51 protein-coding genes and 2 pseudogenes are annotated in these 55,856 nt (G+C 68.6%); 23 read left to right on the top strand and 30 right to left on the bottom strand.

Translation table 11 applies throughout. The features are described 5' to 3' along the window. Both BM060_RS26975 and BM060_RS26980 read left to right on the top strand, forming a co-directional pair. A pseudogene (locus BM060_RS26975) lies at positions 1-170 on the top strand (NCS2 family permease); the annotation flags it as partial. 67 nt (positions 171-237) lie between these two features. Beyond that, on the top strand, positions 238-864 hold the full coding sequence (locus tag BM060_RS26980) for a LysE family translocator (protein WP_009618679.1): 627 nt from the start codon (positions 238-240) through the stop codon (positions 862-864). Positions 865-1,292: 428 nt separating this feature from the next. On the opposite strand, the gene uraH is transcribed toward BM060_RS26980, so the two are convergent. Continuing rightward, positions 1,293-1,646, bottom strand: a complete 354-nt coding sequence (uraH, locus tag BM060_RS26985; RefSeq protein ID WP_009618677.1) for a hydroxyisourate hydrolase — start codon at positions 1,644-1,646, stop codon at positions 1,293-1,295. Positions 1,647-2,056: 410 nt separating this feature from the next. Between uraH and puuE the strand changes: the two genes are divergently transcribed. The 6 genes from puuE to BM060_RS27020 all read left to right on the top strand — a co-directional run bounded on the left by puuE (position 2,057) and on the right by BM060_RS27020 (position 8,565). Then, entirely contained in the window at positions 2,057-2,986 is a 930-nt protein-coding gene (gene puuE / locus BM060_RS26990; protein WP_074984822.1) for an allantoinase PuuE, read from the top strand. After that, on the top strand, positions 2,983-3,498 hold the full coding sequence (gene uraD, locus BM060_RS26995; protein ID WP_009618673.1) for a 2-oxo-4-hydroxy-4-carboxy-5-ureidoimidazoline decarboxylase: 516 nt from the start codon (positions 2,983-2,985) through the stop codon (positions 3,496-3,498). The genes puuE and uraD overlap by 4 nt, the downstream gene beginning before the upstream one ends. Positions 3,499-3,538: 40 nt before the next feature. Beyond that, positions 3,539-4,534: an allantoicase gene (alc, locus tag BM060_RS27000; RefSeq protein WP_074984825.1), complete on the top strand. Its 996-nt coding sequence runs from the start codon at positions 3,539-3,541 to the stop codon at positions 4,532-4,534. Positions 4,535-4,665: 131 nt separating this feature from the next. Next, positions 4,666-5,172, top strand: a complete 507-nt coding sequence (locus BM060_RS27005) for an ureidoglycolate lyase (protein ID WP_074984827.1) — start codon at positions 4,666-4,668, stop codon at positions 5,170-5,172. 52 nt (positions 5,173-5,224) lie between these two features. Continuing rightward, positions 5,225-6,544, top strand: a complete 1,320-nt coding sequence (locus BM060_RS27010) for a urate hydroxylase PuuD (protein ID WP_074984922.1) — start codon at positions 5,225-5,227, stop codon at positions 6,542-6,544. A gap of 674 nt (positions 6,545-7,218) precedes the next feature. Next, positions 7,219-8,565 (top strand): nucleobase:cation symporter-2 family protein, encoded by a 1,347-nt coding sequence (locus BM060_RS27020; protein WP_074984833.1) that lies wholly within the window; start codon positions 7,219-7,221, stop codon positions 8,563-8,565. Between the two features lie 537 nt (positions 8,566-9,102). Here BM060_RS27020 and BM060_RS27025 read toward each other — a convergent pair. From BM060_RS27025 to speE, 3 genes are all read right to left on the bottom strand, one after another. After that, the gene (locus BM060_RS27025) at positions 9,103-9,888 is read right to left on the bottom strand and encodes a sulfite exporter TauE/SafE family protein (protein ID WP_009618662.1); all 786 of its coding nucleotides are present in this window, start codon (positions 9,886-9,888) and stop codon (positions 9,103-9,105) included. Positions 9,889-10,049: 161 nt separating this feature from the next. Further along, a complete protein-coding gene (locus tag BM060_RS27030) occupies positions 10,050-12,128 on the bottom strand; it encodes an LTA synthase family protein (RefSeq protein ID WP_074984836.1) in 2,079 nt (692 codons plus the stop codon). Positions 12,129-12,352: 224 nt separating this feature from the next. Further along, on the bottom strand, positions 12,353-13,213 hold the full coding sequence (gene speE, locus BM060_RS27035) for a polyamine aminopropyltransferase (protein ID WP_074984839.1): 861 nt from the start codon (positions 13,211-13,213) through the stop codon (positions 12,353-12,355). Positions 13,214-13,408: 195 nt separating this feature from the next. Between speE and BM060_RS27040 the strand changes: the two genes are divergently transcribed. Together BM060_RS27040 and BM060_RS27045 are read left to right on the top strand one after the other, a co-directional pair. After that, positions 13,409-14,317, top strand: a complete 909-nt coding sequence (locus BM060_RS27040; protein ID WP_074984923.1) for a DNA-3-methyladenine glycosylase family protein — start codon at positions 13,409-13,411, stop codon at positions 14,315-14,317. 4 nt (positions 14,318-14,321) lie between these two features. Beyond that, positions 14,322-14,819: a methylated-DNA--[protein]-cysteine S-methyltransferase gene (locus BM060_RS27045; protein WP_074984841.1), complete on the top strand. Its 498-nt coding sequence runs from the start codon at positions 14,322-14,324 to the stop codon at positions 14,817-14,819. 227 nt (positions 14,820-15,046) lie between these two features. On the opposite strand, the gene BM060_RS27050 is transcribed toward BM060_RS27045, so the two are convergent. From BM060_RS27050 to aroC, 6 genes are all read right to left on the bottom strand, one after another. Beyond that, positions 15,047-15,238, bottom strand: coding sequence for a PLDc N-terminal domain-containing protein (locus tag BM060_RS27050; protein WP_043272153.1), 192 nt, complete (start codon positions 15,236-15,238; stop codon positions 15,047-15,049). Positions 15,239-15,293: 55 nt separating this feature from the next. Further along, positions 15,294-15,977 (bottom strand): acireductone synthase, encoded by a 684-nt coding sequence (gene mtnC, locus BM060_RS27055; RefSeq protein WP_074984844.1) that lies wholly within the window; start codon positions 15,975-15,977, stop codon positions 15,294-15,296. Positions 15,978-16,090: 113 nt separating this feature from the next. Further along, positions 16,091-16,636, bottom strand: coding sequence for a 1,2-dihydroxy-3-keto-5-methylthiopentene dioxygenase (locus BM060_RS27060; RefSeq protein WP_074984847.1), 546 nt, complete (start codon positions 16,634-16,636; stop codon positions 16,091-16,093). 30 nt (positions 16,637-16,666) lie between these two features. Continuing rightward, positions 16,667-17,293, bottom strand: coding sequence for a methylthioribulose 1-phosphate dehydratase (locus tag BM060_RS27065; protein WP_074984850.1), 627 nt, complete (start codon positions 17,291-17,293; stop codon positions 16,667-16,669). Further along, entirely contained in the window at positions 17,290-18,441 is a 1,152-nt protein-coding gene (locus BM060_RS27070; protein WP_074984852.1) for an MFS transporter, read from the bottom strand. The genes BM060_RS27065 and BM060_RS27070 overlap by 4 nt, the downstream gene beginning before the upstream one ends. A gap of 72 nt (positions 18,442-18,513) precedes the next feature. After that, entirely contained in the window at positions 18,514-19,605 is a 1,092-nt protein-coding gene (gene aroC, locus BM060_RS27075) for a chorismate synthase (RefSeq protein ID WP_074984854.1), read from the bottom strand. Positions 19,606-19,717: 112 nt separating this feature from the next. On the opposite strand from aroC, the gene BM060_RS27080 reads away from it, so the two are divergent. Both BM060_RS27080 and BM060_RS27085 read left to right on the top strand, forming a co-directional pair. Continuing rightward, positions 19,718-20,716 carry an alpha/beta hydrolase gene (locus BM060_RS27080; protein WP_074984924.1) on the top strand — a complete coding sequence of 333 codons (999 nt, stop codon included), beginning with the start codon at positions 19,718-19,720 and terminating at the stop codon, positions 20,714-20,716. Between the two features lie 127 nt (positions 20,717-20,843). Then, entirely contained in the window at positions 20,844-21,629 is a 786-nt protein-coding gene (locus tag BM060_RS27085; protein ID WP_058490244.1) for a hypothetical protein, read from the top strand. 471 nt (positions 21,630-22,100) lie between these two features. Here the strand turns inward: BM060_RS27085 and prmB are convergent, their stop codons facing one another. Then, positions 22,101-23,012, bottom strand: a complete 912-nt coding sequence (prmB, locus tag BM060_RS27090; RefSeq protein ID WP_074984856.1) for a 50S ribosomal protein L3 N(5)-glutamine methyltransferase — start codon at positions 23,010-23,012, stop codon at positions 22,101-22,103. Positions 23,013-23,184: 172 nt separating this feature from the next. Between prmB and BM060_RS27095 the strand changes: the two genes are divergently transcribed. From BM060_RS27095 to folE, 4 genes are all read left to right on the top strand, one after another. Continuing rightward, on the top strand, positions 23,185-23,781 hold the full coding sequence (locus BM060_RS27095; RefSeq protein ID WP_009618632.1) for a cysteine hydrolase family protein: 597 nt from the start codon (positions 23,185-23,187) through the stop codon (positions 23,779-23,781). 169 nt (positions 23,782-23,950) lie between these two features. Next, positions 23,951-24,271 carry a hypothetical protein gene (locus BM060_RS27100; protein WP_009618630.1) on the top strand — a complete coding sequence of 107 codons (321 nt, stop codon included), beginning with the start codon at positions 23,951-23,953 and terminating at the stop codon, positions 24,269-24,271. 58 nt (positions 24,272-24,329) lie between these two features. Beyond that, entirely contained in the window at positions 24,330-24,887 is a 558-nt protein-coding gene (locus BM060_RS27105; protein WP_074984859.1) for a Smr/MutS family protein, read from the top strand. 95 nt (positions 24,888-24,982) lie between these two features. Then, entirely contained in the window at positions 24,983-25,528 is a 546-nt protein-coding gene (gene folE, locus BM060_RS27110; RefSeq protein ID WP_009618627.1) for a GTP cyclohydrolase I FolE, read from the top strand. Between the two features lie 330 nt (positions 25,529-25,858). Here the strand turns inward: folE and BM060_RS27115 are convergent, their stop codons facing one another. The 4 genes from BM060_RS27115 to BM060_RS27130 form a co-directional block, all read right to left on the bottom strand. After that, on the bottom strand, positions 25,859-26,719 hold the full coding sequence (locus BM060_RS27115) for a cache domain-containing protein (RefSeq protein ID WP_074984861.1): 861 nt from the start codon (positions 26,717-26,719) through the stop codon (positions 25,859-25,861). 73 nt (positions 26,720-26,792) lie between these two features. Next, positions 26,793-27,254: a bacteriohemerythrin gene (locus BM060_RS27120; RefSeq protein ID WP_009618618.1), complete on the bottom strand. Its 462-nt coding sequence runs from the start codon at positions 27,252-27,254 to the stop codon at positions 26,793-26,795. Between the two features lie 201 nt (positions 27,255-27,455). Then, positions 27,456-28,058, bottom strand: a complete 603-nt coding sequence (locus tag BM060_RS27125; RefSeq protein WP_058072299.1) for a glutathione S-transferase family protein — start codon at positions 28,056-28,058, stop codon at positions 27,456-27,458. A gap of 9 nt (positions 28,059-28,067) precedes the next feature. Further along, positions 28,068-29,234, bottom strand: a complete 1,167-nt coding sequence (locus BM060_RS27130; RefSeq protein ID WP_074984863.1) for an aminotransferase-like domain-containing protein — start codon at positions 29,232-29,234, stop codon at positions 28,068-28,070. 80 nt (positions 29,235-29,314) lie between these two features. Between BM060_RS27130 and BM060_RS27135 the strand changes: the two genes are divergently transcribed. Beyond that, on the top strand, positions 29,315-29,758 hold the full coding sequence (locus tag BM060_RS27135) for a MarR family winged helix-turn-helix transcriptional regulator (protein WP_074984866.1): 444 nt from the start codon (positions 29,315-29,317) through the stop codon (positions 29,756-29,758). Here the strand turns inward: BM060_RS27135 and BM060_RS27140 are convergent. Further along, entirely contained in the window at positions 29,746-30,393 is a 648-nt protein-coding gene (locus tag BM060_RS27140; RefSeq protein ID WP_009618610.1) for a hypothetical protein, read from the bottom strand. The two genes, BM060_RS27135 and BM060_RS27140, sit on opposite strands and share 13 nt — an antisense overlap. Positions 30,394-30,538: 145 nt before the next feature. Between BM060_RS27140 and BM060_RS27145 the strand changes: the two genes are divergently transcribed. Then, complete coding sequence (locus BM060_RS27145) at positions 30,539-31,150, top strand: LysE family translocator (RefSeq protein ID WP_009618608.1); 612 nt, start codon at positions 30,539-30,541, stop codon at positions 31,148-31,150. Beyond that, positions 31,147-32,340 (top strand): benzoate/H(+) symporter BenE family transporter, encoded by a 1,194-nt coding sequence (locus tag BM060_RS27150; RefSeq protein WP_043314276.1) that lies wholly within the window; start codon positions 31,147-31,149, stop codon positions 32,338-32,340. The genes BM060_RS27145 and BM060_RS27150 overlap by 4 nt, the downstream gene beginning before the upstream one ends. Positions 32,341-32,602: 262 nt before the next feature. Here BM060_RS27150 and BM060_RS27155 read toward each other — a convergent pair whose 3' ends face one another. Continuing rightward, positions 32,603-33,493 carry a bile acid:sodium symporter family protein gene (locus BM060_RS27155; protein ID WP_074984868.1) on the bottom strand — a complete coding sequence of 297 codons (891 nt, stop codon included), beginning with the start codon at positions 33,491-33,493 and terminating at the stop codon, positions 32,603-32,605. 233 nt (positions 33,494-33,726) lie between these two features. Between BM060_RS27155 and BM060_RS27160 the strand changes: the two genes are divergently transcribed. Next, positions 33,727-36,459 (top strand): cation-transporting P-type ATPase, encoded by a 2,733-nt coding sequence (locus BM060_RS27160; protein WP_074984870.1) that lies wholly within the window; start codon positions 33,727-33,729, stop codon positions 36,457-36,459. A 3-nt stretch (positions 36,460-36,462) separates the two neighbouring features. Here BM060_RS27160 and BM060_RS27165 read toward each other — a convergent pair whose 3' ends face one another. Continuing rightward, positions 36,463-37,224 (bottom strand): SDR family oxidoreductase, encoded by a 762-nt coding sequence (locus BM060_RS27165; protein WP_074984872.1) that lies wholly within the window; start codon positions 37,222-37,224, stop codon positions 36,463-36,465. Between the two features lie 222 nt (positions 37,225-37,446). Between BM060_RS27165 and BM060_RS27170 the strand changes: the two genes are divergently transcribed. After that, complete coding sequence (locus BM060_RS27170; RefSeq protein ID WP_074984874.1) at positions 37,447-38,451, top strand: NADP-dependent oxidoreductase; 1,005 nt, start codon at positions 37,447-37,449, stop codon at positions 38,449-38,451. 291 nt (positions 38,452-38,742) lie between these two features. Then, on the top strand, positions 38,743-40,446 hold the full coding sequence (locus BM060_RS27175; RefSeq protein ID WP_074984876.1) for a SulP family inorganic anion transporter: 1,704 nt from the start codon (positions 38,743-38,745) through the stop codon (positions 40,444-40,446). A 175-nt stretch (positions 40,447-40,621) separates the two neighbouring features. Here BM060_RS27175 and BM060_RS33790 read toward each other — a convergent pair whose 3' ends face one another. From BM060_RS33790 to selD, 6 genes and pseudogenes are all read right to left on the bottom strand, one after another. Beyond that, a complete protein-coding gene (locus BM060_RS33790; protein ID WP_371263881.1) occupies positions 40,622-41,503 on the bottom strand; it encodes a methyl-accepting chemotaxis protein in 882 nt (293 codons plus the stop codon). After that, a pseudogene (locus tag BM060_RS33795) lies at positions 41,480-42,745 on the bottom strand (HAMP domain-containing protein); the annotation flags it as partial. The pseudogene BM060_RS33795 and the gene BM060_RS33790, both read right to left, overlap by 24 nt. Positions 42,746-42,792: 47 nt before the next feature. After that, on the bottom strand, positions 42,793-43,401 hold the full coding sequence (locus BM060_RS27185) for a flavin reductase family protein (RefSeq protein ID WP_074984880.1): 609 nt from the start codon (positions 43,399-43,401) through the stop codon (positions 42,793-42,795). A gap of 77 nt (positions 43,402-43,478) precedes the next feature. Then, on the bottom strand, positions 43,479-43,757 hold the full coding sequence (locus tag BM060_RS27190) for a hypothetical protein (protein WP_009618591.1): 279 nt from the start codon (positions 43,755-43,757) through the stop codon (positions 43,479-43,481). Between the two features lie 237 nt (positions 43,758-43,994). Beyond that, complete coding sequence (gene mnmH, locus BM060_RS27195) at positions 43,995-45,089, bottom strand: tRNA 2-selenouridine(34) synthase MnmH (protein WP_074984883.1); 1,095 nt, start codon at positions 45,087-45,089, stop codon at positions 43,995-43,997. Continuing rightward, a complete protein-coding gene (selD, locus tag BM060_RS27200) occupies positions 45,089-46,123 on the bottom strand; it encodes a selenide, water dikinase SelD (protein WP_058072309.1) in 1,035 nt (344 codons plus the stop codon). The genes mnmH and selD overlap by 1 nt, the downstream gene beginning before the upstream one ends. Positions 46,124-46,274: 151 nt before the next feature. Here selD and BM060_RS27205 point away from each other — a divergent pair, with 151 nt between their 5' ends. After that, positions 46,275-47,309 carry a patatin-like phospholipase family protein gene (locus BM060_RS27205; RefSeq protein WP_074984885.1) on the top strand — a complete coding sequence of 345 codons (1,035 nt, stop codon included), beginning with the start codon at positions 46,275-46,277 and terminating at the stop codon, positions 47,307-47,309. 313 nt (positions 47,310-47,622) lie between these two features. Here BM060_RS27205 and BM060_RS27210 read toward each other — a convergent pair whose 3' ends face one another. The 6 genes from BM060_RS27210 to kdpF all read right to left on the bottom strand — a co-directional run bounded on the left by BM060_RS27210 (position 47,623) and on the right by kdpF (position 55,625). After that, positions 47,623-48,318 (bottom strand): response regulator, encoded by a 696-nt coding sequence (locus BM060_RS27210; RefSeq protein ID WP_074984887.1) that lies wholly within the window; start codon positions 48,316-48,318, stop codon positions 47,623-47,625. Positions 48,319-48,361: 43 nt separating this feature from the next. Beyond that, positions 48,362-51,019 (bottom strand): DUF4118 domain-containing protein, encoded by a 2,658-nt coding sequence (locus BM060_RS27215; protein ID WP_074984889.1) that lies wholly within the window; start codon positions 51,017-51,019, stop codon positions 48,362-48,364. Positions 51,020-51,047: 28 nt separating this feature from the next. Further along, positions 51,048-51,596, bottom strand: a complete 549-nt coding sequence (gene kdpC, locus BM060_RS27220; protein WP_074984891.1) for a potassium-transporting ATPase subunit KdpC — start codon at positions 51,594-51,596, stop codon at positions 51,048-51,050. A 155-nt stretch (positions 51,597-51,751) separates the two neighbouring features. Continuing rightward, positions 51,752-53,821, bottom strand: coding sequence for a potassium-transporting ATPase subunit KdpB (kdpB, locus tag BM060_RS27225; protein WP_074984893.1), 2,070 nt, complete (start codon positions 53,819-53,821; stop codon positions 51,752-51,754). Positions 53,822-53,832: 11 nt separating this feature from the next. Then, positions 53,833-55,527 (bottom strand): potassium-transporting ATPase subunit KdpA, encoded by a 1,695-nt coding sequence (gene kdpA / locus BM060_RS27230; RefSeq protein ID WP_058072313.1) that lies wholly within the window; start codon positions 55,525-55,527, stop codon positions 53,833-53,835. Between the two features lie 8 nt (positions 55,528-55,535). Beyond that, positions 55,536-55,625: a K(+)-transporting ATPase subunit F gene (gene kdpF, locus BM060_RS27235; RefSeq protein ID WP_009618573.1), complete on the bottom strand. Its 90-nt coding sequence runs from the start codon at positions 55,623-55,625 to the stop codon at positions 55,536-55,538. Positions 55,626-55,856 lie beyond the last annotated feature (231 nt).

Below are 55,856 nucleotides of genomic sequence, written 5' to 3' on the forward strand. Positions count from 1 at the left end.
CCATCGTCACCGTGATCATGATGCCACTGACCTTCTCGGTGGCGGACGGCATCGCCATGGGCTTCGTGACCTACGTGGCGATGAAGGTCTTCACCGGCCGCCACAAGGACGTGACCGTCAGCCTGTATGCACTCTGTGCGATATTTGTAGCCAAATTCATCTTCCTGTAATCTGGAGCGGCCCCGCCACGGCCCCGACGCATGCCTGCGTCGGGGCCTTTGCATTCGAGAGCCCGCGATGAACCTGGAAACCTGGCTGCTCTACAGCAGCGCCGCCCTGATCGTGATCCTGATTCCCGGCCCGCTGTCGCTGCTGATGGTCAGCAACAGCCTCAACTATGGCCTGCGCCGTTCGCTGCCGGCCTTCCTCGGCGGGGTCAGCGCCTCCATCTGCCTGCTCAGCGCCTCGGCCCTGGGCCTGGGCGCGCTGCTGCTGGCCTCGGAGAAGCTGTTCAGCGTGCTCAAGGTGCTGGGCGCGCTCTACCTGTTCTACCTGGCCTGGCAGAGCTGGCAGGAATCCCGCATCGCCGGCCAGCCGCGCGCCGCCGAGGAGATGCCGGTCAACCCGGGCTTCCGCAGCCTGTACTGGAAGGCCTTCGGCCTGGGCGCCAGCAACCCGAAGGACATCCTGTTCTTCGCCGCCTTCCTGCCGCAGTTCCTCAAGGCCGACCACCCGCTGTGGCAGCAGCTGCTGGTGATGATCCTCACCTGGGCGCTGCTCGACTTCGCCTGCAAGCTGTTCTACGGCCTCAGCGCCCGCGGCGCCGCGCGCTTCCTGCGCTCGGGCAAGGGCCAGGCCTGGTTCAACCGCGGCAGCGCTGCGCTCTTCGCGACCGCGGGCGGGGCTTCGTTGTTGAGCCGCTGAGGTCCATAGAACCGTTCGCGAGCAAGCTCGCTCCTACAGGTGCCAGTGCTTTTCGTAGGAGCGAGCTTGCTCGCGAACGGTATTTACCGGCAGCAATGGTGTTCAGGGTTGATTCCGCTCCCTCTCCCCAACCCTCGACTGCGCGCCCCGCCCTGAAGGGAGAGGGAGCTGTCCGGTGCAGACGAGAGGTTCGGTGGCAACCTGTAGGAGCGGGCCCTGCCCGCGATTTCGCGCGCAGGGCACGCTCCTACATGGGAACGCGGTGGGGGTGGAGCGAAGCGATACCCATCGCCATTGCCCGATGGGTTTCGCAAGTTCAACCCATCCTACGAAAGCATCTCGGCGCAAGAACGCACAGGCAAAAAAAGACCCGCCAGAGGCGGGCCGATGGGACTCCACGAAGAGTCGGGTGGGAAGTCGGTGGCGGCCTAGCTGCCGCGGTAGGTCGAGTAGCTGTACGGCGAGATCAGCAGCGGCACGTGGTAGTGGTCGCTTTCCGAGGCGATGCCGAAGCGCAGCACCACCTGATCGAGGAAGGCCGGTTGCGGCAGTTGCACGCCACGGGCGCGGTAGTAGTCGCCGGCGTTGAACTGCAACTGGTAGACCCCGGCGCGGAAGTCCTCGCCCTGCAACAGCGGCTCGTCGCAGCGGCCGTCGTCGTTGGTCACGCGGGTGGCGACCAGTTCCAGCTGCTGGCCTTCCACGCGGTAGAGCTCGACCTTGATGCCATGGCCGGGGCAGCCGTGGGCGGAATCCAGTACGTGCGTCGTCAAACGTCCCATGGGCTCTGGGCATCCCCGGCGCGGCCGGCGGACGCCGTCCTCCTTCTCGGTGTGGTGTGGGTTGCACCCCGCAGGCAGCGGCCGGCCGGGTGGGTTGGATGGGACGAAAATACGCCATCACCAAAACATTGTATACAAAAAATTCGCTCCAGCGCCCCGAAACGGCGCCAGCGCACCAGCACGCGGCATTTCGATCCATCGCCGGAACCAGGAAGGCCACAGCCCGCCAGGCTGACCGTTCGGGCAGGTAATTTGCTTGTTCTACCGACGGATGCGGATGACGACGGATGGCGAAATCGGCGCGCGGGATTGTATTTACATTCGACCACACAACTTGTATACAATATCTCGCAACACGGTGGCGCACGCCCTACCGCCCCACGCCGCCCCCAACAAGAAGGAACACTGCAGTGAGCGCTGACTACCCACGCGACCTGATCGGTTACGCCGACAACCCTCCCCACCCGCACTGGCCGGGCGACGCCCGCATCGCGCTGTCCTTCGTGCTCAACTACGAGGAAGGCGGCGAGCGCTGCATCCTCCATGGCGACAAAGAATCCGAGGCCTTCCTCTCCGAGATGGTCGCCGCCCAGTCGCTGCAGGGCGCGCGCAACATGAGCATGGAATCCCTCTACGAATACGGCAGCCGCGCCGGCGTCTGGCGCCTGCTCAAGCTGTTCAGGAAATACGACCTGCCGCTGACCATCTTCGCCGTGGCCATGGCCGCCCAGCGCCACCCGGACGTGATCAGAGCGATGGTCGCCGCCGGCCACGAGATCTGCAGCCACGGCTACCGCTGGATCGACTACCAGTACATGGACGAGGCCCAGGAGCGCGAGCACCTGCTGGAGGCCATCCGCATCCTCACCGAGCTGACCGGCGAGCGCCCGCAGGGCTGGTACACCGGCCGCACCGGCCCGAACACCCGGCGCCTGGTGCGCGAGGAAGGCGGCTTCCTCTACGACTCCGACACCTACGACGACGACCTGCCCTACTGGGACCCGGAGAGCACCGCGGAGAAGCCGCACCTGGTGATCCCCTACACCCTGGACACCAACGACATGCGCTTCACCCAGGTGCAGGGCTTCAACAAGGGCGACGACTTCTTCGAATACCTCAAGGACGCCTTCGACGTGCTCTACGCCGAAGGCGCCGAGGGCGCGCCGAAGATGCTCTCCATCGGCATGCACTGCCGCCTGCTCGGCCGCCCGGCGCGCCTCGCCGCGCTGGAGCGCTTCATCCAGTACGTGAAAGGCCATGAGAAGGTGTGGATCACCCGCCGCGTCGACATCGCCCGCCACTGGCACGAAAAGCACCCGTTCAAGGAGAGCCAGGCATGAGCCGCTTCCAGACCCTCACCCCGGCCAGCCTCGACCGCGCGGCCTTCGTCGCCGCCTTCGCCGACATCTACGAACATTCCCCCTGGGTGGCCGAGAAGGCCTACGACCTGGGCGTGGACGAAAGCCTCAACGACATCGAGAGCCTGCAGCAGCGCATGGCCGACATCCTCCTGTCGGCCAGCCATGAAGCCCAGCTGGCACTGATCAACGCTCACCCGGACCTCGCCGGCAAGGCCGCGGTGCGCGGCGAGCTGACCGCCTCCAGCACCTCCGAGCAGGCCGGCGCCGGCATCCACGAATGCACCGCCGAGGAATTCGCCCGCTTCAACGAACTCAACGACGCGTACAAGGCGAAATTCGGCTTCCCCTTCATCAAGGCGGTGAAGGGCAGCAACCGCCACCAGATCCTCGCGGCCTTCGAGGAGCGCATCCACAACACGCCGGAGCAGGAATTCCAGACCGCCCTGGCCGAGATCAACAAGATCGCGATGTTCCGTCTGCAGCAGCTGTGAGCGCGCAGGACCGGACTAACACGTCACCAAGGAGAACAAGATGAGAACCTACAACGCTCCCTTCGAGAAATTCGTCAACCTGGCCGACGAGCGCCTGGGGAGCAAGGTGATCAGCGTCACCGACGAATGGTTCGCCGCTGCCAGCCGCATGCTGCAGCCCACCCCCGCGGTGTGGAAGGAAGGCGTATTCGACGACAACGGCAAGTGGATGGACGGCTGGGAATCCCGCCGCAAGCGCTTCGAAGGCTATGACCACGCGGTGATCCGCCTGGGCGTGCCGGGCTCGATCAAGGGCGTGGACATCGACACCAGCTTCTTCACCGGCAACTTCCCGCCGTCGGCCTCCCTCGACGGCTGCTTCGTGGCCGAGGGCGAGCCGAACGACGACACCCAGTGGAGCGAAGTGCTGTCTTCCGTCGAACTGCAGGGCAATAGCCACCACTACCACGAGATCAGCGACGAGCGCCCCTACACCCACCTGCGCCTGAACATCTACCCCGATGGCGGCGTGGCGCGCCTGCGCGTGTACGGCATCCCGTTCCGCGACTGGGCCCAGCAGAACCCCAACGAGCAGGTCGACCTGGCCGCGGCCCTCAACGGCGGCCGCGCCCTCGCCTGCTCCGACGAGCACTTCGGCCGCATGAGCAACATCCTCAACCCCGGCCGCGGCGTGAACATGGGCGACGGCTGGGAAACCGGCCGCCGCCGCACCCCGGGCAACGACTGGGTGATTGTCGCGCTGGGCCACGCCGGCATCGTCGAGAAGATCGTCGTCGACACCCTGCACTTCAAGGGCAACTACCCGGAGAGCTGCAACATCCAGGCGGCCTTCGTGAAGGGCGGCACCGACAGCCAGATCGCCACCCAGAGCCTGTACTGGCGCGAGCTGCTGCCCAGCCAGAAGCTGCAGATGCACAACGAGCACACCTTCATCGAACAGATCAAGGAACTGGGCCCGATCACCCACGTGCGCCTGAACATCTTCCCGGACGGTGGCGTCAGCCGTCTGCGCCTGTTCGGCAAAGTGGCCAGGTAAGCGAAACACCGCCGTCGTCACCGCAGGCGCGGGGGGCCAGAGACACTGGGCCCCCGCGTTCGCGGGAGTGACGGAAGAAGCGGTTCCCGGGCCCCGCCCGGGTTCAGTACAACGAATACAAGTGACCAGCCATGCGTACCCTGAAGATCGAACCGTTGACCAAGGAAGCCTTCGCCCCGTTCGGTGATGTCATCGAGACCGAGGGCAGCGACTACTTCATGATCAACAACGGTTCCACCCGCCGCTATCACAAGCTCGCCACGGTCGAGACCGCGCAGCCCGAGGATAAGGCGATCATCAGCATCTTCAGCGCCGAAGCACTGGAGATGCCCTTGCGCATCCGCATGCTGGAGCGTCATCCGCTGGGCAGCCAGGCCTTCATCCCGCTGCTCGGCAACTCCTTTCTGGTCGTGGTCGCGCCACTTGGCGACGTACCTGTACCGGGTCTTGTCCGCGCCTTCCTGAGCAACGGAAGGCAGGGCATCAATTACCACCGCGGCGTCTGGCACCACCCGGTGCTGACGATCGAAAAGCGGGATGACTTCCTGGTGGTCGATCGCAGCGGTTCCGGCAACAACTGCGACGAGCATTTCTTCACCGAGGACGAGCAACTGCTCCTCGACCCCCAACTAAACTAATAAGAGAGGCCCGTCCGCCGCGACGCCGGCGCCCGGGCAAGAGGTAATGACTGTGGAAGCACATCTCATCGAATGGGCGAACCTGCTGGTTCGCTGGATTCACATGATCGTCGGCATCGCCTGGATCGGTGCCTCGTTCTACTTCGTCTGGCTGGAGAACAACCTCAACCGCGTCAACCCGCGCGAGGGGCTCTCGGGTGACCTCTGGGCGATCCACGGTGGCGGCATCTACCACCTGGAGAAATACAAGCTGGCGCCGCCGAAGATGCCGGACAACCTCCACTGGTTCAAATGGGAGGCCTACTCCACCTGGCTCTCGGGCGTGTGCCTGCTGACCATCGTCTTCTACCTGAACCCCAGCCTGTACCTGGTGGCCCCGGGCAGCGACCTGGCGCCCGCCGCGGCCATCGCCATCGGCATCGGCTCGCTGATCGCCGGCTGGTTCATCTACTCCGGCCTGTGCGACTCGCCGCTGGGCAAGACCCCCGCCCTGCTCGGCGCCATCCTGTTCGCCCTGCTGGTGCTCGCCGCCTACCTGCTCAGCCAGGTGTTCAGCGGCCGCGGCGCCTACCTGCACGTCGGCGCGATCATCGGCACCATCATGGTCGGCAACGTGTTCCGGGTGATCATGCCGGCCCAGCGCGCGCTGGTTAAGGCCATCGAGGAAGGCCGCGAGCCCGACCCGGTGCTGCCGGCCAAGGGCCTGCTGCGTTCGCGCCACAACAACTACTTCACCCTGCCGGTGCTGTTCATCATGATCAGCAACCACTTCCCGAGCACCTACGGCAGCCACTACAACTGGCTGATCCTGGCGTGCATCGCGGCGCTGGCGGTGATCGTGCGGCACTACTTCAACACCCGCCACAACGGCAACGGCATGGCCTGGGCCCTGCCCGCCGGCGCCGTGGGCATGATCGCCCTGGCCTTCGTCACCGGCCCGACGCTGCAGAGCGCCGCCCCCGCCGGCAACGCCGCGCAGGTGCAGTACCAGCCGCTGCCGGAAACCGCCATCGGCGGCAAGACCGCCGCCGAACGCGCCAAGGAAGAGGCCGACAAGCCCGCCGCCGCACAGGCCCCGGCCCAGGCGCAAGCCGCCGGCGCCGGCGGCAATGGCGACTTCGAGAAGGTTCATCACGTCATCCAGGAACGCTGCACCGTGTGCCACTCGGCCAAGCCGACCAGCCCGCTGTTCAGCGCCGCCCCGGCCGGCGTGATGTTCGACACGCCGCAGCAGATCCAGGCGCAGACCGCGAAGATCCAGGCGCTGGCCGTGGCCTCCCAGGTCATGCCGCTGGGCAACATCACCCAGATGACCCAGGAAGAGCGCAACCTGATCGGCTCCTGGATCGCCAAGGGCGCCCAGACCAACTGAGCCACCGCGGTTCGCCGGAACCAGAAAGACCGCACCTCCGGGTGCGGTTTTTTTATGCCCATGGGCTTTTCGTAGGAGCGAGCTTGCTCGCGAACCTTGCCCTACCTCCTCCCCTAACCCCGTCATCCCCGCGAACGCGGGGAACCAGAGACTGGCGCCATGAACGCCGCTGGCTTCCCGCGTTCGCGGGAATGACGAGGGTGGTTTGGGTGTCCGGGCGGTTCGCGAGCAAGCTCGCTCCTACAAAGAGCCACCGTACCCCACGCCGAGCTGGAGCGGACTCCGTCCGCGATTCCTCCGGCAAGGCCGGCGCCCGATGTTTCGCCTGCACCGCCCAAGCCATGTAGGAGCGCGCCCTGCGCGCGAATCGCGGACAAAGTCCGCTCCTACAGGAACACCGACTCCACGGAATAAAAATGTAGTCCCGCCCGACCTACGGCTACATCCCGCCGGAGCCACGGAACACGCGGCCTAGAGCGACCCGAAACCCATCATTCACAAGCCGACCAGAGAGTTGTATACAAAAACATATTGAAGCGAATACACATCAACGCTATAAAGTCCCGCACCGCTTCACCCGCACGGCCCCGGGGGTGTGGCGAGCCAGTACTACCCGGCCGCCGAGCCTGATCGGCGTCCACCAGTGACACAACAATAAAAAATCGAGGTGTTGCATGTCCGAGGTAACTGAGCGCCACGCGGCCGGCTCGTCCGCCGACCAGCGTCTGCCGTTGCTGCAACTGCTGCTGGTGGGATTCCAGCACGTGCTCCTGATGTACGGCGGCGCCGTGGCCGTCCCGCTGATCGTCGGCCAGGCCGCCGGCCTGTCCCGCGAGGAAATCGCCTTCCTGATCAATGCCGACCTGCTGGTCGCCGGCATCGCCACCGTGGTGCAGTCGCTGGGCATCGGCCCGGTCGGCATCCGCATGCCGGTGATGATGGGCGCCAGCTTCGCCGCCGTCGGCAGCATGGTGGCCATGGCCGGGATGCCCGGCGTGGGCATCAACGGCATCTTCGGCGCGACCATCGCCGCCGGCCTGTTCGGCATGCTCGTCGCGCCCTTCATGAGCCGCATCGTGCGCTTCTTCCCGCCGCTGGTGACCGGCACCGTGATCACCTCCATCGGCATGTGCCTGTTCCCGGTGGCCATCAACTGGGCCGGCGGCGGCAAGGGCGCGGCCAACTTCGGCGCCCTGGAATACCTGTTCCTGTCCAGCCTGGTGCTGGCCGCCATCCTGCTGGTCAACCGCTTCCTCAAGGGTTTCTGGACCAACGTCTCGGTGCTCATCGGCATGCTGCTGGGCTATATCGTCGCCAGCGCCATGGGCATGGTCGACCTGTCCGGCATCGACGCCCGCCCGGCCTTCGAGGTGGTCACCCCGCTGCACTTCGGCGCGCCCAGCTTCCACCTGGCCCCGGTGCTGTCGATGTGCCTGGTGGTGCTGATCATCTTCGTCGAGTCCACCGGCATGTTCCTCGCCCTGGGCAAGATCACCGGCGACGAGATCTGCCCCAAGCGCCTGCGCCGCGGCCTGCTGTGCGATGCCACGGCGTCGTTCTTCGCCGGCTTCATGAACACCTTCACCCATTCGTCGTTCGCCCAGAACATCGGCCTGGTGCAGATGACCGGGGTGCGCAGCCGCTTCGTCACCGTGGCCGCCGGCGGCTTCCTGATCCTCCTCAGCCTGATGCCCAAGGCCGCCTACGTGGTCGCCTCGATCCCGCCGGCGGTGCTCGGCGGCGCCGGCATCGCCATGTTCGGCATGGTCGCCGCCAGCGGCATCCGCATCCTCCACGAGGTGGACATCGTCGACCGCCGCAACCAGCTGCTGGTGGCGGTGAGCATCGGCATGGGCATGGTCCCGGTGGTGCGCCCGGACTTCTTCGCCGCCCTGCCCGCCTGGATGGAACCGATCACCCACAGCGGCATCGCCATGACCGCGATCTGGGCCGTGCTGCTCAACCTGCTGTTCAACATCCTCGGCGAACGTGGCCGCGACGCCCTCTGCGGGCACCACTGAAGCCAACGCTTTCGGCGGGCCCTCCCGACGCCCGCCGCTTCCAGCCGCGCCTCACTCCTGCGCGGCTTTTTTCATTCGTGCTGCAGTGACTGGAGCATCTGCCGGTGCAGTGCAGTGGGGTTCAAGAGCGCCCTCTCCCCAGCCCTCGGCTGCGCGCCCCGCCCTGAAGGGAGAGGGGGCTGCCCTGAGCAGCCGGAGAATCTGGAGTCATCCTGATGCTCCGACCCCCGCCCCGTCATTCCCGCGAATGGGAACGTAGGGCGAATAACCGTTCGCGGTTATCCGCCGCCATCCGTGCCACCGGGATGTCCGGCGTGGCCGGTGAATCCGATCGCGGACGGAGTCCGCTCCTACGCCCGTGCTTCCTGGAACTGGAGCGGACTCTGTCCGCGATTCGAAGGCCGAGCGAAACCCGCGCTCAGGAGGTCTGCGACATGGATGTCGCGTTCGCGGGAATGACGATGGGGAGACGGGAACACAGGACCAAGGTTCGCGAGCCAGCTCGCTCCCACGAACCCAGAGAACCGCCGAACCGGATCAGAACACCAGCTTGTAGCCAATGCTGAACAACATCACCGCCAGGCACGGCCGCAGGACGTTATCGGAAATCCGTCCGGACAGATGGCTCCCCAGGTAGATCCCCGGCAGCGAACCACACAGCAGGTACCCCAGCAACTGCCAATCCATGTTGCCCATGCTGGCATGGCCCAGGCCGGCCACCAGCGTCAGAGGCACCGCGTGGGCGATCTCGGTGCCCACCAGGCGGCGGGTGGCGAGGAAGGGATAGAGCACGAACAGCGCCACCGTGCCCAGCGCGCCGGCGCCGATGGAGGTCAGCGCGACCATCGCGCCGAGCACCACGCCGGTGAGAATGGTGAGGCCGTTGAGGCTGGCGCCGCCCAGGTGGTAATGGTCGCCGGCGTGCTTGTGGGCGAAGGCCAGCAGCTTCTGCTTGAACAGGATGGCCAGGGCGGTGAGCAGCAGGACCACGCCCAGGGCGTGCTTGATCACCGTGTTCAACGCCTGGGTGTCGGCGCCCAGGCTGTGCAGGAACAGCAGGGTCAGCCCCGCCGCCGGCACGCTGCCGAGAGTCAGCCAGCCGGTGATGCGCCAGTCGACGTTCTTGTGCCGGGTGTGCACCAGCACGCCGCCGGACTTGGTGATGGCCGCGTACAGCAGGTCGGTGCCCACGGCGGCCGCCGGGTTGATGCCGAACCAGAGCAGGATGGGCGTCATCAGCGAACCGCCGCCGACGCCGGTCATGCCCACGATGAACCCGACCAGCAAGCCTGCGACAACGAAACCAAGGACGCCGAATTCCATCAACCCTTCCTGAAAGCCGTGAACGGCTTGCGAAAACCGGCGGGCAGGATAGCGGCTTTCCTTATAAGCGCTTATATCAATATCGACTTAATTTATAACCAAATCTTAAAGCACCGCCCACGAAAAAGGGGCCCGCAGGCCCCTTCTCCGTCACGCGCCGGTCAGTCGCTGTCCGGCTTGCTGTCCACCACGCCGGTGGTGTTGTTCAGCAGGCTCCTGGTGGCGGTCTGGATGAAGGATTCCAGGCGCTTCTTCAGCTCGGCCTCGTCCGGCACGCTCTGCACGCGATCGGCCTTGGGATGGGCGCCGACCTGGTAGTCGTACACGCGGATGTCGCCTTCCTTGGGCTTGATCAGGATGCGGTTGCCGGAAAGGATGGCCACCACCTGTTCGCTGCCCGAGGGCTTGATCACGCCGAAGCCCTTGTCGCCGGCCGGCAGGTTCAGCAGGTCGCGGCCCCAGCACTGGTGGCGCACCTCGCCGCCCAGGCGGCCCATGATGGTCGGCACGATGTCGATCTGGGTGCCCACGGTGTCGCGGCTGGCGCCGTACTTATCCTGGATGCCCGGGGCGATGATCAGCAGCGGCACGTTGAAGCGGAACAGGTCCATCTCGGTCAGCTGTTCCGGCGCGCCGAAGCCGTGGTCGCCCACCACCACGAACAGGGTGTCCTTGTAGTACGGCGACTTCTTGGCCTTCTCGAAGAACTGGCCCAGCGCCCAGTCGGAGTAGCGCATGGCGGTCAGGTGCTCGTCGAGGCTGCCGTTGCCGGTCACGCGTTCCACCGGCAGGTCCTTGGGCAGGGCGTAGGGCACGTGGTTGGAGAGCGTCTGCAGCAGGGCATAGAACGGCTTGCCGCTGGCGGCCAGGCGGTCCAGTTCCTCGTTGCCGCGGGAGAACATGTCCTGGTCGGACACGCCCCAGGTCGGGTCGGAGAACACCGGGTTCACGAAGTCATTGCGGCCGACGAAGGTGGTCATGCCCTGGTTGGCGAAGAAGCCGGACTGGTTGTCCCAGGCGAAGTCACCGTTGTAGACGTAGACGTCGTCGAACTGGCGCGCGCTGAGCAGCTGCGGCAGGCCGGAGAACTTGTGGCCGCCCTCGGGCGTCTGCATCAGGTACTCGAAGCCCGGCAGGTTGGGGAAGCAGGCCATGGTGGCGAACATGCCCTGGTGGGTATGGGTGCCGTTGGAGAAGAACTGGGTGAACAGCAGGCCTTCCTTCGACAGCTTGTCGAAGTACGGGGTGATGTTGCCCGGCGCGCCCAGGGCGCCGACGAAGTGGCCGGCGAAGCTTTCCATGAGGATCACCACCACGTTCTTCACGCCCGGCAGCGTGCCTTCGGCCGGCGGGGTGAAGTCGCGGCGGATGGCCGCGTCGTCGGCGTCGACCAGCTTGTCGTTGGGCGTCAGCAGCATCTGCCGCACGGTGTCGCGGGCCTGGTCGTCGGGCAGGGTGGCCTTCCAGATGTTCGCGCGGTCCTCGCCGAAGCGGTCCTCGGCGGCCTTGAGCAGGGTCATGGAGCCGTTCAGGCCCAGGTGGTTGGCGAACATCGAGTCGGTGGTGAAGGCATCGCCCCAGCGCAGCGGCGGGCCCTGGCGCAGGGTGCCGCGGTAGGCGACGCCGGCCACCACCACCACCACCAGCAGGGCGGCCACGCGCAGGTACCAGGCGGCGGCCGAGGCGCCCACGGCGCTGGGCCGGGTGGCGCGGTCGACGCCGCGGAACAGCATGAACAGCAGCCAGGTGGCCACGGCCCAGGCCAGCAGGTAGCGGACCACCGGGTAGCCGTACCAGATCATGCTCATGACCGTCTTCGGGTCTTCGGACATGTACTGGAACACCAGGCTGTTCAGGCGCTGGTGGAACTCGCGGTAGAAGTCCAGCTCCAGCACGCCGAGGAACAGCGTCAGGCTGGCCAGGGCGGTCAGCCACACGCGCCAGAACATGCGCCAGCGCATGGCGGTGACGCTGACCAGGGCGAAGATCATCGGCGCGACTATCAGCACCACCGCGCGGATGTCGAAGCGCACCCCGGTGAGGAAGGCTTCGAAGAAGGTGCTGGCCGGGGTGTCGCCGATCAGCTCGCGGTTGTAGACCAGCAGCGCCAGGCGCAGCAGGGAGAACATCAGCATCAGCGCCAGGCTGCCGAGCAGGATGAACCCCAGGTGGCTGGACACCGTGGCGCGCGCCAGGTTGGCGGCGCGCTGGCGGGTATTCAGGACTTCCGATTGGCCCATGTTTCAGGTTCCGTCTTGTGCAACGTTCGGTTCGGGCGCCCTCCCCTGCGGGGAGGCGCGGAGGCTCCACGCCCCGGGAGCGGGACGTGGAAGCGGGCGGCGCATTCTAGTCGGTGAAAATTAGCCAGACCTTAAGAAAATGCCGTCAAGGCGTCGGATTATGCCCAACACAGGTGAAAAAAGAGTCGCCGCCGCCGGATGGTTCCGACAGCGGCGCTTGCGGATCAGTCGTTGTGCGGCTTGCCGATGGCCTGCAGCACGTACTGCGGCAGGGCGAAGGCGCCCTGGTGGATTTCCGGGTTGTAGTAGCGGGTGGCGATGCCGCTGGCGGCGAAGCGCTGGCGCAGGGTTTCCAGCGGCACGCGGCGCAGGGCGGGCTCAAGGGCGCCCCAGGCGAAGGTCATGGCGCCGCCGATGTAGGTGGGCACCGCCGCCTGGTAGAAGTGCCAGTCGGCGAACAGGCCGTTCATCCGACCGGCGGTGTTGCGCACGGTGTCCAGCTGCATGAACGGGGTGCCGTTCTGGGTGACCAGCACGCCGCCCGGGTTCAGGCAGCGGTGGCAGGCCTGGTAGAAGTTCTCGGAGAACAGCACCTCGCCCGGGCCGATGGGGTCGGTGGAGTCGGAGATGATCACGTCGAATTTGCGCTCGGTGGTGGCGACGAAGCGCATGCCGTCGTCGATCACCAGGTCCAGGCGCGGGTCGTCGAAGGCGCCGTTGGAATGGCGCGGCAGGAATTGCCTGCACATGTCGACCACGGTGCCGTCGATCTCGACCATGGTGATGTGCTCGACGCTGGCGTGCTTGCACACCTCGCGCAGCATGCCGCCGTCGCCGCCGCCGATGATCAGCACGCGCTTGGCCGCGCCATGGGCGAGGATGGGCACGTGGGTGAGCATCTCGTGGTAGATGAACTCGTCGGCCTCGGTGGTCTGGATCACCCCGTCCAGGGCCATCACCCGGCCCATGCGGGCGTTCTCGAAGATCACCAGGTGCTGGTGCTCGGTGCGCACCTCGTGGAGCAGCTGGTCGACGCTGAAACGCTGGCCGTAGCCTTCGTAGAGGGTTTCCTGGTAATCGCGCATGGGCGGTCTCCCGGTTCAACGGTGAATGAAGCGGGCCGAGGGCCGGCCGTGAAAGGCGCGCATTCTACTGTGCGAGGCATGACAGGTCGAACCCGCTCACTTCGCCCACTCCACTTTGCCCATTCACTTTGCCCGCTCACTTTGAAAGTCAGCTGCGGGACGACAGCGCGGCGGCGGCGGGCTATGGTCAGCGCCATGAACGCACCCATCACGCCCCTCGTCCTGCACCTGCCCTACCAGCCGCCCTGGGACTGGGCACAGTTCCACGCCCATTTCGCCCTGCGCCGCCTGGCCGGGGTGGAAACGCTGGGCGAGGCGCACTACCGGCGCAGCCTGCGCCTGGATGGCGTGCCCGGCTGGATGGAGATCCGCCCGCTGGCCGACGAGCCAGCCCTGCGCCTGGAACTGCACCTGGACGGCGCCGGCGCCGACAGCGCCCCACTGGCCGAGCGGGTGCGCAAGATGTTCGACCTGGACAGCGACCCGCGGGCGGTGGCCGCGCACCTGGGCGCCGACCCGCTGTTGCGCCCGCTCGTCGAGGCCTGGCCGGGGCTGCGCCTGCCCTGCGCCTTCGACCCGTTCGAGCAGGCGGTGCGCGCCATCGTCGGCCAGCAGGTCACGGTGAAGGCCGCGGTGACCATCACCGGCCGCCTGGTGCAGCGCCTCGGCCAGCCCCTGGGCAATGCCGTGGCCGACGGCCCGCAGTACCTCTTCCCTACCCCGCGGGCCCTGGCCGAGACGGACCTGGACGGCATCGGCATGCCCGGCAAGCGCGTGGCCAGCCTGCAGCGCTTCGCCGCGGCGGTGGCCGAAGGCGCCCTGGAACTGCATGTGGAGGATGGCGCAGAAGCGCTGGTGAAGCGCCTCTGCGAACTGCCCGGCATCGGCCCCTGGACCGCCGAATACGTGGCCCTGCGCGCCTTCGGCGAGGCCGACGCCTTCCCCGCCGCCGACCTGGGCCTGCTCAAGTCGCCGGTCTGGGGCGAGGCCGGCACCAGCGCCCGCGACCTGCAACGCCGCGCCGAGGCCTGGCGCCCCTGGCGCGCCTACGCCGCCGTCTATCTCTGGCAAGCCTATTCGCAAGGCAGCCGCATCGGAGGATGAAGCCATGCATTACCGCTACTACGACAGCCCCCTCTGCCGCCTGCTGCTGGCCGGCGACGAACAGGGCCTGCGCATGCTCTACATGACCCCGTTCGAAGGCCACGAGCCGGGCCCGGACTGGCGCGAGGCCAGCAGCCAGCTCGACGCCGTGATGAAGCAGCTGGACGAATACTTCGCCGGCAAGCGCAAGGTCTTCGACGTGCGCCTGGCGCCCCAGGGCACCGAGTTCCAGCGCCAGGTCTGGCACGCGCTGACGCAGATTCCCTACGGCCACACCACCTGGTACGCCGACCTGGCCGAACGCATCGGCCGGCCGAAGGCGGTGCGCGCGGTGGGCGCGGCCAACGGCGCCAACCCGATCAGCATCATCATCCCCTGCCACCGGGTGATCGGCCGCGACGGCAGCCTCACCGGCTACGGCGGCGGCCTGCCGCGCAAGGAGGCGCTGCTGCGGCTGGAGGGGGTGATGGTGGGGGCGTCGCGGGAGTTGGAGCTGATCTGACGGTTTCGCGGCCCGATCGCGGACAGAGTCCGCTCCTACCGCATGAGCGAGCATGGCTTTTCGTAGGATGGTGTTGAGCGAAGCGATACCCATCAGCGCAACCGCATGGGTTTCGCAAGCTCAACCCATCCTACGATCATGCCTCCCGGGAGCTGTAGGAGCGGACTCCGTCCGCGATTGGATTCACCGGCCGCGCCGGATCGTCCACCGATACGACCAGCCCGAGGTCAAACCCGCACGTTGCCCTTGGGCCCGGCGATCGCCCAGATCACCAGCCCCAGCAAGGGCAGGATGAGGATCACCAACACCCAGATGATCTTGATGGGCACGTCGGCGCTGCTCTTGAGCACGCTGATGATCGCCCAGACGTCGAGGGCGAAGATGATCAGGCCGATCAGGCCGTTGAAGGTCGAACCCATGGCGCCGCTCCCGCTGCTGGAGGTGTGCCCTCCAGCATAGACGGCGGCGGCGGCCTCAGCAGCGGGCCGGGTCGATCAGGGCGAAGCTGGCCTGCGTCTCGTGGCCTTCCAAGGCGCCGCCTTCGCGGGCCAGGCCGATGGTTGCCAGGCCGGCTTCGCGGGCGGCGTCCAGCTCCTGCACCACGTCGGAGAGGAACAGCACCTGCTCCGCCGGCAGGCCGATGGCCTGGACGATGCGCGCATAGGAGGCGGCCTCGCGCTTGGGCCCGCTGGTGGTGTCGAAGTAGCCGGAGAACAGCGGCGCCAGGTCGCCGGCCTCGGAGCAGCCGAAGATCAGCTTCTGCGCCTGGATCGAGCCGGAGGAGTAGACGTACAGGTCATAGCCCTCGGCCTTCCAGCGGCGCAGCGCCTCCACCGCGTCCGGGTAGACGTGGCCCTTGAGCTGGCCGGCGCGGTAGCCCTGCGCCCAGACCATGCCCTGCAGCGCCTTGAGCGGCGTGGCCTTGCGGTCCTCGGCTATCCACTGCAGGAGGATGGCGATGCAGCGCTCGACGTCGGCGCCGGCTTCGCCGCTCTCGGCGCGTACCGCGTCCAGCTGCGCGGCCACTTCCGGCTCGCCGGCGTGCTCGCGGACGAAATCCGGCAGGTGCGCGGCGGCGTAGGGGAAGAGCACGTCGAAGACGAAGCTGACAGCGCTGGTGGTGCCTTCGATGTCGGTGAGGATGGCTTTGATCGGCATGGGGACTCCAAAGCAGGGGCGGCTTATTTTTTGTAGGAGCGAGCTTGCTCGCGAACCAACCCCGCCGCGGAATCCGTTCGCGAGCAAGCTCGCTCCTACGAAGAGCACAGGGTTCAGTCTTCCAGCAGCGGGAAGCGCCGGGCGATCTCGTCGCCGGTGAACTTCGCCACCCAGCCCTCGGGGTTGTTGAACAGACGGATGGCCACGAAGTGCGGGCGCTCGCCCATGTCGAACCAGTGGCGGGTGCCGGCCGGCACCGAGATCAGGTCGTTCTTCTCGCAGAGCACGGCGTAGACGTGGTCCTCGACGTGCAGGGTGAACAGGCCGCGGCCGGCGACGAAGAAGCGCACCTCGTCCTCGCCGTGGCGGTGTTCGTCGAGGAACTTGGCGCGCAGCTCGTCCTTCTGCGGGTGGTCCGCATTCAGGCTGACCACGTCGACGGTGACGTAGCCCTGCTCGTCCTTCAGGCGCTGGATCTCCGCCGCGTAGGCGGCCAGCACCTCGTCGGGGCTGGCGCCGGGGGCGATGGGCGCGCTGGCCTGCCAGCGCTCGAAGCGCACGCCGAGCTCGGCCAGGGTGGCGGCGATGTCCTCGGCGTGGGTCAGCAGCTTCAGCGGCTGTTCGGGGGCGGATTCGTGGTAGACGGTCAGGCTGCTCATGCTCGGGTCCTCGGGTACTGCCGGATTCGCTCAGCGCGTGCCGCCGCGAAGGCTGATCACTTTAAGTTCGCATTCGAAGAGGAATTCGAAGGCTTCCACCTGGCGCAGGGCGTCTTCCATGCGCGGCCCCCAAGTGTACAGGCCGTGGCCGCGGATCAGGTAGCCGGGGCAGTCCGGGTGGGCGTCCAGCCAGGGCTGGACCTTGCCCGCCAGGCGGGCGATGTCCTGGTCGTTGTCGAAGATCGGCACCGTCACCCGGCCCTCGTGGGTGGTGACGCCGGCGAAGGCCTTCTGCAGCTCGTAGTCTTCCAGCTCCAGGCGGTCGGCGGGGGTCAGGCGCGAGAGCACGGTGGCGTTCACCGAGTGGGTGTGCAGCACCGCGCCTATCTCGGCGCGCCAGGCATACAGCTGGGTGTGCAACAGCGTTTCCGCCGAGGGCTTCTTTCCCGGTTCGAGGCTGTTGCCGGCAAGATCGGTCTCCAGCACGTCGTCGACGCCCAGCTGGCCCTTGTGCTTGCCCGAGACGGTGAGCAGCGCGCGGTCGGCGGCCAGGCGCGCGGAATAGTTGCTGCTGGTGGCCGGCGACCAGCCGCGGCCGTACAGGAAGCGCCCGGCCTCGATGATCTGGCGGGTCAGGTGTTCACGGTTGTTGCTCATGGCCGCTCCTCTTTCAGACGGGTACGGATGATAACGGCTGCGGCCAGCGCCGCCAGGCTGGCGATGGCGAAAGTCCAGGCCGGGCCCAGGCTGGCCCAGCTGTAGCCGGAGTAAAGCGCGCCGAGGGCGCCGCCGGTGCCGGCCAGCGCGGCGTAGAGCGCCTGCCCCTGGCCCTGCTGGCGCGCCTGGAAGCTGCGCTGGACGAAATGGATGGCGGCGGCGTGGAAAGCGCCGAAGGTGGCCGCGTGCAGCAGCTGGGCGAACAATAGCAGGCCCAGGTGGTCGGCCAGGCTGCCCAGCAGCAGCCAGCGCAGCGCCGCCAGCAGGAAGCTCGCCGCCAGCACCTGGCGCAGGCTGAAGCGCCCCAGCAGGCGCGGCATCACCAGGAACAGCAGCACCTCGGCCACCACGCCCAGGGCCCACAGCCAGCCGATCAGCCCGCGGCTGTAGCCGAGGGCCTCCAGGTGCAGGGTGAGGAAGGTGTAGTACGGCCCGTGGGACAGCTGCATCAGGCACACGCACAAGTAGAAGGCGATCACCCCCGGCTGGCGCAGCTGGGCCAGGAAGCCGCTGGCCGGCGCGTCGCCGTGGCGCCAAGCCGGCTGGGCATTGGGCACCCACCAACTGGCGGCGACGATGCCCAGCATGATCGCCAGCAGCGCCCAGGGGTAGTAGTCCAGGCTGGTGGCCTCGAACAACCGACCCAGGCCGACCACGGTGCAGATGAAGCCGATCGAGCCCCACAGGCGGATGCGGCTGTAGCTGGCGGTGCGCTCGCCCAGGTGGGCCAGGGTGATGACCTCGAACTGCGGCAGCACCGCGTGCCAGAAGAACGCATGCCCGGCCATCACCAGCGCCAGCCAGGCGTAGCTGTGGTCGAGGAAGATCAGCGCGAAGCACGCCGCCGTGCACAGCGCGCCGAAGCGCACGATGCGCAGGCGCTGGCCGGAACGGTCGCCCAGCCAGCCCCACAGGTTCGGCGCCACGCAGCGCATCAGCATGGGAATGGCCACCAGCTCGCCGATGCGCGCGGCGGAAAAGCCCAGGTGGTGGAAGTACAGGGCGAGGAAAGGCGCGGTCCCGCCCAGCAGGCAGAAATAGAAGAAGTAGAAGCTGGACAGGCGCCAGTAGGGGACAGGGGCAGCCATTAGCGGCAAGCTTCAAGCCGCAAGCGCCGAAGCCGGAATTTCAACGCCGGCTTGAAGCTTGCAGCTTGTGGCTCAGAGCTGTGGCAACACTGGCGTGCTGACGCGCACGTCGGCATTCTGCGCGCGCTGGCGCAGCAGGTGGTCCATCAGCACGATGGCCATCATCGCCTCGGCGATGGGGGTGGCGCGGATGCCCACGCAGGGGTCGTGGCGGCCCTTGGTGACCACGTCCACCGGGTTGCCGTTCACGTCGATGGAGCGGCCGGGGGTGGTGATGCTGGAGGTGGGCTTGAGCGCCAGGTGCGCGACTATCGGCTGGCCGCTGGAGATGCCGCCGAGGATGCCGCCGGCGTTGTTCGACAGGAAGCCCTCGGGGGTCAGCTCGTCGCGGTGCTCGGTGCCGCGTTGGGCGACGCTGGCGAAGCCGGCGCCGATCTCCACGCCCTTGACCGCGTTGATGCTCATCAGCGCGTGGGCCAGTTCGGCGTCCAGGCGGTCGAAGATCGGCTCGCCCAGGCCCGGCGGCACGCCTTCGGCGACCACGGTGATCTTCGCGCCCACCGAATCCTGGTCGCGGCGCAGCTGGTCCATGTAGGCCTCCAGCTCCGCCACCTTGTCCGGGTCGGGGCTGAAGAAGGCGTTCTGCTCGACGCTGTCCCAGGTCTTGAAGGGGATTTCGATCGGGCCCAGTTGGCTCATGTAGCCGCGCACCTGGATGCCCAGGCTCGCCAGGTACTTCTTGGCGATGGCCCCGGCGGCCACGCGCATGGCGGTCTCGCGGGCCGAGGAACGGCCGCCGCCGCGGTAGTCGCGCACGCCGTACTTGTGGTGGTAGCTGTAGTCGGCGTGGGCCGGGCGGAACAGGTCCTTGATCGCCGAGTAGTCCTTGGACTTCTGGTCGGTGTTGCGGATCAGCAGGCCGATCGGGGTGCCGGTGGTCTTGCCCTCGAACACGCCGGAGAGGATTTCCACCTCGTCGGCTTCCTGGCGCTGGGTGGTGTGCCGGCTGGTGCCGGGTTTGCGCCGGTCGAGGTCGCGCTGCAGGTCTTCCAGGGAAAGCTCCAGCCCCGGCGGGCAGCCGTCGACGATGGCGACCAGCGCCGGGCCGTGGCTTTCGCCAGCGGTGGTGACGGTGAACAGCTTGCCGTAGGTGTTGCCGGACATGCGAGGCTCCGCGGAAGACTTGGGTGAACGAAAAGGCCCAGCAGTATACCTGCGACATACCGCCCTGCGAACCTTCCGCGGCGCGCGCCGTCAAACCGCTATCATGCAGTCCATGAAGCCTTCCATGCCGCGCCTTATCGCCCTTCTTTCCTGCTGGCTGTTCGCCACAATGACCTACGCCGCCTCCCCCACCATCCTGCAACGCCCCTACGACCTGGACACCGGCCACGGCGTGCTGCGCGGCACCCTGCTGCTGCCGCAGACCGCCAGCCCGCCGCCGCTGGCCCTGCTGGTGGCCGGCTCCGGCCCCACCGACCGCGACGGCAACAACCCCGAGGGCGGCAACAACGCCTACCTGCGGCGCCTGGCCGAGGCCCTGGCCAGCGACGGCATCGCCAGCCTGCGCTACGACAAGCGCGGCATCGCCCGCAGCCGCGACGCCGCGCCGGACGAACGGCAACTGAGCGTCGACGGCTACGTCGACGACCTGGTGGCCTGGAGCGACCGGCTGGCCGCGGACCCGCGCTTCGGCCCGCAGGTGCTGGTGGGCCACAGCGAGGGCGCGCTGATCGCCAGCCTGGCCGCGCCGCGCAGCAAGGCCGCGGCCCTTGTGCTGATCGCCGGCAGCGGCCGGTCGATCGACAAGGTGCTGCGCGAGCAGCTCTCGGTGCGCCTGCCGCCGCCCCTGCTGGCGAAGGCCGATGCCATCCTCGACCGGTTGCGCGGCGGCCATCAGGTGCCCGAGGTGCCGGCGCAGCTGAACGCGCTGCTCCGCCCCAGCGTGCAGCCCTACCTGATCTCGCTGTTCCGCCACGACCCGGCGCAGGCGCTGGCCCGGGTGCGCCAGCCGACGCTGATCCTGCAGGGCACCAGCGACATCCAGGTCGACGTGGCCGACGCCCAGGCGCTGCAGCGCGCCAGGCCGGACGCCGAGCTGCAGTTGATCTCCGGCATGAACCACATCCTGCGCATCGTCCCGGCCGACGTGAAGAAGCAGCTGGCGTCCTACAACGACCCCGGGCTGCCGCTGGCCCGCGACCTGGTCCAGCGACTGGTCGGCTTCATCCTGCGAACCCGCCCGCAGACTCCATCGGCCGAAGGCATGAGCTGAAACGGGCGTCTCAAGAAATCACTGTCGGCGTCGATAATCGCTTAGCCCCTGTATGAAAGTCGTTACTTACACGCTTCCTACAGAAGTTGAGTTGATCCCTGGCCGTCGGCCAGGCCCGAGGAATCCAATGACCGACGCCGACCCACGCAGCGACGCCGCCGCCCCCGCCGAAACACCGGCCCCGCCCCATCCCTGGGCGGAGCTGGCGCCGGAGCATTTCCGCCTGCTGCGCCTGGCGCCCCTGCCCACCGACCGCAGCACCGGCGCCCGCGCCCTGCGCTTCGTCCAGCTCGGCCGGGTGGAACGCCACGCCCCGGAGCAGAGCCTGCTGCGCCTGAGCATCCAGCTGCCCGGCCAGGCCCTGCGCAAGGAGCAGAACCTGTTCGAGGTCTGGGCCGACCACCGCAACAAGGAAGTGCGCTTCGGCGCCGACAGCGGCTTCGCCCTGGAGCCGATCAACCGCGGCCTGGGCCGCTTCCTGCTGGCCCAGGGCATCGCCTGGGCGCGGCAGAAGTGGGCGCACTACAAGGTCGAGGGCGGCGTGCTGGGGGTGAAGGACGCGCCCAACGAGGACATCCGCCTGCGCCGCGACCACTTCCTGCGCGCCCAGGGCTTCGACGTGGAGTACGAGGACTCGCGCCTGCTCAAGGCCCGCTACGGCGCCGGACGGGTGAGCGAGCTGTACGACGACTGGAACAAGGACAAGGTGCAACTGCTGCCGCTGCTGGACGCCGCGGCCATGCTGGAGCAGGCCGACCAGAACCTGGCCAGCCAGGACAACGAGATCCGCAAGCTGCAGCAGCGCATCGAGACCTTCCGCCGCGACGACACCAGCCTGCGCTTCATCATCGCCTGCCTGACGGTGTTCGCGGTGTTCCAGGCCGGGCTGCTGATCTGGATGGCGACGCACTGAAGGCCCGGCGCGGACGGACGGACACGGCTTCTCGTAGGAGCGAGCTTGCTCGCGAACAAACGCGGTGCCATGCGGTTCGCGAGCAAGCTCGCTCCTACGAAGAGCACAGCCGCGGGGCTTTTGTAGGATGGGTTGAGCGAAGCGATACCCATCGCCACAGCAGCATGGGTTTCGCGGCACGAGAGCGCTTCGGCGCAGCCGGCAAGACAGTTGCACCTACAGGTTGACGCCGCAAAAGACACCGCAGCGCCATCGCCCTTCGTAGGAGCGAGCTTGCTCGCGAACCATAACCGTCACTCCCGCGAACGCGGGAGCCCAGCGTCTCTGGTTCCCCGCGTTCGCGGGGATGACGGGGTGGCGGAGGCACGCAGGGCGGTTCGCGAGCAAGCTCGCTCCTACGAAGAGCACCCGGCGCAGGCCCCTGTAGGAGCGCGCCCTGCGCGCGAAATCGCGGGCAGGGCCCGCGGCGCCTCAGTTCACCCGCGAGCGGAACAGCGCCTGGTGCTCCCGGCACTGCGCCGCCGACAGCAGGAACACGCCGTGCCCGCCGTGGCGGAATTCCAGCCAGGTGAAGTCCACCTCCGGGTACAACGCCTCGACGTGCACCTGGCTGTTGCCCACTTCGACGATCAGGGTGCCCTGTTCGGTCAGGTGGTCGGCGGCCTCGGCGAGCATGCGCCGCACCAGGTCCAGGCCATCGTGGCCGCAGGCCAGGCCCAGTTCCGGCTCGTGCTGGTACTCGGCCGGCATGTCGGCGAAGTCCTCGGCGTCGACGTAGGGCGGGTTGGAGACGATCAGGTCGAAGCGCTGCCCCGGCAGGCCGGCGAAGCCGTCGCCCTGCACGGTGTAGACGCGCTCGCCCAGTTCGTAGCGCTCGATGTTGACGTTGGCCACTTCCAGGGCATCGAAGGACAGGTCGGCCAGCACCACTTCCGCCTGGAGGAATTCGTAGGCGCAGGCGATACCGATGCAGCCCGAGCCGGTGCACAGGTCGAGGATGCGCGCCGGCTCCGCCGCCAGCCAGGGCTCGAAGCGTTGCTGGATCAGCTCGGCGATGGGCGAACGCGGCACCAGCACGCGCTCGTCGACCACGAACGGCAGGCCGCAGAACCAGGCCTCGCCCAGCAGGTAGGCGGTGGGCACGCGCTCCTCGATGCGCCGGCGCAGCAGTTCGCGCAGCTGCTCGCGCTCGTCGTCCTCGAGGCGGCAATCCAGGTACGCATCGGCCATTTCCCACGGCAGGTGCAGCGCGCCGAGCACCAGCAGGCGGGCATCGTCCCAGGCGTTGTCGGTGCCATGTCCGAAGTACAGCCCCTCGGCATGGAAGCGGCTGACCGCCCAGCGGATATGGTCTCGAAGGGTCAGCAAACGGGATTCGGTCACGGCGCAGGGTCCTCGCGGCGGGCAAAAAGGCCGGCATTCTAGCCCAAGGCGGCCTGCCGCGGGCGCATACCGGCGTCGAGGGGGTCAATACCACTTTGCGCGGGTTTCGCATAGATTCACAGCGCCCGCGGAACAGACCACAATGGTGGCATACGCATCATAGGAGTTCGTCATGTCTCAACCGCTCAGCATGCTGAAGATCAGCGGACGCGGCTATCCGCCCGCCACCCTCCGCCAGAGCACGCTGCTGATCATCGACGCCCAGGAAGAGTACCGCAGCGGCGTCCTCGCCCTGCCCGGCCTGGAACCGGCGGTCGCGCAGATCCGCCAACTGCTGGATGCCGCGCGCAGCCAGGGCACCCCGATCGTCCACGTGCGCCACCTGGGCATCCACGGCGGCCTGCTCGACCCGCAGGGCCCGCGCGGGCAGTTCCTGCCCGAACTGGCACCGCTGCCCGGCGAGGTGGTGGTGGAGAAGCGCCTGCCCAACGCCTTCTCCGGCACCGAACTGCACGACCGCCTGCAGCACAACGGCCGGCTGGACATCATCGTCTGCGGCTTCATGACCCATTCGAGCATCAGCACCACCGTGCGCGCAGCCAAGGACTACGGCTACCGCTGCACCCTGGTCACCGCCGCCTGCGCCACCCGCGACATCCCCACCCCGGATGGCGGCGTGCTCTCGGCGCGCGACCTGCACCACGCGGAAATGGCCGCCCTGGGCGACAACTTCGCCGCCGTGGTCGGCGAGGCCCAGGCGCTGATCTGAGCGCCGTCCGTCCCGCTGCGGCGGCAAGCTGCCGCCGCAGCTATTAGGCTGTAAGGCGACACATCCAGCGGGCACGCGCCGGACGGGCGGGCCAGGCATTCCCTGTGGGGGCGGAACCCCCTCCCGCCGACACCGGTCATAGCCTCGTTCAGCAGATGAGGAAGCCGGGATGAAGATGTCCGACAGTTTCGATCCACGCACGCTACGCCCGAAGCGACCGGGCCGCTGGCGCTGGCGTTTCGTGGCCGCCGTGGCCGCGCTGATCGCCGCGTTCGGCGTGCTCGGCGCCCTGGCCGGCGGCGCGGCCTTGCTGCGCCGGCAGCCGGCGGCGGGAGTCATGCACATCGAACCGGCAGCCGGCGCGGTACTGCTGGTGATCGGCCTGCTCGCCCTGTGGCTGGGCGTGCTGTTCTGGCGCCTGGCGCGGCGCCGCGCGCGGCGTGGCGACGGCCTCAGCCTGTCGCCGCGGCTGATGAAGAAGCGCGGCTGAGCGGCTTGCCGCAAAGCGCCCGCGATCCGCTAGAATGCCGCCTCTTCGCGGAGGCTCCATGCAAGACGACGATTTTTCCCTGTTCGCCAACGAGATGCGCGGCGTCAAGCGCATCCAGGTGGACCAGGCCGACACCGGCAAGCCCAAGGCCGACCGCCAGCAGGTCAAGCTGCGCCAGCAGAACGCCGCGACGAAGGTGGAAAACCAGCGCGTCGACGGGCTGTCCGACCTGTTCGTCATCGACGTCGGCGCCGAGGACGAGCTGTACTGGGCCCGCGACGGCGTGCAGGAAGGCCAGATGCGCAAGCTCAAGGCCGGCCAGATCGGCTTCGAGGGCAGCCTAGACCTGCACGGCATGAACATCGAGAAGGCCCGCGAGCTGCTCTGGGACTTCCTCGCCGAGGCCACCCGCCTGGAGGTGCGCTGCGTGCGCGTCACCCACGGCAAGGCGGCGCGCACCGACGGTCGCCGGCCGCTGCTCAAGAGCCACGTCAACACCTGGCTGCGCCAGCACCCGCAGGTCCTGGGCTTCACCTCGGCCCTGCCGCGCCACGGCGGCACCGGCTCGCTCTACGTGATGCTGCGCCGCACCATGCTGGAGGGGCGCGACGAGTAATCCGTCGCTCCCGCTGGCGCACCGCGCCCTTGCCAGCACGCCACGCGCGCCCTACCCTGCGCCTCTGCGCTTCAACGAGTCCCAACAGGTAGAACATGTCCCTGGAACAAAACTACTCGCAGATCCTCAGCCAGCTCGGCGAGGACGTCACCCGCGAAGGCCTGCTCGACACGCCCAAGCGCGCCGCCAAGGCCATGCAGTACCTCTGCCGCGGCTACCAGCAGACGCTGGACGAGATCGTCAACGGCGCGCTGTTCAGCTCCGACAACAGCGAGATGGTGCTGGTCAAGGACATCGAGCTGTACTCGCTGTGCGAGCACCACCTGCTGCCCTTCATCGGCAAGGCCCACGTGGCCTACATCCCCAACGGCAAGGTGCTGGGCCTGTCCAAGGTGGCGCGCATCGTCGACATGTACGCCCGCCGCCTGCAGATCCAGGAGAACATGTCCCGGCAGATCGCCGAGGCCGTGCAGCAGGTCACCGGCGCCCTGGGCGTGGCGGTGGTCATTGAGGCCAAGCACATGTGCATGATGATGCGTGGCGTGGAGAAGCAGAACTCCTCCATGGTCACCTCGGTGATGCTCGGCGAGTTCCGCGAGAACGCCGCTACCCGTAGCGAGTTCCTCAGCCTGATTCGCTGAGGTCGCTTGCGGGGATGGAAAACCGGCCTGTGGGGCCGGTTTTTCTTTGGGGGGTCGGGGAGTCCATGCCGCCGGAGGGTTCCGCGCGGCCGGGGATAATCGCGGACGGAGTCCGCTCCTACAACCTCCGGCAAATACAATGCCCCGCAGGATGGGTTGAGCGAAGCGATATCCATCACCGCCACCGCATGGGCTTCGCAGGCTCAACCCATCCTACGAAGAACACCTCGGTGCGGCCTGGGAAGCTCGGGCGTAGGAGCGGACTTTGTCCGCGATTGGATTCGCCGAGCGCGCCGGACACCCCGATGGCACGAATAGCCCCTGGCGGACTCACCCCCCCGCCGTGTAGTACCCCACCGCCACCAGGTAATGCCCGCTCTTGCGCAGCAGGGCATGCTTGTTCTCCACCTTGCCGGTCACCGGGTTGCGCCACTGGTAGTCGAACTGCCCTTCGCCCTTGCTTTTCGCCAGCGCCAGCATGGCCTGGCCGATTGCGTTGCCGGCCGGGTCCTTGAGGCTGGCGAAGTCGGTGCCGACCATTCGCGTGTTGTAGCCGTGGGCGACGAACTTGCCGGTGTCCATGTCGACCACGAAGGCGTAGAGGTCATCCTCGATGAAGGCCTTGTCGAGGTCGTTGATGCGCTTGAAGGTCGCTTCCGGCGCCCCTTCCACCGCCTTGGCCGTCTTCTGCAGCATGGCCTCGGCCTGGCGGGCGTCGGCGCGCGGGATGTAGTAGCCCACCGCCAGGAAGCGGTCGCCTATGCGCTGGTAGTAGGTGTGCTTGCGCTCGACGCGGCCGTCGGCCCAGTTCTTCCAGCGGTATTCGGTTTCCTGCACCTTGCCGTTCTCCGGCGCCTTGAGGGCCTTGGCGAACTGCGTGCGCATGTTCGGGTCGAGCAGTTGCGAGACGTCGCGGCCGATCAGCACCACCGAGGGGCCGCCGCTGGCCAGCATCACGCCCTTGCTGTCGACGACGTAGACGTACAGCTCGTTGTCGACGAACTCGCCCTGGCGGCTGAACGCGGCGAAGGCCTTGTCGCCCTCCTGGCGGTAGTAGGCCACGGCCTTCTCCAGCAGTTGCCGGGCCCGCTGGGCCTGGGCGGCGTCGGCCGCTGTGCTGGTGGCGGCCGGCAGGTGCAGCGGGGTCAGGCAGGCGAGGCAGAACAGCAGCGCACTGAACAGGCGTTTCATGCAGGGTCCTCCATGTCGTCCCTTCTTGTTCTGGACTGAGCATAGATGGCCGCTGCGGTTTCGCCCGCCGGCGTCAGCCGAAGAAGCGCTTCATCGAGCGCGACAGCCAGCCGCCGTGGCTCTGGTCGTGGGTCAGCTCGTGCATGCTGGCCTTGACCGACTCCACGTAGTTGGCGTCGTCGTTGCGGATGTGGGTGAACAGCCAGCGCCCGAGCAGCCCCTTGAGTTCCTCGGCGACGTCCTCGCCGGCGGCGAAGCGCAGGCGGTAGTCGGAAACGCGCTTGATGAAGAGTTCGTGGACCTTCTTGTGGGCGCGGGTGAACTGGTAGCCGGAGTCTTCCAGCAAGGTTTCCTCGAAGGCGAAGTGCGACTGGGTATAGTCCACCAGCTCCTCGATCACCTCGCCGACCCGCGCCTTGTCCAGCGTGCCCTGGGCCTCGTGCAACTGGTTGATCATCTCGACGATTCGCTTGTGCTGGTTGTCGATCACCTGGATGCCGGTGTTCAGGTCATCCTGCCAGACCAGATAGGCCATCTTTACCTCCCCCACCGGCCGCCGGCATTTCCGCCGCCGCGGCCCGGCTACTGCTCTATTGTTGGCTGGGTCCAGGGTAGGGAGGCGAAACGGCGCGCGCCATGATGCCCGTCAATGGGAAGGCCCTTAAACTGCGAGCCAGAGCGCACGAATACGAAAAAGCCCGCGCGATGGCGGGCTTCTTCTGACACCTAGGGACGCTCAGTCGAGCATGCCGACATGCCGCGGGTGTGCCGCGACGCGCGCCATCCAGGCATTGATCGCCGGGTAGCCGGAGAGGTCGAAACCGCCCTGGTGCGCCACGTGGGTGTAGGCGTACAGGGTGATGTCGGCGATGGAGTAGCTGTCGCCCACCAGGTAGGGCGTGCGCGCCAGTTGCTGCTCCATCACGTCCAGGGCCTTGTAGCCGCCCTTCAGGCAGTCCTCGTACTCGGCGCGGCGCTCGTCCGGCATCTTCAGGTAGAACTGGATGAAACGCGCCACCGCCACGTAGGGCTCGTGGCTGTACTGCTCGAAGAACTGCCACTGCAGCACCTGGGTGCGCAGGCGCGGTTCCTTCGGCAGCAGCTCGCTGCCGTCGGCGAGGAAGTTGAGGATGGCGTTGGATTCCCACAGGCAGCTGCCGTCCTCCAGTTCCAGCACCGGCACCTTGCCGTTGGGGTTCTTGGCCAGGAATTCCGGGGTCTGCGTCTCGCCCTTGAGGATATCGACGTCCTGCCATTGGTACGGCAGGCCGAGCAGGTGCAGGACCAGCTTGACCTTGTAGCAGTTGCCGGACAACCGGTCGCCGTAGACGGTGTACATGGCGCCTCCTCAGGCAGATTGGGCCGCTTGCGCTTCGCGGATCACCGTGGCCAGGCGGCGCAGGCCCTCGCCCAGGCGCTCCGGCGCCACGTGGCTGAAGTTCAGGCGCAGGTGGCCGGGGTTGGCATCGGGGTCGGTGAAGAAGGGTTCGCCGGGCATGAAGGCCACGTTCTGCTGCAGGGCCTCGTCCAGCAGGCCGCGGGTGTCCAGCGGCTGCTTCAGGGTCAGCCAGAAGAACAGCCCGCCCTGGGGCACGTTCCACTCGGCCAGGTCGGCGAAGTGTTCTTCCAGTTGGACCTGCATGGCGTCGCGGCGGATGCGGTAGAAGTCGCGCAGTTCGGCCAGGTGGCCACGGTAGGCCTCGGTGCCGAACCACTGCAGGGCCTGCCACTGGCCGATGCGGTTGGTGTGCAGGTCGGCCGACTGCTTCAGGCGCAGCAGGTGCGGGAACAGGTCCGGGGTGGCGATCAGGAAGCCCACGCGCAGGCCGGGCAGCAGGGTCTTGGAGACGGTGCCGGTGTAGATCCAGCTGGCCTTCTTCAGGCGGCTGACCAGCGGGGTGGCGCTGCCGGCGTCGAACACCAGCTCGCGGTAGGGTTCGTCTTCGATCAAGGTCACGCCGAACTCGTCGAGCAGCGCCGCCACTTCGTCGCGGCGTTCTTCGCTGTAGCGCACGCCGGACGGATTCTGGAAGGTCGGGATGAGGTAGGCGAAGGCCGGCTTGTGCCGCTCCAGGCGCTGGCGCAGGGCGGCCACGTCCGGGCCCTCGGCGCCCAGCGGCACGGTCACGCAGTCGGCGCCGAACAGCTGGAAGGCCTGCAGCGCGGCCAGGTAGGTCGGCGCCTCGAGCAACACCTCGGTGCCCGGGTCGATGAACAGCTTGCTGGCAAGGTCGAGGGTCTGCTGCGAACCGCTGACGATCAGCACCTGGCTGGCATCGCAGGGCACGCCCAGGGCCCGCGCTTCGGCGGCGATGGCCTCGCGCAGGGCCGGCTCGCCCTCGCTCATGCCGTACTGGCCCATGCTGGCCGGCATGTCCGCCCATTCCACCTTGGGCAGCATGGGTTCGGCCGGCAGGCCGCCGGCGAAGGACATCACCTCCGGACGTTGCGCCGCAGCGAGGATTTCACGGATCAGGGAGCTTTTCAGGCGGGCGATGCGTTCGGAGAAGGCCATGGGGTCACCGGTAGCGGAGGCAGGAGCAAATGGATCAAACTGGTTGACCGAAGCTACGACGGCCGAACGGATACGTCAATATGCCTGACCTTCTGCCCTCCGACACCTGGTCGGAAGCCATGCAAGCCTTTTACTTCAGCTACCGGGCGTTCACCGCCAAGCCGGACGAGATCCTCGCCCGCCGCGGCCTGGGCCGGGTGCACCACCGCATCCTGTTCTTCGTCGCGCGCCAGAGCGGGTTGAGCGTGAAGGAGCTGCTGGCCACCCTGGGCGTGAGCAAGCAGGCGCTGAACATGCCGCTGCGGCAATTGCAGGAGATGCAGCTGATCCGCAGCGAAGCCTCGCCGGCCGACAAGCGCAAGCGCCTGCTCAGCCTCACCACCGAGGGCGCCAGGCTGGAACGGGCCCTGCGCAACGAGCAGGCGCGCCTGCTGCAGCGCGCCTTCGCCGAGGCAGGCGAAGAGGCGGTGCACGGCTGGCTGGCGGTCAACCAGGCCCTGGCGCAGTCGCTTCAGGAAACCTGAGCGCCGCCCTCCAGCTCCCGCGCGCCGCGCAGGAACATCAGCGCCAGCGGCAGCAGCGCCGCGGCGGCCAGGACGGTGCCGGGGATGAACAGCAGGATGCTGGCCATGCACACGCCCGAGAGCACGTCGAGCCAGCCCAGCACCTTCACCGAGGGGTACGGCAGGCCGATCTTCAGCACCCGCACGCCATACCACAGGCCCACCAGGCCGCTGGGCAGGAACAGCGCCATGAAGCCGGCCAGGGCGGCGTTGGGCGTGCCGTCGAGCTGGGCGTCGAAGATCACCGCGTAGGCCTGGATCACCAGCGCCAGACCGATGGACAGCCACAGCGGCCAGGCCATGCCGCGGGCACCGAAGCGCTCGACCAGGAACTGCGTGGCGCGCCAGCTGAGGTAGCAGCCGAGCAGCGTGCAGAGCACGCCCAGCCACAGGCTGTAACTGTCCAGGGCGTCGCCGCGCCCGGTGCCGCCGAGGAACGACAGGCCGAACAGCACGCTCTGCGCCAGCAGCAGCGCCAGGCTCAGCCAGGCCAGCAGGCGCAGGTGACCGGGGCTCCAGCGGCCGCCGGCGAGGCTGGCCGGGGTGCGCGCCTCGATCAGCTCGACCTTGGGCGCGGCATAGGGGTTGTGGTCCATGGCGGGACTCCACGACTGCGACCTGCCCACCATATCCACAGCACGCCGGGCGCGCCACTGTACGGCCCGATCCGCCCCTGGCTGTTACGCGACAGCCCGCAGGCCGGGGGTTAGGCTGCGGAAAAACCACAAGACGCGTGCCGCCATGCCCCTCGAACTCCTGGCCGCCTTCATCGGCTTCGCCTTCGTCACCTCCATCACGCCCGGGCCGAACAACATGATGCTGCTGGCCTCCGGGGTGAACTTCGGCGTGCGCCGCACCGTCCCGCACATGCTCGGCATCAGCATCGGCTTCCTGCTGCTGGTGGTCGCCGTGGGCCTGGGGCTGGACCAGCTGTTCCACGCCTTCCCCTTCACCTACCAGGCGCTGCGCTACCTGGGCGCGGCCTACCTGCTGTACCTGGCCTGGGGCATCGCCCGCGCCGGCGCGCCGCAGGCCAACGGGCGCGGCAGCGGCAAGCCGTTCAGCTTCCTGCAGGCGGCGGCCTTCCAGTGGGTCAACCCCAAGGCCTGGATCATGGCCATCGGCGCCATCACCACCTATACCCCGCAGCAGGGCTTCGCCGGCAACGTGCTGCTGATCGCGGTGCTGTTCGCCGTGGTCAACCTGCCCAGCGTCGGCGTCTGGACGGTGCTCGGCAGCTGCCTGCGGCACTGGCTGGAACAGCCGGCGCGGCGCCGCGTGTTCAATATCGGCATGGCCCTGCTGCTGGTAGCCTCCCTCTACCCCCTGTTCGTGGACATCACCCCCGCATGACCGATTCGACCAGCGCGCGCCTGCGCCCCTTCGCCGACTCCTCCCCCGCCGCCGTGGTGGCCGGCTTCGTCGCCATGCTCACCGGCTACACCAGCTCGCTGGTGCTGATGTTCCAGGCCGGCCAGGCCGCCGGGCTGAGCAACGCGCAGATTTCCTCGTGGATCTGGGCGCTGTCCATCGGCATGGCGCTGACCACCATCGGCCTGACCCTGCGCTACCGCACGCCCATCGTCATCGCCTGGTCCACCCCCGGCGCCGCGCTGCTGATCAGCAGCCTGCCGGGCGTGCCCTACTCGGAGGCCATCGGCGCCTTCATCGTCTGTGCCGGGCTGATCACCCTGTGCGGCGTCACCGGCAGCTTCGACCGCCTGATGCGCCAGGTGCCCGGTTCGCTGGCCTCGGCCCTGCTGGCCGGGGTGTTGTTCCGCATCTGCATCGAGATCTGCCGCGCGGCCGAGCAGCAGACGCTGCTGGTGGCGGCGATGTTCCTCAGCTACCTGCTGGCCAAGCGCCTGTCGCCGCGCTACGCGGTGTTCGTCGCGCTGCTGGTGGGCGTGGCCCTGGCCGGCGCCCTGGGCCTGCTGAACTTCAGCCACTTCCAGCTGGAGCTGGCGAAACCGGTGTGGACCACGCCGAGCTTCTCCCTGGCCGCCACCATCAGCATCGGCATCCCGCTGTTCATCGTCGCCATGGCCTCGCAGAACATGCCGGGCCTGGCCGTGCTGCGCGCCGACGGCTACCAGGTGCCGGCCTCGCCGCTGATCTCCAGCACCGGCATCGCCTCGCTGCTGCTGGCGCCGTTCGGCTCCCACGGCATCAACCTGGCGGCCATCAGCGCGGCCATCTGCACCGGCCCGGAAGCCCACGAGAACCCGCACAAGCGCTACACCGCGGCGCTCTGGTGCGGGGTCTTCTACGGCGTGGCGGGCATCTTCGGCGCCACCCTGGCGGCGCTGTTCGCGGCCCTGCCCAAGGCGCTGGTGCTGTCCATAGCCGCCCTGGCGCTGCTCGGCTCGATCACCAACGGCCTGAGCAACGCCATGGCCGAGGCCCGCCAGCGCGAGGCGGCCATGGTTACGTTCCTGGTGACTGCTTCGGGTTTCACGCTGTTTTCCGTGGGGTCGGCTTTCTGGGGGCTGGTGGCGGGGTTGGTTACGCAGTTGGTGTTGAATTGGCGTCGGGCGATTTGATGAGGAAGGTTCAGGGGTTGGGCGAGAGCCCCTCTCCCCAGCCCTCGGCTGCGCGCCCCGCCCTGAAGGGAGAGGGGGCTTGTCCGTGCCAACGGGGAGAATGGCCTACGCCGGATACTTCGCGCTTGCCGGCTAACTGTGGAGTACCCACGCACGCCGAACGGTCCCCTCTCCCTTCAGGGCGGGGGCGCGCAGCCGAGGGTTAGGGAGAGGGAACGGAGCCAACCCCAGACACCGAAATATCCAGCGAACGACAACCCCCTCAAACCACCACTTCCCCCGCCACCCCCTTCTTCACCCCGCGACTGACCCACCACCCGAACGCCCCCGCCGTGAAGAACATCAGCACCCCATAGATCGCCGCCGGGATCGCCATGGTGTGGTTGTTCAGCAGCATCGGGCTCAGGGCCAGGGCGATGGCCAGGGTGCCGTTGTGGATGCCGATCTCCATGCCGATGGCGATCGACTGCGGGCGCGACAGCCGCAGCAGGCGCGGCACCCAGTAGCCCACGGCCAGGCTCGCCAGGTTGAAGCACAGCGCCGCCGCGCCCACCACCGGGGCGTAGGTGACGAAGGTCTGCCAGTCCTTGCTCACAGCGATGACGATGATCACCGCCAGCAGCAGCGCCGAAAGAATCTTCACCGGTTTCTCCAGGGCCGCCGCCAGCGCCGGCAGCAGGCGCCGCACCAGCATGCCGATGGCCACCGGACCGAGGACGATGACGAATACCTGCAACACCTTGCCGAACTGCAGCGGGATGGCCTGGCCCTCGTCCATGAAGTACAGCAGCGACAGGTTGACGATCAGCGGCATGGTGAAGATGGCGATCACCGAGTTCACCGCGGTCAGGGTGATGTTCAGCGCCACGTCGCCGTGGGCCAGGTGGCTGTAGAGGTTGGCCGTGGTGCCGCCGGGGGATGCGGCCAGCAGCATCATGCCCACCGCCAGCGCCGCTTCCAGGGCGAAGCCGAGGGTGATCAGGAAGCAGGCAAGCGGCAGCAGGATGATCTGGCACACCAGGCCGATGAGCACCGGCTTGGGATAACGCACGACACGGGCGAAGTCGGCTAGGGTCAGGGATAGCCCGAGGCCGAGCATGATGATGCCCAGGGCCACGGGGAGGAACAGGGTAAGCAAGGGGCTGGCGGTCATTCTTGTGATTCTCCTGCAGCACGCGAAGGGGCGGTCTGACGCCGCCGTAGGCCGATTCTTCCTACCAGTGTGGCCTTTGTAACTGTCCCTGCCGGCCAAAACAGGTTCCTGCTGTAACAGAATGCAAAACACTGGGAGGGCGCCGGTCGCCTGCGCTGTTCCAGGTCAAGCCCGGCGGACGCCCGCCTGTCCATGCTGTAGCTCACCCCTGCCCCATCCGACAGGAGCCTTGCATGAGCCGACGCCGCGTTTCCCACTCCGACGCCAGCGCCACGCCCTGGCACAGCCTCGCCAGCGACGAGGTCCAGGCCCGCCTGCGCAGCGGCCCCGGCGGCCTCGACGAGGCCGAGGTGCAAAGCCGCCGCCAGCAATACGGCGAGAACCGCCTGGCGCCGCCGCGCCGGCGCGGCCCGCTGCTGCGCCTGCTGCTGCAGTTCCACAACATCCTGCTCTACGTGATGCTCGCCGCCGCGCTCGTCACCGCGCTGCTCGGCCACTGGGTGGACACTGCGGTGCTGCTGGGCGCGGTGCTGATCAACGCGGTGATCGGCTTCATCCAGGAAGGCAAGGCCGAATCGGCGCTGGACGCCATCCGCGGCATGCTCTCCTCCACCGCCACCGTGGTGCGCCAGGGCAAGCGCCAGCAGATCGACGCCGCCGCCCTGGTCCCCGGCGACCTGGTGCTGCTGGCCTCCGGCGACCGCGTGCCAGCCGACCTGCGCCTGCTCGGCGGCAAGGAGCTGCGTGTCGACGAGGCGGCGTTGACCGGCGAATCCCTGCCGGTGGAGAAGAGCGCGCAAGCGGTGGCCGCCGACGCGCCCCTGGGCGACCGCTACGGCATGGCCTACTCCGGCACCCTGGTGGTCTACGGCCAGGCCCGCGGCCTGGTGGTAGGTACCGGGGCGGACACCGAGCTGGGGCGCATCAACCAGATGCTCAGCAGCGTGGAGAACCTGACCACCCCGCTGCTGCGGCAGATCGACCGCTTCGGCCGCATCCTGGCCATGGTCATCCTCGGCATCGGCGCCCTGGTGTTCCTGCTCGGCACCCTGTGGCTGGGCGAGACGCCGGAGCAGATGTTCATGATGGTGGTGGCCCTGGTGGCCTCGGCCATCCCCGAGGGGCTGCCGGCGATCATGACCGTGACCCTCGCCCTGGGCGTGCAGCGCATGGCCCGCCAGCGCGCCATCGTGCGGCGCCTGCCAGCGGTGGAGACGCTGGGCTCGGTGACGGTGATCTGCTCGGACAAGACCGGCACCCTGACCTGCAACGAAATGACCGTGCAGCGCCTGGTCTGCGCCGAGCGGGTGTACGAAGTAGAAGGCGTCGGCTACGTCCCCGAGGGCGGTTTCAGCATCGATGGCCGAGCCGTGCAGCCGGACACGCAACCGGCGCTGCTGCAGGCGATCCGCGCCGGGGTGCTGTGCAACGACGCCCAGCTGCGCGAGGACGCCGGCCAGTGGAGCATCGAGGGCGACCCCACCGAAGGCGCGCTGCTGGTGCTCGGCGCCAAGGCCGGGCTGCCCCAGGAAACCTGCGCCCGGGACTGGCCGCGGCTGGACAGCATTCCCTTCGAGTCGCAGCACCGCTTCATGGCCAGCAGCCACCAGGACGCCGAAGGCCGCCCGTGGATACTGGTCAAGGGCGCGCCGGAGCGCATCCTCGAAATGTGCTCGACGCAGCTCACCGATGCCGGCGCGGCGCCGCTGGACCCGGACTACTGGCGGCGCATGGCCACCGACACCGCCGCCCGCGGCCTGCGCCTGCTGGCCCTGGCCGCGAGGCAGGCGGCGCCGCAGGGCGCGCAACTGAACTTCGACGACGTCGCCGAAGGCTTCACCCTGCTGGCCCTGGTGGGCCTGATCGACCCGCCGCGGGCCGAGGCCATCGCCGCCGTGGCGCACTGCCAGCAGGCCGGCATCCGCGTCAAGATGATCACCGGCGACCATGCCGAGACCGCCCGCGCCATCGGCGCCCGGCTGGGCATCGGCGTCGGCCGCCCGGCGGTGACCGGCGCCGAGGTGGCGTTGATGGACGACGCCGAGCTGCGCCGCGTGGCCCTGGAGGTGGACGTGTTCGCCCGCGCCAGCCCCGAGCACAAGCTGCGCCTGGTGCAGGCCCTGCAGGAGGACGGCCAGGTGGTGGCGATGACCGGCGACGGCGTCAACGACGCCCCGGCGCTCAAGCGCGCCGAGGTCGGCGTGGCCATGGGCCGCAAGGGCACCGAGGCGGCGCGCGAGGCCGCCGACGTGGTGCTGGCCGACGACAACTTCGCCAGCATCGCCAGCGCCGTGCGCGAGGGCCGAGCGGTCTACGACAACCTGAAGAAATTCATCCTGTTCATGCTGCCGACCAATGGCGGCGAGGCGCTGGTGGTGATCGCCGCGCTGTTCCTCGGCCTGGGCCTGCCGCTGACGCCGGCGCAGGTGCTGTGGATCAACATGGTCACCTCCAGCACCCTGGGCCTGGCCCTGGCCTTCGAGCCGGCCGAGCGCGACATCATGCGCCGCAGCCCGCGGCCGCCGGGCAACGCCCTGCTTTCCGGGTTCTTCGTCTGGCGCGTGCTGATGGTGGCGCTGCTGATGATGCTCGGCGCCTTCGGCCTGTTCCTCTGGGAGCTGCAGCGCGGCACCGGCATCGAGTCGGCGCGGACCATGGCGGTCAACGCGGTGGTGATCGCGGAGATGTTCTACCTGATCAACAGCCGCTCGATCTTCGGCTCGGTGCTCAACCGCGAGGGCCTGTTCGGCAACCGCTGGGTGCTGCTGGCCATCGCCGCGTGCATCCCGCTGCAGCTGGCCTTCACCTACGCGCCCTGGATGCAGGAGATCTTCGGCTCCAGGGGCCTGAGCCCGGCCGAATGGCTACGGGCGCTGGGCGCCGGGCTGCTGGTGTTCCTCGGCGCCGAGCTGGAGAAGTGGGTGATCCGCCACAGCGGCCTGGCGCAGCGCCTGGCCAGGCACTGAGCCTCAGACCGCGGTGTGCCCGCCATCCACCGGCAGCGCGATGCCGGTGGTGAAGCCGGCGTTGTCGCTGCACAGGTAGAGCACCGCCGCGGCGATCTCCTCGACCTTGCCGACGCGGCCCACCGGGTGCATGGCGGCGGCGAACTCGGCCTTCTTCGGGTCGGCCTCGTAGGCGCGGCGGAACATGTCGGTGTCGATCACCGCCGGGCACACGGCGTTGATGCGCACCTTCTTCTTCGCGTATTCCACGGCCGCCGACTTGGTCAGGCCGATCACCGCGTGCTTGGAGGCGGCGTAGATGCTCATCTTCGGCGCCGCGCCCAGGCCGGCCACCGAGGCGGTGTTGACGATGGCGCCGCCGCCCTGGGCGAGCATCACCGGGATCTGGTGCTTCATGCACAGCCAGACGCCCTTGACGTTCACCCCCATGATGGCGTCGAACTCGCTTTCCTTGCCCTCGGCCAGCCGGCCCTGCTCGATCTCGATGCCGGCGTTGTTGAAGGCGTAGTCCAGGCGGCCGTAGGCCTCCACCGTGGCGGCGACCAGCGCCTGGACCTCGGCGTCGCGGGTCACGTCGCAGCGGATGAAACGCGCTTCGCCGCCGGCGGCGCGGATCAGCTCGGCGGTGGCCTCGCCGCCGGCGGCGTCGACGTCGGAAACCACCACCTTGATGCCCTCGTGGGCGAAGGCCTGGGCGGTGGCGCGGCCGATGCCGGCGGCGGCGCCGGTGACCAGGGCGACCTGGCCGGAAAGCAGCTGACTCATGGACTGTCCTCGAACGGATGGAGAATCGTACGAGTCTAGCCAGCGCCCGCCGCGGGCAAAGCACTATCAGGCCGCTGTAGCTCGCATTATCCGCGCGGGTGATGAATGCCTCGCGCCTGGATCATTTACATGGATAACCGGGCATTCTCGTGGTCGGCGGCAGCTTGCCGACGCCGCCGCCGCGGACTATCCCTAGGTTTTCCCCTCCCCGAGGCCACTGCCATGACCGCCCCGCTCAACCGCCAGTTCGTGCTCGCCCAGCGCCCCCAGGGCGCCATCGACCAGGACACCTTCCGCTACCAGGAAACCCCGCTCGGCGAGCCCGGCCCGGGCCAGGTGCTGGTGCGCAACCTGTACCTGTCGCTGGACCCGGCCATGCGCGGCTGGCTCAACGACGCCAAGTCCTACATTCCGCCGGTGGGCCTGGGCGAGGTGATGCGCGCCCTCGGCGTGGGCCAGGTGGTGGCCTCGAACAACCCGGCCTTCGTCGTCGGCGACCATGTCAACGGCGCCCTCGGCGTGCAGGACTACTTCCTCGGCGAGCCCAGGGGCTTCTACAAGGTCGACGCGAACCGCGCGCCGCTGCCGCTGTACCTCTCGGCCCTGGGCATGACCGGCATGACCGCCTACTTCGGCCTGCTCGACGTCGGCCTGCCCAAGGCCGGCGAGACCGTAGTGGTTTCCGCCGCGGCCGGCGCGGTGGGCAGCGTGGTCGGGCAGATCGCCAAGATCAAGGGCTGCAACGTGATCGGCATCGCCGGCGGCGAGGACAAGTGCCGCTACCTGGTGGAGGAACTGGGCTTCGACGGCGCCGTCGACTACAAGAACGAGGACCTCGCCCTGGGCCTGAAGCGCTGCTGCCCCAACGGCATCGACGTGTTCTTCGACAACGTCGGCGGCGACATCCTCGACGCCTGCCTGGCGCGCCTGGCGCCCAAGGCGCGCATCGTGATCTGCGGCGCCATCAGCCAGTACAACAACAAGCAGGCGGTGAAGGGCCCGGCCAACTACCTGTCGCTGCTGGTCAACCGCGCACGCATGGAAGGCATGGTGGTGATGGACTACGCCAACCGCTTCCCCGAAGCCATGCGCGAGATGGCCGGCTGGCTGGCCGAGGGCAAGCTGAAGTCCAGGGAAGATATCGTCGAAGGCCTGCAGACCTTCCCGCAGACGGTGCTCAAGCTATTCAGCGGGGAGAACTTCGGCAAGCTCATCCTCAAGCTCTGAAGGCTTTGCGACACCCTGCAGGAGCGCCCCCTGGGCGCGAATCGCGGGCAGGGCCCGCTCCTACAGGTGCAGGAGAAACACTGACGTAGGATGGGTTGAGCGAAGCGATACCCATCGCCAGCACCGCATGGGTTTCGCAAACTCAACCCATCCTACGAAAAGCATCCCGGCACCGTCCTCCTACTGCCCTCTCGAAATCCTTCGTCTTCCTATGCCAGGCACTGACGCCGGGCAAGCCGCGGCCCTACACTGTGGCTAAGCTTCAGCCCCGACGCTTCACGGAAGACACCCATGCCCCTCACCCGCTGGCTGCCCGGCCTGGACAACCTGCTGCACTACCGCTCCGCCTGGCTGCGCCCGGACGTCCTCGCCGGCCTGTCGGTGGCGGCCATCCAGATTCCCACCGCCATCGCCTATGCCCAGATCATCGGCTTCCCGGCCCAGGTCGGGCTCTACGCCTGCATCCTGCCGATGCTGATCTACGCCCTGGTCGGCAGTTCGAAACAACTGATGGTCGGCCCTGACGCCGCCACCGCGGCCATGGTCGCGGCGGCCATCACCCCGCTGGCGGCGGGCGACCCGCAGCGCCTGCTGCAACTGTCGATGATCGTCGCGGTGATGGTCGGCCTGCTGTCCATCGTCGGCGGCCTGGTGCGCGCCGGCTTCATCGCCAGCTTCCTGTCGCGGCCGACTCTGGTGGGCTACCTCAATGGCATCGGCCTGAGCCTGATCGCCGGCCAGTTGGGCAAGCTGCTGGGCTACCACACCGAGACCAGCGGCTTCCTCGCCGGCCTGCTGGCATTGCTGCGCAACCTCGGCAGCACGCACTTGCCGACCCTCGCCCTGGGCGTGGCCACCCTGCTGCTGATGGTCCTGCTGCCGCGGCGCTACCCGAAGATTCCCGGCGCCCTGGTCGGCGTGCTGTTCGCCACCCTGGCCAGCGTCGCGCTGGGCCTGGACCGCTACGGCATCGCCCTGCTCGGCGCGGTGCCCCAGGGCCTGCCGGAGCTGAGCTGGCCGCGCACCAGCGTGCAGGAGATGGGCAACCTGTTCCGCGACGCCCTGGGCATCACCATCGTCAGCTTCTGCAGCGCCATGCTCACCGCCCGCAGCTTCGCCGCGCGCCACGGCTACAGCATCGACGCCAGCCGCGAGATGGTCGCCCTAGGCGTGGCCAACATCGGCGCCGGGGTGTCCCAGGGCTTCGTCATCAGCGGCGCCGACTCGCGCACCGCGGTCAATGACATGGTCGGCGGCCAGACGCAGATGGTCAGCATAGTCGCCGCCTTGGTCATCGGTCTGGCATTGGTGCTGTTCAGCGCGCCGCTGGGCTGGATTCCCATGCCGGCCCTGGGCGCGGTGCTGCTGATGGCCGGCTGGGGCCTGATCGACTTCAGCGCGCTGAAGGGCTTCTGGCGCCTGTCGCGCTTCGAGTTCGGCCTGTGCCTGCTGACCACCGTCGGGGTGCTCAGCGTCGGCGTGCTGCCGGGCATCTTCGTGGCCATCGTCATCGCCCTGCTGCGCCTGCTGTACCTGACCTACAAACCGAGCGACGCGGTGCTCGGCTGGGTCCACGGCATCGACGGCCAGGTCGAGCTGAGCCGCTACCCGCAGGCGCACACCCTGCCGGGCCTGGTGATCTACCGCTTCGACGCGCCGCTGCTGTTCTTCAACGCCGACTACTTCAAGCAGCGCCTGCTGCAGGTGGTGGCCGAGACCAAGGCGCCGCGCGCCGTGCTGCTCAACGCCGAGGGCGTGCTGAACCTGGACGTCAGCGGCCTGACGGTGCTGCGCGAGGTGCAGCAGACCCTGGCGGCGCAGGAGGTGCACCTGTCCCTGGCGCGGGTGCCGCGGGAAACCCTGGCGATGATGGAGCGCTCCGGCCAGTTGGGCGAACTGAAGCCGCCGCTGGTGTTCAGCTCGGTGCGCGCGGGGGTGAACGCCTACCGGCGCTGGTACAAGCGCCAGCAGGAGGCCGCCGCAAGCTCTTCGTAGGAGCGAGCTTGCTCGCGAACAAACGCGGTGCCATGCGGTTCGCGAGCAAGCTCGCTCCTACGAGAAGCCGTGCCCGCCGGTTATGGTAGGAGCGGATTCATCCGCGATTCCGCCGGCAAGGCCGGCGTCAGGCGAATCGCGGACAGAGTCCGCTCCTGCAGGGGCTCGGTGCCGCCTACAGGCGGAACTGCCCCACCATCCCCTGCAGGTCACGGCTGAGCTGGGCCAGTTCGACGCTGGAGGAGGCCGTGGACTCCATGGCCTGGGCCGATTCGTCGGCGATGCCGCGGATGCTGGTGACGCTGCGGTTGATCTCCTCGGCCACCGCGCTCTGCTGCTCGGAAGCCGCGGCGATCTGCTGGTTCATCTGGTGGATCACCGCCACCGCCGCGGCGATCTCGCCCAGCGCGGTCTCGGTCTGCTCGGCGTCGCCGACGCTCTTCTCCACCAGTTGATGGCTGTGCTGCATGTGCTGCACCGAGGCCTGGGCGCCGTTCTGCAGCGCGCCGATCAGCTTCTCGATTTCCGCCGTCGACTGCTGGGTGCGCCGCGCCAGGGCGCGCACCTCGTCGGCCACCACGGCGAAGCCCCTGCCCTGCTCGCCGGCCCGGGCCGCCTCGATGGCGGCGTTGAGCGCCAGCAGGTTGGTCTGCTCGGCCACCGCCTTGATCACGTCGAGCACGCTGCCGATGTTCTGGCTCTCGCGGCCCAGGTCGTGGATGCTGGCGGAGGCCTCGCGCACCGCCTCGGCCAGCTCGGAAATGCGCCCGAGGGTGCGTCGCACCACCTGCTGGCCGCTGGCCACGGTGCCGTCCGCCTGCTCGGCGGAGTGCGCCGCGGCCTCGGCGTTGCGCGCCACCTCGTGGACGGTGGCGGCCATCTGGTTCATCGCCGTGGCCACCTGGTCGGTCTCGGCCTTCTGGCTGTTGACGCCGCTCTGGGTGCGCTCGGTGACGCCGGACAGCGCCTGCGCCGAGGAGGTGATGCGGCCGACGCCTTCATGAAGACGGCTGACGATGCCGCGCAGGCTCTGCGCCATGGCGTCCACCGCGGCCATCAGTTGGCCCACCTCGTCCTTGCGCTCGACGCGGATGGTCTGGCTCAGGTCGCCCTCGGCGATGCGGCTGGCCATGCCGATCACCTGGCGCAGCGGGCGTACGATCAGCAGGCCGATCAGCAGCGCGGCCAGGGTGCCGACCAGCAGCGCCAGCGCCGCCGAACCGAGCATGGCGCCCACGCTGCTGTGCAGCACGCTGACCATGGCCGCCTGCTGCGTGGCGTAGGAGGCATCCACCTGCTGCATCATTTCCTCGGCGCGCTGCGACATCTCTCGGTGCGCCTGCTGTTCCTTGGCCAGGCCGGCGGAGTAGTCGCCGAGGTTGTTGCCGAAGCCGTCGATGTTGGTGGCCACGTCCTTGATCACCGAGACGTAGGCCGGATCGGTGATCGCCGTCTGCAGCTGCTTGGACAGCTCCAGGGCCTCGTCGGCGGACTTGATGCGCGCATCGCCCGCGGCCTCGCCGTCCTTCTGCTCCAGGCGCGCGCGGGCCTCGTTCAGGCCCTGCAGCACCAGGCGGTAGAGCTGGCCGACCTGGGCCGCCTGCTTGAGCAGTTCCTCGCCGTTCTGGCCCTGGCTCTGCTTGAGTTCGTAGGCGCCGTCGTCGGCCAGGCTGGACTGCAGGATGTCCAGGCTGTTGGAGGCGCTGGACACCGACCAGTTGGCGGCCTCCAGGGCCAGGTGGCGGCTCTTGCTGGCCTGCTCGAAGCGGTCGAAGGAGGCCAGGTAGCCGGCCATGGCCTGGGCCACGCGCTCCATGGCCTCGGCCTGGCCGGGGTGCGCCTTGAGCTGCTCGACGTGCCCGGCGAGGACCTTGGCGCGCTGGCGCAATTGCTCGGCGGCCTTGGGGCTGGCGTCGCGGACGAAGTCCTTCTCGCTCTGGCGCATCTCCAGGACTTCGCGGTTGACCGCGCTCATGGCGTCCAGCAGGGCGAAGCGCTGCTCGATGGAGCGCAGCGCCCCGACGCCGATCCCGGCCACCAGCGCCGTCAGCAGCAATACCAGGCCGAAACCCAGCGCCAGTTTCTTCGCCGTGCCCAGATTGGCCAACCGCCGTTGCACGAACGCGACCATGCCACTCCTCCCCTTGCCGAATGCCTTGCGGGAGAGTCTTCGACCGAAGCTCTCCCGTTCTTTGTCGTTGCTTTGGGACGGAACATTAGGAGCCGGCCGACCGGCGGAACAAGGGGCGGCGTCGATGATGGCAATTCGATGTTGCGCACGGGCATGCGCAGGTCGCATCCAGGACAGTCGCGCGCCAAGGTCCCGGCGCGCGGCGGCCTGCGCCCCTATTTGGGGCGGATCATGCTGAAGGTGTCACGGGTGAAGCTGTAATGGGTGCCGCCCAGGCGGCCGACCAGGTCGAGTTTCGCCGGGTCGACGTGGCGCTCGTCGCGCAGCACAGCGTCGTCGATGTGCGCCAGCAGCACGCGGGCGAAGATCAGGTAGCAGCTGGGCTTGTCCGCCGGGTAGGGCTGGATCTGCGCCAGCTCGCACTCGAAGGCCACGGCCGCGCCGGCCACCCGCGGCGGCGCCACGCGCACGCTGGGCAGGGTAGCGATGCCGACCTGCTCGATCTCGCTGACGCCATGGGGCAGCGTGGCGGCGGTGGCGTTCATGGCCTCGGCCTGGGCGGCGCTGACCAGGTGGATCACCAGTTGGCCGGTCTCGCGGACGTTGTGCAGGGTGTCCTTGACGCTGCCATCGTCGCGGATGCTGGTGTTGACCATCAGCGTCGGCGGCTCGTCGCTGATGACCTGGAAGAAGCTGAACGGCGCCAGGTTGCCCTGGCCCTGCGCGGACAGGGTGGACACCCAGGCAATGGGCCGCGGGGTGACGGTGGAGGCCAGCCAGCGGTAGGCGTCGGCGGGCGCGAGGGTGCTGAAGTCGAGTTGCATGGGAGAGGGTTCCTGACTGCCGGGCGGGCCGGATCGCCCGTCCGCCCGGCGATTATGCCCGCCCTGCCCGCGCCCGGTCAGCGCCCCGCGCGCGATTCCTTGATGTAGAAGCGCGCCTTGCTGGCCTTGTCCAGGCAGCCGCCGTAGGACTCGACCTGCTGCTCGGTCTTGGCCGCGCTGATCAGCGCCAGCGCCTTGGAGTAGCTGACGGTGCCGGCGAAGCCTTCGGCCTTGGCCAGGTCCAGCTCGTGCCAGGCGGCGTTCAGTTCGCTGGCGCAGCTGTCGCGGTTGACCGTCTTGCCGGAGCAGCCGGCCAGCACCAGGCTGGCGGCGAGAACTGCAAAAAGTGCCTTCATGACAACCTCCTTGGTGATTCGGGCGTGTTCCAGCTTAGACCGCCGCCGCCCTGCGCGCCCTACTCCACGGCAACCTTTGCGTAGGGCGGATAACGTTCGACGTTATCCGCCGTTTGGCCTTCGCTGCCGGCCCGCTCGCTGTCGGGCCTGGCGCTGGCCGGGTATGCGCCCAAGCTCGGCCAAGGCGTTGGCGGCAACGGAGGTGTAGCGGCGTATAACCGCGAACGGTTATACGCCCTACGCCCGGGCGCGCAGGTACTCCACCACCTCGTCGTGGTTGCCGCGGAACTCGATGCGCGAGGCTTTGCTTTCCAGCTGGTAGGCGTACATCGGGTCGTAGTATTCGCCCAGCAGCCCCTCGATCCAGCCGCGGTGCAGGTCCACCGCGCCGCTGCGGCGCTGCTCGTCCAGGGCCTCGTCCATGATCGCCGCCAGGCGCTGGTAGCGCTCGCCGCCCAGGCGCTTGACGATGCCCGACAGGCTCTTGCGCAGGTAGGCGGCAAAGGCCTCGAAACCTTCTTCCGGCGCGCCCTTCACCTCGACGAACTCGGCGCACAGGTCGATCACGTAGTCCTTGAGGATGCGCTCCACCCGGCCCTCGAAGCTGTCCTCCAGCCACACCAGCGGGTAGCCCTGCATGCCCTGGTACAGCTCCAGCGGCAGCGAGCAGCTGCCGACGATGCGCCCCTCGTCCTCCAGCACGAACTGGCTCATGCCGGCGTGGCGCTTCTTCAGGATGTCGATGGCCAGGCGGTTCTCGAAGTCGATCTGCGCCGGCTGCGGCGTGGCCCGGCGGCCGAAGCTGGAGCCGCGGTGGTTGGCGTGGCCTTCCAGGTCCAGGGCGTTGTCCAGTTGCGCCACCACCTCGGTCTTGCCGGTGCCGGTGAGGCCGCCGATCAGCACGAAGGAACATTCCTCGGTGGCCGCGCGGGTGGTGTCGAAGAGGAAGCCGCGCAGCGCCTTGTAGCCGCCGACCACGCGCGGGTATTCGATGCCGGCCTCCTTCATCCACTGCTGGACGATCTGCGAGCGCAGGCCGCCGCGGAAGCAGTACAGGTAGCCGTCCGGGTGGCGCCGGGCGAAGTCCAGCCAGGCCTCGATGCGCTCGGCCTTGAGCGGGCCGCAGACCAGTTCGTGGCCCAGGGCGATGGCCGCCTGCTGGCCATGCTGCTTGTAGCAGGTGCCCACCTTCTGCCGCTCGATGTCATTCATCAGCGGCAGGTTCTCGGTGTGGGGGAAGGCGCCCTTGGTGTATTCCACCGGGGCGCGCACGTCCATCAGCGGGACGTCATTGAGGAAGAGTTCGCGGTAGTGCCGGGTGTTGTCGCGCATCAGGCCACCTCTACCGCGTGACTCTGTCGCTCGACCAGCTCGCCGATGGGCGCCAGTCGCAGGCCCAGTTCGGCGGCAGTGGCGAGGAATTCCGCCTCGCCCTCGGGGGTCACCGCCACCAGCAGGCCGCCGCTGGTCTGCGGGTCGCACAGCAGCAGCTTGTGCAGTTCCGGCAGCGGCGCGATGCGCTCGCCGTAGCTGTCGAAGTTGCGCAGGGTGCCGCCGGGCACGCAGCCCTGCTCCAGGTAGTACTGCACGTGCTCCAGGCGCGGCACCGCGTCGAAGCGCACGCGCGCGGTCAGGCCGGCGCCGTCGGCCATCTCCACCAGGTGGCCGAGCAGGCCGAAGCCGGTGACGTCGGTCATGGCCGTCACCCCGGCGAGCTTGCCGAAGCGGCTGCCGGGCTTGTTCAGGGTGCACATCCAGTCGCGGGCCAGGCCCACGTCCTCGGCGCGCAGCCTGGACTTCTTCTCGGCGGTGGTGAGGATGCCGATGCCCAGCGGCTTGGTCAGGTACAGGCGGCAGCCGGCGGTGGCGGTGTCGTTGCGCTTCATGAAGCGCTTTTCCACCAGGCCGGTGACGGCCAGGCCGAAGATCGGCTCGGGGGCGTCGATGGAGTGGCCGCCGGCCAGCGGGATGCCCGCCTCGTCGCAGACCTTGCGGCCGCCGGCGATCACCTCGCGGGCGATCTCCGGGGCCAGCACGTTGACCGGCCAGCCGAGGATGGCGATGGCCATCAGCGGGTCGCCGCCCATGGCGTAGATGTCGCTGATGGCGTTGGTGGCGGCGATGCGGCCGAAGTCGAAGGGATCGTCGACGATGGGCATGAAAAAGTCGGTGGTGGACACCACGCCGCGCTCGCCGTCGATAGCATAGACCGCAGCGTCGTCGCGCGAGGCGTTGCCAACCCACAGGTTCGGGTCCAGGTTCTGCGCGCCGCTGCCGGCCAGGATCACTTCCAGCACCTTGGGGGAAATCTTGCAGCCGCAGCCGGCACCGTGGCTGTACTGGGTCAGGCGGATGGGTTCGCTCATGCTTGGCTCCGAGGCGGGAAATCGATCGGCCGATTCTAGCAAACACCCTTGGCGCCCCGCCCTACCCGGGCGTATCGTCAGTGACATCCGGCGCCGGCCCAGGCCGTGCGCCGCGCCTTGCAATGCCTTGTTTTCAGAGGAATAACCGTCCATGTCGAAACAAGTGGCGCTGGTGCTCGGCTCCGGCGGAGCACGGGGTTATGCGCATATCGGCGTGATCGAGGAACTGGAGCGGCGCGGCTACGAAATCGCCTGCATCGCCGGCTGCTCCATGGGCTCGGTGATCGGCGGCATCTACGCCGCCGGCAAGCTGGGGGAATACCGCGACTGGGTGGAAAGCCTGGACTACCTGGACGTGCTGCGCCTGCTGGACGTCAGCTTCCGCCTCGGCGCCATCCGCGGCGAGCGGGTGTTCGGCAAGATCCACGAGATCATCGGCGACATCAACATCGAGGACCTGCCCATCCCCTATACGGCGGTGGCCACCGACCTCACCAACCAGCAGGAAATCTGGTTCCAGGAAGGCGACCTGCACCAGGCCATGCGCGCCTCGGCGGCCATTCCCAGCCTGTTCACCCCGGTGATGCAGGGCCCGCGCATGCTGGTCGACGGCGGCCTGCTCAACCCGCTGCCGATCGTGCCGGTGGTGTCCAGCCACACCGACCTGATCATCGCGGTGAACCTCAACGCCACCAACCAGCGCCAGTACCAGCTGCCGGTGATCGAGCGGCCGGCGGCGCTCAAGGGCCGCTTCGACAGCCTGATCGGCAGCCTCGGCGACAAGCTCAGCCGGTTCCGCCGCCACGGTCCGGAGCTGGAACCGCCGGAACTGCGCGCCGAAGCCCTGCTGGAGCCGGTGCCGGACAGCGAGGAGCCGGCCGAACCGGAGATGCAGCAGCCGGCCGCCGCGCCCCTGGCCAAGGGCTCGCCGAAGTCCGCCAGCGGCAGCCGGGTGATCGAGAGCAGCAGCCCGGCCTCGTTGCTGGAACTGGTCAACCAGAGCTTCGAGGTGATGCAGACCTCCCTGGCGCAGTACAAGATCGCCGGCTACCCGCCGGACGTGCTGATCAACGTGCCCAAGCGCGTGTGCCGCTTCTTCGAGTTCTACAAGGCCCCGGAGCTGGTGGCCCTGGGAAGGCAGATCGCCAGCGATACGCTGGACCGGTACGAGGCGGAGAATCCGTAGGGCGCATAACACCTACGGCGTTATCCGCCGATTGGCCTGGCTCGGTACGAGGTGGAGAATCCGCGTCCACAGGATTGCACCGACCTTTCCACCCGCGCCGAACAGCCCCCTCTCCCGCTTGCGGGAGAGGGCTGGGGAGAGGGTGCTCTTCGCGCGGGTTCGAGCTATCGCGGACGGAGTCCGCTCCTACGACGGGGTTTCGCCTGGCACACAGGTGCGGGCCCTACCCGCGATTCGCGCAAAAGTTGCGCTCCTACGGTTCATGCCGGGCGGCAGGCCCCATTGTAGGAGCGGACTCCGTCCGCGATTTTCATCAGGCATCGCGCAGGCGATAGCCCACGCCGGCCTCGGTGACGATGAAGCGCGGGTTGGCCGGGTCGTCCGCCAGCTTCTGCCGCAGGTGGCCGACCACCACGCGCAGGTAGTGAGTGTCCTCGACGTGGGTCGGGCCCCAGATGTCCTTGAGCAGTTGCTGCTGGGTGACCACCCGGCCCAGGTGCCGGGCCAGGGTGGCCAGCACCGCGTATTCCTTGCGGGTCAGCGCCACTTCGGCGCCGTCGAGGTTCACTCGGCGATAGGCGAAGTCGACCAGCAGCGGCCCCACCGCCACCTGCGCTTCCTGGTTCTCGCCCTGGTGGCCCTGGCGCAGCAGCGCGCGGATGCGGGCGAGGAATTCCTGGATGCCAAAGGGCTTGGTCACGTAGTCGTTGGCGCCGCCGTCCAGGGCCAGCACCTTCTCGCTCTCGGCGGCGCGCACCGAGAGCACCAGCACCGGCACCTGCGACCATTCGCGCAACTCGCGCAGCACCTGCTGGCCGTCCTTGTCCGGCAGGCCGAGGTCGAGCACCACCAGGTCCGGGCGGTTCAGCGCCGCCTGGGCCAGGCCCTCCTCGCCGCTGCCGGCCTCCACCACCCGGTAGCCGCCGGCGTTGAGGCTGATGCGCAGGAGCTTGCGGATTTGCGGTTCGTCGTCGATGACCAGGATGCAGGCGGCGTTGGCGTTGCTCATCGGGCTCGGCTGGCTGGGGGCGGTGGCGCCTAGCTTGGGCCTTTCAACTACCGGCATCAAGCTGCTCCAGGTCCGGCTGGCGCTGCAGCGGCAGGTGCAGGGTCAGGGTGGTGCCGCGGCCGTCCAGGCCGTCGCCGACGCTGATGCGCCCGCCGTGGGCGCCGACCATGCCCTGGCAGATCGCCAGGCCCAGGCCGGTGCTCGGCCCGCCGCGGTCGCCCCTGGCGGCGCTGTAGAACATGTCGAAAATCTTCTCGCGCTCGACCTCGGGAATCCCCGGGCCTTCGTCGCTGACGCTGAACTGCAGCTCGTCGCCGACCTGCGCGGCCTGCACCCGCAGGCGCCCGCCCGGCGGCGAGAAGCGCGCGGCGTTCTCCAATACGTTGACCAGCGCCTGCTCGATCAGCGCCGCGTGCACGTACAGCAGCGGCAGTTCGGCCGGCACGCGGGTCTCCACGCGGTAGGGCGCGAGCAACGCGCGCAGGCGGTGCACGGCGCTGCCGACGATGTCCTCCGGGGCCACCCAGTCGCGCGCCAGCTTCAACCCGCCCTGGCCCAGGCGAGTCATGTCCAGCAGGTTCTGGATGTAGCGGTCCAAGCGCTCGGCCTCGTCGCGGGTGCTTTCCAGCAGCTCCTTGCGGTCGGCCGGGGGAATCGCGTTGCCCAGGGCCAGCAGGCTGTCGATGGCGCCGCGCATGGTGGTCAGCGGGGTGCGCAGGTCGTGGCTGACCGAAGCCAGCAACGCGCTGCGCAGTTGTTCGGTCTCGCCATGCAGGCGCGCGGCTTCCAGGTCGTCGGCCAGGCGCGCGCGGGCCAGGGCCTGGGCCAGCGGCTGGCCGAGCGCGGCCAGCAGGCGACGGCGCTGGCCGGGCAGCGGCTCGCCGTCCTTCGGCCGCACGCCGAGCAGCGCCAGCGGCCCCTCCTCCGCCGACAGCGGCCACCACCACCAGCGCCCCGCCGGCAGGGTGCCGGTGCCCAGGCCGGCCGGCTGGTCGTGCTGCCAGGCCCAGTCGGCGGCGGCGCGCTCCTGCTCGTCGAAGCCGCGGGCGTGGCCGCTTTCCACCTTCCAGTCGTCGTGCTGGCGGGCCAGCACGCAGATGTCCACATCGCTCCACAGGGCGAACTGCTGGCCGGCGGCGGCCAGCACCGCCTGGCGGTCGGTGGCGGCGGTGAGTTTGCGCGACAGTTCCAGCAGCGCGCCGGTCTCTTCCTGGGTGTCGCGCAGCACTTGCAACTGGCGGCGCTGGCGCGCGGCGAGGTTGCCGGTGAGCGCGGCCATGAGCAGGAAGAACAGCAGGGTCAGCACGTCCTCCTCGCGCTGGATGGAGAGCGAGAAGTACGGCGGGATGAACAGGAAGTCGTAGGCGAGGAACGACAGCACCGCGCACACCAGCGCCGGCCACAGGCTGCTGCGCACCGCCACCAGCAGCACGGCGGCAAGGAACACCAGGGAGATGTTCGGCAGCTCCAGCAGGCGCGACACGCCCCAGGCCAGGGCGCTGGCCCCGGCGGCGGCCAGCGCCGCCAGCAGGTAGTCGCGCCAGTGGCCGCGTTCGCCATGGCGCGGGGTGGCCGGGGCCAGGTCGGCCTCGCTGTCCAGCGCGCTGATCTCCAGGCCTTCGCCCAGGCGCAGCAGGCGCGCCGCCAGGCCGCCGCCGAACAGCCGGCGGTGCCAGCGCTGCCGCGAACGGCCGACCAGGATCAGGCTGGCGCGGCGCTCGCGGGCGTGCTCGACCAGGGTGCGCGCCACTTCCCCGCCGCGCAGCTGCACCACCTCGCCACCCAGGCGCTCGGCCAGTTGCTGGGCGTTCTGCAGGTACAGCCGCGATTGCTCGTCGCGGGCGTCGCCGGTGTCGACGTGGACCAGGCTCCAGGGCAGGTGGCGGCGTTCGGCCACCCGCGAGGCATGGCGCACCAGGCGCTCGGCGTTGCGCTCGCCGTCCACGCCCACCAGCAGCCGGCCGCGCAGCGCCGGGGCCTCGCCGCCCTGCTGGCGGTAGCGGTGCGCCAGGTCCGCATCCACCCGCGCGGCGGCGGTCTGCATGGCCAGTTCGCGCAGCGCGGTGAGGTTGGTCTGGCTGAAGAAGGCGTCGATGGCCGCCCTCGCCTGCTCCGGCACGTAGACCTTGCCTTCGCGCAGGCGCTCCAGCAGCTCGCGCGGCGGCAGGTCCACCAGCAGCAGTTCGTCGGCTTCCTGCAGCACCCAGTCGGGCACCGTCTCGCGCACCTGCACGCCGGTGATGTCGCGCACCTGGTCGTTGAGGCTTTCCAGGTGCTGGACGTTGACCGTGGTGTAGACGTCGATGCCGGCGGCGAGCAGCTCCTGGATGTCCTGCCAGCGCTTGGCGTGGCGGCTGCCGGGGGCGTTGCTGTGGGCCAGCTCGTCGACCAGGGCGAGCTGCGGCGGCTCGCGCAGCAGGCCGTCGAGGTCCATCTCGGCGAGGTGGATGCCGCGGTATTCCGAGCGCAACAGCGGCTGCTGCGGCAGGCCGGCCAGCAGCGCCTCGGTCTCGGCGCGGCCGTGGGTCTCGACGATGCCCACGCGCAGGTTCACGCCCTGGCGCAGCTGGCCCTGGGCGGCCAGCAGCATGGCGTAGGTCTTGCCCACGCCGGGGGCGGCGCCGAGGAACACCTTCAGGCGTCCGCGGCCGTTGCGCTCCAGGTCCGCGAGCAGGGCATCGGCGCGCTTGGGATCGGTCATGCTGGCCTCCAGGGGGTTGCGCGCAAGTCTAGCGAGGCAGTTGGTCGAGGGCCATGTTCAGGGCCAGCACGTTGACCACCGCCGGGCCCACCAGCGGCCGCCGGGTGTGCGCCTCGACCAGGTTGTGCACGGCCTGCTCCGGCAGGCTGCGGGCCTGGGCGATGCGCGGCACCTGGTAGAGCGCGGCGTCCGGCGGCAGCTGCGGGTCCAGCCCGCTGCCGGAGGTGGTGACCAGCGCCAGCGGCACCGGGCGCCCGGCCACCGCTTCGGCGGCGGCGTCCTTGGCGATGCGCTCGGCCAGCGCCGGGTTGCCCGGGGCCAGGTTGGAGGCGCTGCTGGAGACGGTGGCGTAGTCGCCGGCCGAGGGCCGTTCGTGAAACCACTGCGGGCCCTCGAACTTCTGCGCCAGCAGCGCCGAGCCGCGGACTTCGCCCTTGGCGTCGCGCACCAGGCTGCCGTTGGCCTGCTCGGGGAAGGCCACCTGGGCGATGCCGGTGACCAGCAGCGGATAGGCCACGCCGGTGACCAGCGAAAGCAGGGCCAGGGAGGCGATGGCGGGACGGATGTGATTGAGCATTTCCAGTTTCCTCGATGCGAGCTCTTCGTAGGAGCGAGCTTGCTCGCGAAGCTTTCGAACCAGGGCGGTTCGCGAGCAAGCTCGCTCCTACAGTTCGGGTAGCCCGTAGGATGGGTTGAGCGAAGCGATACCCATCGCCACGGCGGCAGTCCTGTTCAGGCCAGGCCCAGGGCCACCAGCAACAGGTCGATGGCCTTGATCCCGATGAAGGGCGCGATGATCCCGCCCACCCCGTAGATCAGCAGGTTGCGCCGCAGCAGGTGCATGGCGTCGCTGGCCGCCACGCGCACGCCGCGCAGGGCCAGGGGGATCAGCGCGATGATGATCAGCGCGTTGAACACGATGGCCGAGAGGATGGCGCTTTGCGGGCTGGCCAGGTGCATGACGTTGAGCACCTGCAGCTGCGGGTAGATGCCGGCGAACAGCGCGGGCAGGATGGCGAAGTACTTGGCCACGTCGTTGGCCACCGAGAAGGTGGTCAGCGCGCCGCGGGTCACCAGCAGTTCCTTGCCCACCTGGACCACGTCGAGCAGCTTGGTCGGGTCGCTGTCCAGGTCCACCAGGTTGGCCGCCTCGCGGGCCGCCTGGGTGCCGTCGTTCATGGCCATGCCGACGTCGGCCTGGGCCAGCGCCGGCGCATCGTTGGCGCCGTCGCCGCACATGGCGACCATGCGTCCCTCGCCCTGCTCCTGGCGGATGCGCGCCAGTTTCTTCTCCGGCGTGGCCTCGGCGATCACGTCGTCCACCCCGGCCTCGGCGGCGATGGCCGCGGCGGTCAGCGGGTTGTCGCCGGTCACCATCACGGTGCGGATGCCCATGCGGCGCAGTTCGGCGAAGCGATCGCGGATGCCCGGCTTGACCACGTCCTTGAGGTGGATGACGCCCATCAGCTTGCCGTCGGCCACCACCAGCAGCGGGGTGCCGCCGCTCTGGGCGATGCGCTCGACCTCCTTGGCCAGGCTTTCCGGCAGGTCGTCTCGGGCGCGGCCGACGAAGGCCAGGGCGGCGTCCACCGCGCCCTTGCGGTACACGCGGCCGTCGAGGTCGACGCCGGACAGGCGCGTCTCGGCGCTGAAGGCGATGGGCGTCAGTTGCTCGCGCGGCGGCTCCGGCAGGACGATCTGTGCGCGGAGGAATTCGACGATGGACTTGCCCTCCGGGGTGTCGTCGGCCAGCGAGGCCAGGAAGGCGGCCTCGGCCAGCTCCAGCGCGGTCACCCCCGGCGCGGCGTGCAGCGCGGCGCAGCGGCGGTTGCCGAAGGTGATGGTGCCGGTCTTGTCGAGCATCAGCACGTGCACGTCGCCGGCGGCCTCCACCGCGCGGCCGGACTTGGCGATCACGTTCAGCCGCACCAGGCGGTCCATGCCGGCGATGCCGATGGCCGAGAGCAGGCCGCCGATGGTGGTGGGGATCAGCGTCACCAGCAGCGCCACCAGGAACACCAGCGGCAGGCTGCCGCCGGCGAACAGGGCGAAGGGCTTGAGCGTCACCACCACCAGCAGGAAGATCAGCGTCAGGCCGATCAGCAGGATGTCCAGCGCCACCTCGTTGGGCGTCTTCTGCCGCTTGGCGCCCTCGACCAGGGCGATCATGCGGTCGAGGGTCGACTCGCCGGGGTTGACGCTGATGCGCACCAGCAGCCAGTCGGAGACCAGGCGGGTGTTGCCGGTCACGGCCGAGCGGTCGCCGCCGGATTCGCGGATCACCGGCGCCGATTCGCCGGTGATGGCGGCCTCGTTGACCGCCGCCACGCCTTCGATCACCTCGCCGTCGCCAGGGATCAGCTCGCCGGCCACTACGCGCACCACGTCGCCCTTGCGCAGGCTGGTGGCCGGCACGCTTTCGTAGGCGCCGTCGACGTTCAGGCGCTGCGCCATCAGGCCCTGGGTGCCGGCCTTGAGGCTGTCGGCGCGGGCCTTGCCGCGGCCCTCGGCCAGGGCTTCGGCGAAGTTGGCGAAGAGCACGGTGAACCACAGCCAGGCGGCGATCTGCGCGGCCACCGCCAGGGGCACCGCATCGCCGCCGGTGAAGCACAGCACGGTGGTGAGGATGGCGGTCAGTTCCACCACCAGCATCACCGGCGAGCGCTGCAGCTGGCGCGGGTCGAGCTTGACGAAGGCCTGCAGCAACGCCGGCCTCCACAGCGCGGCGAAACTCAGGCTGTGGCGTTTCTCGGGGGCGGACATGGCGTTCTTGAGCGACATGTCCTGGGTCTTGGCGTTCATCTATCGGTTCCTCAGAAGCCCAGGGTCAGGTGATCGGCCACCGGGCCGAGAACCAGGGTCGGCAGGAAGTTCAGGCCACCGACCAGGAGGATGGTCGCCGCCAGCAGGCCGACGAACAGCAGGCCGTGCGTGGGGAAGCTGTTCGGCCCCACCGGCACGCGCTTCTTCGCCGCCAGGCTGCCGGCGATGGCCAGCACCGGGACGATGTAGCCGAAGCGGCCGATGAGCATGGCCAGTGCGATCATCAGGTTGTGGAACGGGGTGTTGGCGCCGAAGCCGGCGAACGCCGAACCGTTGTTCGCAGTGCCCGAGGTATAGGCGTAGAGCAGCTGGCTGAAGCCGTGGGCGCCGGGGTTGCTCACCGCGCTCGCCGGGCCCGGCAGGCTGGCGGCGATGGCGCCGAGCACCAGCACGCCGACCGGCATCACCAGCAGGGTGGCGACCAGCAGGCGGACTTCGCGGGCCTCCAGCTTCTTGCCCAGGTATTCCGGGGTGCGGCCGATCATCAGCCCAGCCAGGAACACGGCGACCAGGACGAACAGCAGCATGCCGTAGAGGCCGGCGCCGACGCCGCCGAAGACCACCTCGCCGAGCATCATGTTGAACATCGCCACCAGGCCGCTGAGCGGGTTGAGGCTGTCGTGCATGGCGTTCACCGAGCCGTTGGAGGCGGCCGTGGTGGTCACCGCCCAGAGCACGCTGGCGGTGGTGCCGAAGCGGCTCTCCTTGCCTTCCAGGGGCGCGCCCTGGGTGATCGGCAGGTGCGCCAGCGCCGGGTTCGGCTGGTATTCCGCCCACAGAGCGACGCCCAGGCCGACGACGAACAGCAGCAGCATGCAGCCGAGGATGGCGCGGCTCTGGCGCAGGTCCTTGACGTAGTGGCCGAAGGTGAACACCAGCGCCGCCGGGATCAAGATGATCGACGCCAGCTCGAACAGGTTGGCCCAGGCCGTGGGGTTCTCGAACGGGTGCGCCGAGTTCACGCCGAAGAAGCCGCCGCCGTTGGTGCCCAGCTGCTTGATGGCGATCTGGCTGGCCGCCGGGCCCAGCGGGATGGACTGCTCGGCGCCCTGCAGGGTGGTGGCGTGGACGTAGTCCAGGAAGGTCTGCGGCACGCCCTGCCAGACCAGCAGCAGCGCCAGGATCAGGCACAGCGGCAGCAGGCCGTAGAGGGTCGCGCGGGTCAGGTCGACCCAGAAGTTGCCGAGGTTCTGCGTGGACTTGCGGGCGATGCCGCGGGCCAGCACCACCAGCACCGCCAGGCCTACCGCCGGGCTGACGAAGTTCTGCACGGTCAGGCCGAGCATCTGGCTCAGGTAGCTCAGCGCCGCCTCGCCGCTGTAGGCCTGCCAGTTGGTGTTGGTGACGAAGCTCACCGCGGTGTTGAAGGCCAGGGTCCACTCCAGGCCCGGCAGGTGCTGCGGGTTGAGCGGCAGCGCGCCCTGCCCCACCAGGATGGAGAACAGCAGGGCCAGGCCGGCCAGGTTGAAGGCCAGCAAGGCCAGGGTGTAGCCCTTCCAGTTCTGTTCGCTCTGCGGGTCGATGCCGCAGACGCGGTAGATCAGGCGCTCCACCGGCGCCAGCACCGGGCTGAGGAAGGTGCGCTCGCCCTCCATCACCTTGTAGTAGAAGCGCCCGAGCAGCGGCGCGGGCAGCAGCACCAGGGCGAAGAAGGCGGCGATCAGCAGCACGTCATGGCTGTTCATTCAGCCCCCTAGGAACGGTCGGCGCGCAGCAGCGCCACCAGCAGGTAGATGAAAAGTCCCGTGGCCAGGACCAGGGACACCCCGTCGAGCACGCTCATGTCTGTCTCTCCTCACGCAGGCGGATCCTTGCGATGGCGAAATTGTCCGCAAAGGGGGCGTAAAGAAGCGATTGGCGGGGCTTCCGGCGGGCATAAAGAAAGCGTAAAGAAGCGTTGTGGCGCGGCTTTGTAAGCGCACCGATACATTGACGACACTCTGTCGATATCCGCCGCCGTCAGTCTTGCCTACCGTGGCCCGCCGTGCGGCGGCGGGTTAGCATTGACCCCGCG

The organism is Pseudomonas citronellolis (assembly GCF_900112375.1).
In the GTDB taxonomy this organism is placed as follows: Bacteria; Pseudomonadota; Gammaproteobacteria; order Pseudomonadales; family Pseudomonadaceae; genus Pseudomonas; species Pseudomonas citronellolis.

Bases quoted from the DNA above. Each gene is read 5' to 3' on its own strand.
- kdpC (WP_074984891.1), bottom strand. From the start codon at position 51,596: ATGCTCAATCACATCCGTCCCGCCATCGCCTCCCTGGCCCTGCTTTCG.
- speE (WP_074984839.1), bottom strand. From the start codon at position 13,213: ATGCGCGATTACCAGGAAACCCTCTACGAAGGCTACGGCCAGCGTTTC.
- BM060_RS27130 (WP_074984863.1), bottom strand. From the start codon at position 29,234: ATGGCCTTCTCCGAACGCATCGCCCGCCTGAAAAGCTCCCTGATCCGT.
- BM060_RS27115 (WP_074984861.1), bottom strand. From the start codon at position 26,719: ATGAAACGCCTGTTCAGTGCGCTGCTGTTCTGCCTCGCCTGCCTGACC.
- alc (WP_074984825.1), top strand. From the start codon at position 3,539: ATGAGAACCTACAACGCTCCCTTCGAGAAATTCGTCAACCTGGCCGAC.
- BM060_RS27040 (WP_074984923.1), top strand. From the start codon at position 13,409: ATGAACGCACCCATCACGCCCCTCGTCCTGCACCTGCCCTACCAGCCG.
- BM060_RS27170 (WP_074984874.1), top strand. From the start codon at position 37,447: ATGACCGCCCCGCTCAACCGCCAGTTCGTGCTCGCCCAGCGCCCCCAG.
- BM060_RS27105 (WP_074984859.1), top strand. From the start codon at position 24,330: ATGCAAGACGACGATTTTTCCCTGTTCGCCAACGAGATGCGCGGCGTC.
- mnmH (WP_074984883.1), bottom strand. From the start codon at position 45,089: ATGCGCGACAACACCCGGCACTACCGCGAACTCTTCCTCAATGACGTC.
- BM060_RS27155 (WP_074984868.1), bottom strand. From the start codon at position 33,493: ATGACCGCCAGCCCCTTGCTTACCCTGTTCCTCCCCGTGGCCCTGGGC.
- kdpF (WP_009618573.1), bottom strand. From the start codon at position 55,625: ATGAGCGTGCTCGACGGGGTGTCCCTGGTCCTGGCCACGGGACTTTTC.
- kdpB (WP_074984893.1), bottom strand. From the start codon at position 53,821: ATGAACGCCAAGACCCAGGACATGTCGCTCAAGAACGCCATGTCCGCC.
- BM060_RS27125 (WP_058072299.1), bottom strand. From the start codon at position 28,058: ATGTACACCGTCTACGGCGACCGGTTGTCCGGCAACTGCTACAAGGTC.
- BM060_RS27185 (WP_074984880.1), bottom strand. From the start codon at position 43,401: ATGCAACTCGACTTCAGCACCCTCGCGCCCGCCGACGCCTACCGCTGG.
- BM060_RS27050 (WP_043272153.1), bottom strand. From the start codon at position 15,238: ATGGGTTCGACCTTCAACGGCCTGATCGGCCTGATCATCTTCGCCCTC.
- BM060_RS27085 (WP_058490244.1), top strand. From the start codon at position 20,844: ATGACCGACGCCGACCCACGCAGCGACGCCGCCGCCCCCGCCGAAACA.
- kdpA (WP_058072313.1), bottom strand. From the start codon at position 55,527: ATGAACAGCCATGACGTGCTGCTGATCGCCGCCTTCTTCGCCCTGGTG.
- BM060_RS27190 (WP_009618591.1), bottom strand. From the start codon at position 43,757: ATGAAGGCACTTTTTGCAGTTCTCGCCGCCAGCCTGGTGCTGGCCGGC.
- BM060_RS27060 (WP_074984847.1), bottom strand. From the start codon at position 16,636: ATGAGCAGCCTGACCGTCTACCACGAATCCGCCCCCGAACAGCCGCTG.
- BM060_RS27030 (WP_074984836.1), bottom strand. From the start codon at position 12,128: ATGGGCCAATCGGAAGTCCTGAATACCCGCCAGCGCGCCGCCAACCTG.
- BM060_RS27120 (WP_009618618.1), bottom strand. From the start codon at position 27,254: ATGGCCTATCTGGTCTGGCAGGATGACCTGAACACCGGCATCCAGGTG.
- uraH (WP_009618677.1), bottom strand. From the start codon at position 1,646: ATGGGACGTTTGACGACGCACGTACTGGATTCCGCCCACGGCTGCCCC.
- BM060_RS26980 (WP_009618679.1), top strand. From the start codon at position 238: ATGAACCTGGAAACCTGGCTGCTCTACAGCAGCGCCGCCCTGATCGTG.
- BM060_RS27165 (WP_074984872.1), bottom strand. From the start codon at position 37,224: ATGAGTCAGCTGCTTTCCGGCCAGGTCGCCCTGGTCACCGGCGCCGCC.
- BM060_RS27215 (WP_074984889.1), bottom strand. From the start codon at position 51,019: ATGACCGATCCCAAGCGCGCCGATGCCCTGCTCGCGGACCTGGAGCGC.
- BM060_RS27145 (WP_009618608.1), top strand. From the start codon at position 30,539: ATGCCCCTCGAACTCCTGGCCGCCTTCATCGGCTTCGCCTTCGTCACC.
- folE (WP_009618627.1), top strand. From the start codon at position 24,983: ATGTCCCTGGAACAAAACTACTCGCAGATCCTCAGCCAGCTCGGCGAG.
- BM060_RS27135 (WP_074984866.1), top strand. From the start codon at position 29,315: ATGCCTGACCTTCTGCCCTCCGACACCTGGTCGGAAGCCATGCAAGCC.
- BM060_RS27140 (WP_009618610.1), bottom strand. From the start codon at position 30,393: ATGGACCACAACCCCTATGCCGCGCCCAAGGTCGAGCTGATCGAGGCG.
- BM060_RS27020 (WP_074984833.1), top strand. From the start codon at position 7,219: ATGTCCGAGGTAACTGAGCGCCACGCGGCCGGCTCGTCCGCCGACCAG.
- mtnC (WP_074984844.1), bottom strand. From the start codon at position 15,977: ATGCCGATCAAAGCCATCCTCACCGACATCGAAGGCACCACCAGCGCT.
- selD (WP_058072309.1), bottom strand. From the start codon at position 46,123: ATGAGCGAACCCATCCGCCTGACCCAGTACAGCCACGGTGCCGGCTGC.
- BM060_RS27095 (WP_009618632.1), top strand. From the start codon at position 23,185: ATGTCTCAACCGCTCAGCATGCTGAAGATCAGCGGACGCGGCTATCCG.
- BM060_RS27100 (WP_009618630.1), top strand. From the start codon at position 23,951: ATGAAGATGTCCGACAGTTTCGATCCACGCACGCTACGCCCGAAGCGA.
- uraD (WP_009618673.1), top strand. From the start codon at position 2,983: ATGAGCCGCTTCCAGACCCTCACCCCGGCCAGCCTCGACCGCGCGGCC.
- BM060_RS27070 (WP_074984852.1), bottom strand. From the start codon at position 18,441: ATGGCTGCCCCTGTCCCCTACTGGCGCCTGTCCAGCTTCTACTTCTTC.
- BM060_RS27205 (WP_074984885.1), top strand. From the start codon at position 46,275: ATGTCGAAACAAGTGGCGCTGGTGCTCGGCTCCGGCGGAGCACGGGGT.
- BM060_RS27045 (WP_074984841.1), top strand. From the start codon at position 14,322: ATGCATTACCGCTACTACGACAGCCCCCTCTGCCGCCTGCTGCTGGCC.
- BM060_RS33790 (WP_371263881.1), bottom strand. From the start codon at position 41,503: ATGGCCGCGGTGGACGCCATGGCGCAGAGCCTGCGCGGCATCGTCAGC.
- BM060_RS27080 (WP_074984924.1), top strand. From the start codon at position 19,718: ATGAAGCCTTCCATGCCGCGCCTTATCGCCCTTCTTTCCTGCTGGCTG.
- BM060_RS27150 (WP_043314276.1), top strand. From the start codon at position 31,147: ATGACCGATTCGACCAGCGCGCGCCTGCGCCCCTTCGCCGACTCCTCC.
- BM060_RS27160 (WP_074984870.1), top strand. From the start codon at position 33,727: ATGAGCCGACGCCGCGTTTCCCACTCCGACGCCAGCGCCACGCCCTGG.
- BM060_RS27210 (WP_074984887.1), bottom strand. From the start codon at position 48,318: ATGAGCAACGCCAACGCCGCCTGCATCCTGGTCATCGACGACGAACCG.
- aroC (WP_074984854.1), bottom strand. From the start codon at position 19,605: ATGTCCGGCAACACCTACGGCAAGCTGTTCACCGTCACCACCGCTGGC.
- BM060_RS27065 (WP_074984850.1), bottom strand. From the start codon at position 17,293: ATGAGCAACAACCGTGAACACCTGACCCGCCAGATCATCGAGGCCGGG.
- BM060_RS27025 (WP_009618662.1), bottom strand. From the start codon at position 9,888: ATGGAATTCGGCGTCCTTGGTTTCGTTGTCGCAGGCTTGCTGGTCGGG.
- BM060_RS27005 (WP_074984827.1), top strand. From the start codon at position 4,666: ATGCGTACCCTGAAGATCGAACCGTTGACCAAGGAAGCCTTCGCCCCG.
- BM060_RS27175 (WP_074984876.1), top strand. From the start codon at position 38,743: ATGCCCCTCACCCGCTGGCTGCCCGGCCTGGACAACCTGCTGCACTAC.